Origin of the sequence: Chromobacterium sphagni (genome assembly GCF_001855555.1) — a bacterium.
In the GTDB taxonomy this organism is placed as follows: domain Bacteria; phylum Pseudomonadota; class Gammaproteobacteria; order Burkholderiales; family Chromobacteriaceae; genus Chromobacterium; species Chromobacterium sphagni.
In genome coordinates this window covers 57672-113125 of the sequence record NZ_MKCT01000017.1, presented here as the reverse complement: position 1 = coordinate 113125, position 55454 = coordinate 57672, and the positions used below count along the sequence as shown (strand labels likewise).

Below are 55454 nucleotides of genomic sequence, written 5' to 3'. Positions count from 1 at the left end.
AGCCGCCCAGCAAGGCGCCGGCGGTGAATCCGCAGGAGATCAGCATCATCAGGCTGGCGCGCCGCGCGGCCGGACTGTATTCGCCGGCCAGGGCCATCGCGTTGGGCATGATGCCGCCCAGGCCGATGCCCGTGAGCAAGCGCAGCAGCATCAATTGCGGCAGCGTCTGCGCCGCCGCCGTCGCCAGCATGCCGATGCCGAACAGCAGCGTGCAGGCGAGCAGCACCGGGCGGCGGCCGATGCGGTCGGCCAGCGCGCCGAACAGCAGCGCGCCCAGCAGCAGGCCGAACAGGCCGGCGCTGAACACCGGCCCCAACGCCGCCTTGGCGACGCCCCAGTCTTCCAGCAAGGCCGGCGCGACATAGCCCATCGCCTGCACGTCGAAACCGTCCAATATCATGCACAGTCCGCACAGCACCAGCAGCCGCAGCTGGAAACGCCCCAGCGGCCGCTGGTTCAGCCACTGCCCCACTTCTATCGATGCCGCCATATCCCCTCGCCGACTTATGCATACGTCAAGACAGCATCGGGGAAGCGGGAGGCCGGGTCAAGCTGCGGCGCAGCAAGGGGACGACAACTGAGAAGGTCTCGGACAAACGCTCAACTAGCCGCCGGAAACAGCGGGCCGCATTTCCCGCGTAGCCATATCAGCGTGGAGTCCGCTGCGCGGACGATGATTTTGATGGCGGTTCCGCCCGCCCGATGTGCCAGGGGGCTGCGCGGCCAGCCCCCTGGCACCCCCAGGCCGCCCCAACGGCCTGAGAAACCCCGGCAAACCATTCAAAACATTCATGCCATGGATGCAAGGATCTCGGCCCTCAAGCCGCGGCGCAGGCAGAAATTGCCCTCAATGCAGCTTCAACGCAGGCCTTGCGGCCCGGCGCAGCTTGTCGCCGATGAATAGCAGCACCGCCAGCATCCAGCCGTGCACCGCCGCCTGGTGCATCCGGTACAGCGAGGCGTAGATCAGCTTGGCGCCGCGCCCCTCCACATGGTAATCGCGCTTGGGGCCCACCAGCGCCGCCAGGCTGCCCACCGCGGTGTGCTTGCCCAGCGACACCATCATGCCCTGCGGCTTGAAGACAAACGGCCGCGCCGGCTTGTCGGCCAGGCGGCGCTCCAGCTCGTCGGCCAGATAGCGCGCCTGCTGGTGCGCCACCTGGGCGGTGGCGGCCAGGAAGCGGCCGCTGTCTCCGTCCGGCGCGGCGGCGCAATCGCCCATCGCGTACACGCAGTCGCCGCCGGCGCAATGCAGCCGGGCGTCCACCACCAGCTGGTTGACCCGGTTGACCTCCAGACCGTCCAGGCTGGCCAGCCAGCCCGGCGCCTTGACGCCGGCCGCCCACACCGTGATGTCGGCCTCGATCTTGCGGCCATCGCTCAGCGCCACGCCGTCGGCCTCCACCGCCGCCACCCGGCTGTTGCTCAGCACGCCTATGCGCTTGGCCGCCAGTTGCTCCTCGGCATAGGCGGAAAGCGACGGCGGCGCGGCGGCCAGGATGCGGTCGGCGCCTTCGATCACGCTGATCCTCACCCGCTCCGGCTGCAGCCGCGCGCCGTAATGGTGCAGCTCGCACATGGTATGGTTAAGCTCGGCCGCCAGTTCCACGCCGGTGGCGCCGCCGCCGACGATGGCGATGCTGAGCGCTTTGCCAGGCGCTGCGCCGTTGCTGCAGCGGAAAGCCTGCTCCAGCACGCGGTGGCGCAGTTTTTCGGCGTCGGCGGGAGTATTGAGGAACATCGCGTGTTCGGCCACCCCGGGGGTGCCGAAGTCATTGGCCTCGGCGCCCACCGCCAGCACCAGCCAGTCGTAACCGATTTCACGTTCCGGGCTGAGCGGCAGGCCGTCGCTGCCGGTTATCGCGGACAGCCTGATGGTGCGCCGCGCCTGATCCAGGCCCTGCATGTAGCCGAACTCGAAGTCGTAGCCGTTGCGGAAGGCGTGGGCGAAATAGTTGACCTCGTCCTCGCCGGTATTGAGCGCGCCGGTGGCCACCTCGTGCAGCAGCGGCTTCCAGATGTGGGTGGGCGAACCATCCACCAGCACCACCTGCGCGCGGTGGCGCGCTCCCAGCTTGCGTCCGAGCCGGGTGGCCAGCTCCAGCCCCCCGGCCCCGCCCCCGACGATGACGATGCGCGGCAAGGCCGCGTTGCGGCTTAACATAAGCAGCTCCTTATTAGCAGTGACTTTGATCAAGGTTACCGCATTTTTCCCGGCGCCAAGCTACCCGCGCGATAATTAGCACCATGCCATGGCAAGGTCATGCCAATCGGCTGATTTTGCGCCGTTCGCCGCCCCGGCCGCGCGACCGGACCGGAAAAGAAAAAACCGCCCATTCAATGCGGAATGGACGGTTTTCTCGCGGCGGGCATCGCCGGTCTACCACAGCACCTTGGCCAGCAATCCCGCCAGCAGGACGGCGATCAGCATCAGCAGGAAATTCTGCCGCTTCTGCTCGCGCATCAGCTGGATGTAGCCCTCCACCAGCAGTTCGGTGGTGCCGGAGCCCAGCGCCTCGTTCAGCTTGCGCGGCAAGGTCGGCAGCGTGGTGGCCCATTGCGGCGCCTCGTGCTTCAAGGTGCGCAGCAGGCCGCGCCAGCCCACTTGCTCGTTCATCCACTTGGTGAGGAAGGGCTTGGCGGTGTCCCACAAGTCCAGTTCCGGGTCCAACTGGCGGCCCAGGCCTTCAATGTTCAACAGCGTCTTCTGCAGCAGCACCAGCTGCGGCTGGATTTCCACGTTGAAACGGCGGCTGGTCTCGAACAGGCGCAGCAGCACCATGCCGAACGAGATCTGCGACAGCGGCTTCTCGAAAATAGGTTCGCACACCGTGCGCACCGCCGCCTCGAGCTCTTCCGCCCGGGTCTCCTTGGGCACCCAGCCGGACTCGATGTGGGCGGTGGCGACGCGGTGGTAGTCGCGGTTGAAGAAGGCGAGGAAATTCACCGCCAGATAGTGCTTGTCGGTGTCGGTGAGGCTGCCGACGATGCCGAAATCCAACGCGATATAGCGGCCGTCCGGCGCGACGAAAATATTGCCCGGATGCATGTCGGCGTGGAAAAAGCCGTGGCGGAACACCTGGGTGAAGAAAATCTCCACGCCGAAACGGGACAGCTTCTTCAGGTCGACTCCGGCCTCGCGCAGCCTGTCCACCTGGCCCACCGGGATGCCGTGCATCCACTCCAGCGTCAGCACGTCGCGGCTGGAATAGTCGTAGAACACTTCCGGCACGATCAGTTGCTGCGAACCCTTGAAGTTGCGCCGCAGCTGCGAGGCGTTGGCCGCCTCGTGCATCATGTCCAGTTCGTCGTGCAGGTATTTGTCGAACTCAGCCACCACCTCGCGCGGCTTCAGCCGCTTGCCGTCGGCGAACAGCTTCTCCACCCAGCCGGCCAGCGTGCGCATCAGCGACAAGTCCTGCTCGATCACCGGCAGGATGCCCGGGCGCAGCACCTTCACCGCCACTTCGCGGCCGCGGCCGCCATCCGGCTGCCTCAGCCAAGCCTTGTGCACCTGCGCCACCGAGGCGCTGGCCACCGGCGTCAGATTGAAATCGACATAGATTTGATCGAGCTTGCGCCCCAGGCTGGCCTCCACCACCTGCTGCGCCAATGCGCCGTCGAACGGTGGCACCCGGTCTTGCAGGCGCGCCAGCTCGTCGGCATATTCCGGCGGCAGCAGGTCGCGGCGCGTGGACAGCACCTGGCCGAACTTGACGAAGATCGGCCCCAGACTTTCCAGCGCCAGCCGCACCCGCTCGGGCAGCGGCGCGCTGACGTCGCGGCTCACCGGGCACAGGGCAAACAGCCTGTGCAAAAAGGCCAGTTTGGAGTGGCCCTCGAGGAAATCGTCCAGACCATAGCGGTACAGGGTGGCAACTATCTTCAGCGAACGCGATATCGACATAAAGTCCGTCAGGTCTGGGAATTCTGTTTATTGAGCGCGGCTTCCAGCCGCGCCAAGCGCTTGTCCAGCCGGCCGGCGTCATCGCGCAGATGGTCCACCTCGGCGACGAAGCGGCCCACCAGATGGCGGCTGGCCAGCACCGGCGCTTCCTCGCGCAGATGCTCCACCCAGTTTTCCGCCAGGCGGAAGGCCAGTTGGCCCTTGAAACCGAACAGGCCGCGCGCCAGGGTCTCGATCCGCTGCGCGGCGACGTCGCCGAACACCCGCGACAGGTCTTCGCCGGCATGCCAATGCAACTGGCCGACGATACGGCCCAGAGCGGTCGCCAGCTCGGTGTCGCCTTCCAGCGCGATGTCAGCCAGCTGCGGGGGCTGGCCGGACAACTGCGACAACAGCGCGCCATGGCGCAGCCTGAGCCTCGCCTCCGGCTCGCCCGCGCAGGCGGCCAGCCAGCCGTCATCGGTAATCACCCCGGCCACTTCCAACGGCGGCAAGACAATCGCCACCCGGCGACCAACGTGAGCCGCCAGTTCGGCGCGCCGCGCCGGATGCTGGTTCAGCAGATGGTTGAAGGCTGCTATCTGGATGGCCATCGCGCGCTCCCGGCTGAGGTCAGAACTTGAAGCCCTTGTGCAGCGCCACCACGCCGCCTGTCAGATTGTGGTAGTCGGCCTTGCCGCAACCAGCGTCCAGCATCATCTGCTTCAGGGTTTCCTGGTCCGGATGCATGCGGATGGATTCGGCCAGATACTGGTAGCTGTCGGCGTCGTTCGCCACCAGCTTGCCCATGATGGGCAGTGCCTTGAACGAGTAGAAGTCGTAAAACGGCGCCAGCGGCTTCCACACCTTGGAGAACTCCAGCACGAATAATTTGCCGCCCGGCTTCAGCACCCGGCACATTTCTTTCAGCGCCGCGTCCTTGTGGGTCATGTTGCGCAGGCCGAAAGCCACCGACACCGCGTCGAAGTAATTGTCCGGGAACGGCAGCTTCTCGGCGTCGGCCAGCGACACCGGCAGGATCACGCCCTCGTCCAGCAGGCGGTCGCGTCCGACGGTCAGCATCGAGCTGTTGATGTCGGTCAGCCAGACTTCGCCGGTCTTGCCGACGCGCTTGGCCCAGCCGCGCGCCAGGTCGCCGGTGCCACCGGCGATGTCCAGCACCTTGTCGCCGGCGCGCACGCCGGAAGTGGTGAGGGTGAAATGCTTCCAGACGCGGTGCAGGCCGCCCGACATCAGATCATTCATCACGTCGTACTTGCCGGCCACCGAATGGAACACCTCGGCCACCTTGCCGGCCTTCTCGCTTTCGTCGACGGTCTTGAAACCGAAATGCGTGCTCTTGTCCATGCTCACTCCCTGCTCGCGCCGGCGGCGGCGAGCTTATCCAGATATTGCTGCCAGTACTGGTCGCGCCTGGCGCCCAGCTCGTATAGATAGCTCCAGCTGTACAAGCCGCTGTCATGGCCATCGTCGAAAGTGATCTTCAGCGCGTAGTGGCCGATGGGTTCCAGCGCGGTGATGCCGACATGGCGCTTGCCCACCTGCAAGGTTTCCTGTCCGACGCCGTGGCCGCGCACTTCCGCCGACGGGGAGTGGACGCGCAGGTATTCGCACGGCAGCTCGAAGCGGGCGCCGTCGTCGAAGGCGATTTCCAGCACCCGGGACACGGCGTGCAGCTGGATTTCCATCGGCTGGGCAGCGTTGGGAACGGCTATGGACATGGCTTGCTTTCTGTTGGTTCGACTGCGTCAGACCGGACGGGCAGTGCCCCCCGGCGCCTTCATAAGGAAACCTTAGTCTTTTTTCTCCAACAGCATGGCGTCGCCATAGCTGAAGAAGCGGTATTGCTGTTCCACCGCATGACGGTAGGCCTGGCGAATCTCGTCGTAACCGGCGAACGCCGATACCAGCATCAGCAGCGTGGACTTGGGCAGATGGAAATTGGTCAGCAGGCGGTCCACCACGCGGAAGCGGTAACCTGGCGTGATGAAGATGTCGGTCTCGCCGCGGCCGGCCGCCAGGTCGCCGCCGCGCGCGGCGGACTCCAGCGCGCGCACGCTGGTGGTGCCCACCGCCACCACGCGGTTGCCGCGGGCGCGGACGCGGGCGATCGCGTCCACCGTCGCCTGCGGGATTTCGTAGATCTCGCTGTGCATCTTGTGCTCGGCCACATTCTCCACCTTCACCGGCAGAAAGGTGCCGGCGCCGACGTGCAGCGTGACGAAGGCGGTTTCCACGCCCTCGGCCTGCAGCTTGGCCAGCAGTTCGTCGGTGAAGTGCAGGCCGGCGGTAGGCGCCGCCACCGCGCCCTGCTCGCGGGCGTAGACGGTCTGGTAGCGCTCATCGTCGTCGCCTTCGGCGCTGCGCTCTATATAAGGCGGCAGCGGCAGCTTGCCGGAGGCCTCCAGAATGTCGAACAGCTTGTCCTCGGCCAGGAAGCGCAGTTTGAACAGCGAGCCCTGGCGCTCGACCATCTCCGCCTCCCAGCGGCCGGCGAAGATCAGCCGGCTGCCCGGTTTGGGCGATTTGGACGAGCGCACGTGCGCCAGCGCGGTGTGGTCGTCGAGCACGCGCTCGATCAGCGCCTCTATCTTGCCGCCGCTGGCCTTCTCGCCGAACAGCCGGGCGCGGATAACGCGAGTGTCGTTGAACACCAGAAGATCGCCGGCCTGCAATCTGGCAGGCAGATCGGCGAAAGTCTGGTCGGACAGGTTCATGCCGTCCACGTGCAGCAGGCGGCTGGCGCCGCGAACCGCGGGCGGATGCTGGGCAATCAATGCCTCAGGCAGGTGGTAATCGAAGTCGGAGAGCTGCATACGGGAACAATCATTCAGAATCGGCAAATTATACCCGCGCCAACCCGCCCGGCACAGTGCCGCGCATCATATCGTCGCTTGGGCAGGCTTGACCGACGCCGATATTCCATTTACATATTGCAAACATGCCACAATGATTTTCCCCTTAAAATCTAATGCTTTCACTCTAAAATCAGTGTTTGGCCGCGGCCAGCCTTGCCTAAACAACCGTTTTAAATTCCGCAAATGCTGGACATTTTGCGGCGAATTGCGGCAAACTCGCGGCCAAGATGAAAAACAGGAGTCAGGCTTTGAGCCGATCCATCCTCGTGCTGCACGGCCCTAACCTCAATCTGCTTGGGGCGCGGGAACCTCAACACTATGGCCGGGACACCCTTGACGACATCAATCAGCGCTTGGTCAAACAGGCCAAGTCGGCTGGTTTTGCCTTATCGGCGTTGCAGAGCAACGCCGAGCATGTATTGATAGAACGCATACACCAATGTCTGGATGACGGCACCGCCTTCATCCTGATCAATCCGGCGGCCTTCACCCACACCAGCGTCGCGCTGCGAGACGCGCTGGCCGGGGTCAAGCTGCCGTTCATTGAAGTACATCTATCCAACGTCCACGCCCGCGAGCCGTTCCGCCAGCATTCGTATTTTTCCGATCTGGCGGTCGGCGTCATCTGCGGGCTGGGCGCCCACGGTTACGAGCTGGCGCTTGCGCACGCCGTACGGCATCTTGCCGCGCAAGCCTGACCACCGTTACAGAACATCCCATTCTGAAGGATTGACAATGGACCTGCGTAAACTGAAGAAACTGATCGACTTGGTCGAAGAGTCCGGCATCGCCGAACTGGAAGTGACCGAGGGCGAAGAAAAAGTCCGTATCACCCGCGTATCCGCCAACCAGCAGGTTTACGCCCAACCGATGGCGCAGATGTACGCTGCGCCGTCGGCCGCGCCAGCCGCTGCGGCGGCTCCGGTTGCCGAAGCCGCAGCGCCCGCCGCCAGCGACAAGAACGCGATGAAGTCGCCGATGGTCGGCACCTTCTACCGCTCGCCGAGCCCCGGCTCCAAGTCCTTCGTCGAAGTGGGCCAGAGCGTCAACGCCGGCGATACCTTGTGCATCATCGAAGCGATGAAGCTGATGAACGAGATCGAAGCCGACCGTTCGGGCGTGGTGAAAGCCATCCTGGTGGAAGACGGCCAGCCGGTGGAATACGGCGAACCGCTGTTCGTCATCGAGTAAAGCACTCGGACGACATCGCGAGATTCAGGGCACGGCCAAGGTCTGTGCCCTTGTCGTTTGACGTGACAGCAACGGCCCCCAGGCGACACGCCTGGCCGGGGCCAGATCGCGGAGAAATTCCATGTTCGAAAAAATTCTGATCGCCAACCGTGGTGAAATCGCGCTGCGCATCCAGCGCGCCTGCCGTGAAATGGGCATCAAAACCGTGGTCGTGCACTCCGAAGCCGACCGCGAAGCCAAATACGTGAAGCTGGCCGACGAATCGGTCTGCATCGGCCCCGCGCCCAGCGGCAAGAGCTACCTCAACGTGCCGGCGCTGATCGCCGCCGCCGAGGTCACCGACTCCCAGGCCATCCATCCCGGCTACGGCTTCCTGTCGGAAAACGCCGACTTCGCCGAACGCGTCGAGCAGTCCGGCTTCGTCTTCATCGGCCCGCGCCCGGACACCATCCGCGAGATGGGCGACAAAGTGTCGGCCAAGAACGCGATGATCGCCGCCGGCGTACCCTGCGTGCCCGGTTCCGAAGGCGCGCTGCCGGACGATCCGGCGGAAATCGTCAAGATCGCCAAGAAAATCGGCTACCCGGTGATCATCAAGGCATCGGGCGGCGGCGGCGGACGCGGCATGCGCGTGGTGCACTCCGAAGGCGCGCTGATCAACTCGGTGCAGATGACCCGCACCGAAGCCGGCGCCGCTTTCGGCAATCCCACCGTATACATGGAGAAGTTCCTGCAGGAACCGCGCCATATCGAAATCCAGATCCTGGCCGACGAATACGGCAACGCCATTTACCTGGGCGAGCGCGACTGCTCGATGCAGCGCCGCCACCAGAAGATCATCGAGGAGGCGCCGGCCCCGGGCATCACCGACAAGCAACGGCAGAAGATAGGCGAAGCCTGCGCCGAAGCCTGCCGCCGCATCGGCTACCGCGGCGCCGGCACCTTTGAATTCCTGTACGAAAACAGCGAGTTCTACTTCATCGAGATGAACACCCGCGTGCAGGTGGAGCATCCGGTGACCGAAATGATCACCGGCGTGGACATCGTGCAGGAGCAGATCCGCATCGCCGCCGGCGAGAAACTGCGCTATAAGCAAAAAGACATCGTGCTGCACGGCCATGCAATGGAATGCCGCATCAATGCCGAGGATCCGTTCACCTTCATTCCGTCGCCAGGCAAGATAGAAAGCTATCACCCGGCCGGCGGCCCCGGCATCCGCATCGACTCGCACATCTACCAGGGCTACACCGTACCCTCGCACTACGATTCGATGGTGGGCAAGCTGATCGCCTACGGCGACACCCGCGAGCAGGCGATGGCGCGGATGCGCGTGGCGCTGTCGGAAATGGCGATTTCCGGCATCAAGACCAATATCCCGCTGCACCAGGAACTGTTCCTGGATGCGGCCTTCCAGCGCGGCGGCACCAGCATCCATTATCTGGAACACCGCCTGCAGCAGAAAAAAGGGGAAGCCTGATGGCATGGTTGCAAGCCACCATTGATTCCGACTCCGCCATCGCGGAAAAACTGGCCGACGCGCTGATGGACGCGGGCGCCTTGTCCACCGCGATCGAAGACGCCTGGGCCGGCACCGACCGCGAACAGCCGATCTTCGGCGAGCCGGGCGAACCGGTGGACCAGTTGTGGAGCCAGAGCCGCATCATCACCCTGTTCGACGAAAGCGCCGACGTGGCGCTGTTGATCGCCGCCGCGGCCAACGCTTGCCAGCTGGCGATGCCCGGCTACAAGGTGGAGCGGGTGGAGGAGCAGGACTGGGTGCGCCTGACGCAATCGCAGTTCGAACCGATCCGCATCTCCGACCGGCTGTGGATCACCCCGACCTGGCACGACGCGCCGGAGCCCAACGCAGTCAACCTGCAGCTGGACCCGGGCCTGGCTTTCGGCACCGGCAGCCACCCGACCACCCGGCTGTGCCTGCAATGGCTGGACAAGCAACTCAAGGGCGGCGAATCGGTGCTCGACTACGGCTGCGGCTCCGGCATCCTGGCCATTGCCGCGCTGAAGCTGGGCGCGGCCTCCGCCGTCGGCATCGACATCGATGCGCAGGCGGTGCGCTCCAGCCAGGACAATGCCGAGCAGAACGGCGTCAAGGCCGATTTCTTCCTGCCGGACCAGAATCCGCAAGCCGCCTACGACGTGGTGCTGGCCAACATCCTGGCCAATCCCCTGCGCATGCTCGGCGAGCTGCTGTCTAGCCATGTCAAAACCGGTGGTAGAATCGTTCTTTCCGGCATCCTCGCCGAACAGGCCGACGAACTGTCTGCCATCTACAACCAGTGGTTTGAGATGGATGCGCCGGTATTCGACGAAGGATGGACTCGATTGACAGGAACCCGACGCGCCACGGTATGACATATACGACACAGTGCCCCAACTGCCAGACCCGTTTCAAGGTCAATGACAGCCAGTTAGCCGCAGCCAATGGACTGGTGCGTTGCGGGCGCTGTTCACATGTGTTCAAGGCGCCGGATCATTTTGTCGTCACGCAGCCGGCGCCCGAGCCGGTTGCCGAGCCCTCCCCCGCTCCCGACCACGCCGCGCACGGCTCCGGACGCGACCCCATCGACGATTTCGAGCTGGAAGTGCCGGATTTCGATCCGCAAGACAACCATCCAGACCTCGCAATCGCAACCGATAGCCCGCTGACCGCCCCGTCCGCCGCCGCCATCCCGGCGACGCCGGCGGCCGAGCCGGAACCCGCCCAAGCGGAGCTGGAAGAGTTCCAGCGCGCGCTGGCGGAAGCCATGCAGAACCGCCAGATCACCACGCCCATCGGCAATCCGTTTGACGAGCCGCCACTGCCTGCTGCCGAGCCGGACGTCTTCGGCAGCCGCCGCCGCGCGGAAAGCCCGGCGGAAACCGAAGCCAAACCGCAGCGGCCGGCGATCGAGCCGCCATTGTTCACCGATGCCGACGCCGAGGAAGAGGAGGAAGCCGCCCACCACAAGCCGCCCAGCCCCTGGCTGAACGGCGTGCTGGCCATGCTGGCCGTGCTGGGCGTGCTGTTCCTGGCCGCGCAACTGATCTACATCAACCGCACCCGCATCGCGGCGGAAGTGCCGGAAATGCGCCCGGCACTGGAGAATATGTGCCGCGCGCTGGACTGCCAGGTGCCCTGGCCGACCGATATCGGGCTGATCCGCACCGAGTGGTCGGAACTGGCTTTCGTGCCGGACTACCCCAACCTGATCCAGCTGTCCGCCACGCTGAAGAACCACGCCCAGTACGCTCAAGCCTTCCCGATGCTGGAGGTGACGCTGAAGGACAGCGACGATCAGGTGCTGATCCGCAAGGTGTTCGCGCCCAAGGAATACCTGAAGCCGGACGACTTGAAGCCGGGCCGCTTCAACCCCAACAGCGAAGTGAAGATCACCATGCGGCTGGACGCCGGCAAGGTGCATGCGATGGGATACAGCCTGTACTGGTTCTATCCCTGAACATGAGGCGGCGCGGAAACGCGCCGCCCGGTGTCATTCATCCTCCGTCCGGAACGCAAACTCCTGAGTCAAGCTGACGTCCGGCGCACAACGGTATTCGCGCAGGGCCTTGTTGATCTCCGAGCGGAAACCGCTGCGATACTGCGGCGGAATCTGCCGGAACTCCGCACTCTCGATCCCAGCCACCGTGCCGTCGCCCCGGGTATGAAACCTCACTTTGACCACGCCGCCCACCTCGTCGCGCAGAGCTTTCAACGGGTAATCCGGCGCCTCTTGGTGAGCGCAGCCCGTTGCCGCGGCGCCCGCCGCCATGCCGGCGGCCAACAGGCCGGCCAGCCATATCGCTTTTCGCATATCCTTCTCCTTCCCATACCGTCCGGCGCAATCGCGGCGCCGGCTTCCTTTATAGGACTGATAAAGATATTTTCTATTAGAACATCAATATAGGCGCCGATCCGCGCAAGCCGCCGCCGCTGCTGCCGAAACCATCCAGCAAGATGCTGCATCCCCAGTCAGTTTCAGGGCCACAGAGATTGCCCGGCGGCAAGCCGCGCTAGCGTTCCTGAGCAAAGCGGAGGCGCTGCCAAAGGCTGATATTGGGCTTGCATTGGCATTCCGGCAGCAAGGCGAGAAGGACCGGACGGAAATCTTCGCGGTAATCTTCCGGAATCGTTGCGGAAAACTCCATCCCCACCAGGCTGCCATAGCGCCCAGCCGCATCTGTGCGAAATACTACCGTGGTGTCCCCCTACACCTTATCCATCTCGGCCCGTATCAGGTACACCGGCAGCGGGATATGCTGGCAATTCGCCTCCGGGCGGATGCCTGCAGGCTCAATCCCATCCAAATCGCCGCGAACAGCCAAAACCCGCGCATCGCCATTTCCCTCCTTTTAACATGTTCAAGTCATTACGCCGTCAGGCAAAGAATTCCGCCAGATAATCGACAAACACCCTGACCTTGCCCGGCACATGCCTGCGCACCGGGTAGACCACCGACAAGTCCAGGCAATGCCAGTGGTAATCCTGCAGGATGGCCACCAGGCCGCCATCGGCCAAGGCCTGCTCCACCAGGAAACGCGGCTGCAGCACAATGCCCATGCCGTTGATCGCCGCGTCGGTCAGCACATCGCCGTTATTGGCCTTCAGCGGCCCCTTCACCCGCACCTTGTCGCGGCTACCGTCCGGCGCCTGGTAATCCCAGACATTGGGCTGCGCCGTCAGCGCATACAACAGACACCGATGCGAAGCCAGCTCCGACGGGTGTGCTGGCGCGCCGTGGCGCGCGAGGTACGATGGCGCAGCCACCAAAAGATCGTCTATTTGCGCCAAGCGGCGCGCCACCAGTGTGGAGTCGCTGAGATTGGATACCCGTAAGGCCAGGTCGAAGCCCTCCTCCACCAGGTCCACCCGCCGGTCGTTTAGGCTCAGCTCCACCTCGATTTGCGGATGGCGCTGGTGGAAGCCGCCGATGATGCGGCCGAGGTAGCGCATGCCGAAGGACACCGGCGCCGACACCCGCAGGCGTCCCACCGGCTCGCTGGCGCCATGCGACAGCAGCGCGTCCAGTTCGTCCAATTCCGCCAGCAGGCTGCCGGCCTGCGACAGATAGGTCTCGCCCGCCTCGGTCAGCGACAGCTTGCGGGTGGTACGATGCATCAGCCGGGCGCCCAGCCGGTTCTCCAGCGACGCTACCAGCTTGGTCACCATCGCCCGCGACAATTCCAGCCGGTCGGCGGCGGCGGCGAAGCTGCCCAATTCCGCCACGCAGACAAAGGCGCGGATTTCGGAGAATCTGTCCATATTATTTCTTTAAGGTAAACAATAATTTTCAATATCAGATATTTATTGAATATAAAGCCGATGGTCAAATAGCGCCATACCAATCCCACCCGGAGCTTGCCATGAACCGCCTGCAAAACCCCAATATCGCCATCCTGCTGCTGCGGCTGTCGCTGGGCCTGATGTACCTCGCGCACGGCGCGCTCAAGCTGTTCGTGTTCACCCCGGCCGGCACCGCCGCCTACTTCGCCAGCCTGGGCCTGCCCGGCTTCTTCGGCTATGTCGCCATCGCGGTGGAAATCGGCGGCGGCCTGCTGCTGCTCGCCGGCGTCAAGGCGCGCTGGGTCGCCCTGCTGCTGATCCCTCAACTGCTGGGCGCCATCGCGCTGGTGCACGGCGCCAAGGGCTGGATGTTCACCAATGAGGGCGGCGGCTGGGAATATCCCGCCTTTCTGATCGCCAGCTCGCTTGCGCTGTTCCTGCTGGGTGAGCCGGCGCGTAATCCGGCAACAGCCAAAGCATAAGCCCTCCCGCCCCGCCACCTTCCGGCGGGGCTTTTCCTTTCAGGCTCCGCCGATTAGAGTTGCATTACAAAAATGCAACAGCGGCCTTTCCCCGCCTATCTTTCCCAAGCCCGCAAGAATCAAGCGCTATTTCCACGACTCGCGAACGGATGCTGCAACGCAGCAGCCAATCTGGACAATTCCGACTTGCACATTTTCTTGATTGCCATCAAGCTGCTGCGTAATTTGTCTGTAGTTTAACTACATATTAGGCAAGATACGCCTGTGCCCGGCCGCCGACGCCGCATGGCAACAGCCTGTATATAATTGTCGGAATCCTGTCAGGACAAGCCAAGCCTCAGGGTGTACCCTAGCGGGCCAAATGCCAGAACAAAACCAACCGGCTTGATTGACGCTCGTAATAAAACGACTGGAATTATCCACGAATTGAGGAGTTTCTCATGGGCACCACCGCACCAAGACTCGATGTTCTGGCCCCCCTTTCCGGGTGGCTGGTCCCCTTGGACAGCGTCCCGGACCCGGTGTTTGCCGGCAAGATGGTTGGCGACGGCGTCTCGCTCGATCCCACTTCCGGCAGCCTGCTGGCGCCGGTGGCAGGCGTGGTCAGCAATCTGCATTCCGCCCACCACGCGCTGACCATCACTACTGCCGAAGGCGTGGAAGTGATGGTGCACATCGGCATCGACACCGTGATGCTGAAGGGCGAAGGATTCTTCCCGCTGGTCGAGCAAGGCCAGCAAGTCAGCGCCGGCCAGGCCCTGATCGACTTCGACATCGATCAGGTGGGCCGCAACGCCGCAAGCCTGCTCACCCAGATCATCGTCACCAACGGCGAAAGCGTGCACAGCATGCAAGCGGCCCAAGGCATGGTGCATGCCGGCCGCGACGTGGTGCTGAGCCTGCAGCTGGCCAACGGCCAGGCGGTGGCGCAGCGTCAGGATGGCGAGCCGAAACTGTCGGCCGACATCGTCATCGGCAACCCAGCCGGCCTGCACGCCCGCCCCGCAGCGGTGTTCGCCAGCAAGGCCAAGAGCTTCTCCTCCGACATCCAGCTGCTCTTGGCCGACAAGGAGGCCAACGCCAAATCGGTGGTGGCCGTGATGGGTCTGGCCACCAAGCTGGGCGACGCGGTGCGCATCCGCGCCCACGGCGGCGACGCCGCTGCCGCCATCGCCGAACTGACCCAGCTGCTTAACGACCGCTGCGGCGAGAAGCCGGGGGAGGCGCCGCAAGCGCCGGCAGAAGCCCCCATCGCCATCCAACAGCAGGACAACGACAAGCAACTGGTGGGCGTGGGCGCCTCGCCTGGCATCGCCATCGGCCGCATCGTTCATCACCGCCTGCAGGAATTCGACGTGCCCGAGCAAGGCAAGGGCGGCAATATCGAGCAACAAAGCTTCGCCCGCGCCGCCGAGGAGGCGGCCGCCCAGATCGAGCTGGTCAAGGCGCAACTGTCCGACCCGGCCAAGCAGGCCATCCTCTCCATGCATCAGGAACTGCTGCAAGACCCCGACCTGCTGGCGCTGACCTACACCGGCCTGGCCGAAGGCAAGTCCGCCGGCTGGGCCTGGCGCGCCGCGTTCAGCGCCTACTCCGCCCGGCTGGAAGCCCAGGACAATCCGCTATTGCGCGAACGCGCCAACGACATCCGCGACGTCGGCCGCCGCGTGCTGGCGCTGCTGGCCGGCATCAAGCAGGCCGCGCTGGAACTGCCTGCCGGCTCCATCCTGATCGCCGAAGACTTGGCGCCGTCCGACACCGCGGCGCTGGACCCGTCCAAGGTGATGGGCTTCTGTACCCGCACCGGCGGCGCCACCAGCCATGTGGCCATCCTGGCGCGCTCGCTGGGCATCCCGGCGATCTGCGGCATCTCGCAAGCGGCGCTGAAGCTGCCGGAGGGCCGGCAGGTCATCCTAAACGGCAGCGAAGGCACGCTGGCCATTGCCCCGAATGCCGCCGAACTGGCCGCCGCCGAGCAGGAAATCGCCCGCCTGGCAGAGCGCCGCGCCGATGAGGCCAAGGGCTCGATGCAGCCGGCCGCCACCCGCGACGGCGTGCGAGTCGACGTAGTGGCCAATATCCGCAATGCCGCCGACGCGCGCGAAGCGGTGGCCAAGGGGGCCGAAGGCGTGGGTCTCTTGCGTTCGGAATTCCTGTTCGACAACCGCGACACCGCGCCGACCGAAGCCGAGCAAGCGGCGGAATACTGCGCGGTAGCCGAAGCGCTGGGCAAGGACCGTCCGCTGGTGGTGCGCACGCTGGACGTGGGCGGCGACAAGCCGCTGTCCTACCTGCCGCTGCCCAAGGAGGACAACCCCTTCCTCGGCCTGCGCGGCATCCGCGTCAGCCTGGACCGCCCGGATCTGCTGCGCACCCAGCTGCGCGCCATCCTGCAGGCCGCGCCGCTGACCCAGTTGCACATCATGTTCCCGATGGTGGCGTCGCTGGAAGAGCTTCGCGCCGCCAAGGCGGTGCTGGTGGAAGAACAACAGTCCTGCGGCCAGCATGACGTCAAGGTGGGGATCATGGTGGAAGTGCCGTCGGCCGCTGTGCTGGCGGCGCGCTTCGCGCCGGAAGTGGACTTCTTCTCCATCGGCACCAACGACCTCACCCAATACGTGCTGGCGATGGACCGCGGCCACCCGCAGCTGGCCAAGCAGGCCGACGCGCTGCATCCGGCGGTGCTCAACATGATTGCGATGACTTGTGACGGCGCCCGCGCCCACGGCAAATGGGTCGGCGTCTGCGGCGGCCTGGCTTCCGACGAGCGCGCCGCGCCGCTGCTGGTGGGCATGGGCGTATCGGAGCTGTCGGTCAGCACCCCCGCCGTCGCCTCGGTGAAAGCCACGCTGGCGCGCTGGAGCCTGGCCGAGTGCCAACAACTGGCCAACGATGTGCTGGCGCTGTCCACCGTGACCGACGTGCGCCACCATCTGAACCAACACGCTCGCTAAGGAATGAGTCCCGGCGCGGGACGCGCCGCAATGCCGGACGGGGAGACCGCCAGGGTGAACCTGGCGCCGTCCGCATCACGCTGGCGGCAAGGCCAGGCGACGGGGCTTGTATAGAGGGGGACGGCGTCACAGCCGCTCGACATTTCATAAGCATGTCAAAGCAGGATAATAATCATGTTTAGCTCAGCATTCGCTAACTTGCAGAAAGTGGGCAAGGCCCTGATGCTACCGGTGGCGGTACTGCCGGTGGCCGGTCTGCTGCTTGGTATCGGCGCGACCGACTTCCACACCCAGAACACTGTCATCCTGGCGATCCTGTCGCTGATGAAGCACTCCGGCGACGTGATCTTCGGCAACCTGCCGCTGATCTTCGCCGTGGGCGTGGCGCTGGGCTTCACCGAAAACGACGGCGTGGCGGCCATCGCCGCCGTGATCGGCCATCTGGTCACCACCGCCACCCTGGGCGTGATGGCCGGTCTGATGGGAATCAAGCCCGACACCATCATGGGCCTGCCGTCGATCCAGACCGGCGTGTTCGGCGGCATCCTGGCCGGCGGCCTGGCAGCATACATGTTCAACCGCTTCTACCGGATCAGCCTGCCCGAATACCTGGGCTTCTTCGCCGGCAAGCGTTTCGTGCCCATCATCACCGCCATCGGCGCCATCGCGCTGGGCGTGGTGCTGTCCTTCGTCTGGCCTCCCATCGGCAACGGCATCAAGGCCTTCTCGATGTGGGCGGCTTACAGCAGCCCGGCGACCGCCGCCACCGTGTACGGCTTTGTCGAACGGATGCTGATCCCCTTCGGCCTGCACCACATCTGGAACGTGCCGTTCTTCTTTGAAATCGGCGCCTTCCCGGGAGCCAACGGCACCGTCATCCACGGCGACATAAACCGCTTCTTCGCCGGCGACCCGACCGCCGGCATCCTGTCCGGCGCCTTCCTGTTCAAGATGTTCGGCCTGCCCGCCGCGGCGGTCGCCATCTGGCACACCGCCAGGCCGGAAAACCGCGTCAAGGTCGGCGGCATCATGATCTCCGCCGCGCTGACCTCCTTCCTCACCGGCATCACCGAGCCGATCGAATTCGCCTTCCTGTTCGTCGCCCCGGTGCTGTACTTCATCCACGCTTGTCTGGCCGCGTCGGCGCAGTTCGTAGCCAACACGCTGGACATGCACATGGGTTTCACCTTCTCGCAAGGCGGCATCGACTTCCTGATGTTCAACCTGATCGGCGACAAGGCCAAACATGCCTGGTACGTGTTCATCCTCGGCCCGATCTACGCCGCGATCTACTACAGCGTGTTCCGCTTCGTCATCGTCAAGTTCAACCTGAAGACTCCGGGCCGCGAAGATGAAAGCAGCGAAGCCGGCGCGGCGGTCAGCGAAGACCAGCGCGCCCGCGAACTGGTGCTGGCCTTCGGCGGCCGCAGCAACATTCGCAGCCTGGACGCCTGCATCACCCGCCTGCGCATCTCGGTGCAGGACATCGCCAAGGTGGACCAGGCGCGCCTGAAGGGCATGGGCGCTTCCGGCGTGGTGGTGGTGGGCAGCGGCGTGCAGGCCATCTTCGGCCCGCGCTCGGAAAACCTGAAAACCGATATGGAAATCTACCTGCGCGGCGCCGGCGCCGATGCGGAAGTGAGCGTCGCTCCCGCCGCTCCGGCCCAGCCGGCTCCCTCCCTTGCGCCCGTAGCCCCCGCGGCGGCGCAAGCCGACGTCGGCGCGCTGAAGCAGGCGCTGGGCGGCAAGGCCAACCTCGCCAAGGTCGAAGCCATCGCCCACACCCGCCTACGGGTGGAACTGAAGGACGGCGCCCGCTTCGACGAGGCGGCGGCCCGCGCCGCCGGCGTGATGGCCGTGATGCAGCTTGCTCCGGGCACGCTGCACCTGATCGTCGGCGACCAGGCAAGCACGCTGGCGGCCGCGCTGCAAGCCTGACCCAAGCGGTAGCGCCGACAAAAACGCCAGCATTCCGCTGGCGTTTTTCTTTTCCCACGCGCCTCAGCGCGCCACCCGCAACCCGCCCTCCACCCCATGTCGGCTAAACAGCACCTGCCACAGCTGCAGGTCGCGCGCGCGGAACGCCCCGGCGCAAGCGCACAGGTAATAGCTGAACATGCGGTAGAAGCGCTCGGAATAGTTGGCCGCCAGTTGCGGCCAGGCCTGGACGAAGCGCTGCAGCCAGGCCATCAGCGTCAGGTCGTAGTCGGCGCCGAAGTTGTGCCAGTCCTCCATCAGCCAATAAGGCTCGCTGGCCTGGGCGATATGATGGACCGAGGGCAGGCAGCCGTTGGGAAAGATGTATTTCTCCGTCCACGGGTCCACCCGAGCGTCGGTCTGCTTCGAGCCGCAGGTATGCAGCAGGAACAGGCCGTCAGGCTTCAGATTGCGGGCGGCGATCTCGAAATAGGCCGAATAATTGCGCGGCCCGACATGCTCGAACATGCCGACGGAGGCGATGCGGTCTGCCTGCAAATGCAGATGGCGGTAATCCTGCAGCCGGATGTCGACGTCCAGCCCGGCGCAGCGCTGCTGCGCCAGCTGCAACTGCTGCCGGGAAATGGTGACGCCGGTGACCGACACGCCATAGTGGCGGGCGGCATAGGCCGACAGGCCGCCCCAGCCGCAGCCGATGTCCAACAGATGCATGCCGGGGGCCAGTCGCAGCTTGTCGCAGATCAGCTTGAGCTTGGCCTCCTGCGCCTCCTCCAGCGTGGACGCGTCCTTCCAATAGCCGCAGGAATACTGCATGTGCGGGTCCAGCATCGCCTCGAACAGATCATTGCCCAGGTCGTAATGCCGCTCGCCGACCCGGCGCGCGCGCCGCAGCGACTGCAGATTGACCAGGCGGGCGGCAAGCACATACAGGATGTCGCGCCAGCCGCGCGGCAGCCTGTGCTCCAGGCCGGCGCGCAGCGCGCGCTGGAAGAAGATGTCCAGCCGCTCGCACTCCCACCAGCCGTCCATATAGCTCTCCCCCAGCCCAGCGAGCCCTGCTGCAGCACGCGGCGGTAGAAACGGGGGTCGACGACGCGGATGTCGAAGGGCTGGCAACCGTTGATGGCGATGCCGGCCTGCGCCAGCATCTCGGCGATGATGGCATGGCCAGGCGCGCGCTCGACTGCGCTTTCGTTTTCAAGACAGGATGAATTCATGGCATCTCCCGGACGAACGCCATACGGCTTGGTGAACTCAATCAACGATCTCAAACAAAACTGCGCGGCTTCCTTCTTCCAGATTATCGCGCCCCGCCGCGCTTTGCCTAGCGGAGCGAGAGATTTACCAGCCGGCGCCTACAGCGCGAACAGTTCGCGCAAGTGCTGCGCCACGCCGGACTCGGCATTGCTGGCGATGCGGCGGGCGTCCGGCAGTTCGCCGCTGAGGCGCGGATGCGCGTTGCCCATCAGCCGCGGGTGGCCGGCGGCGCGCAGCAGCTCGACATCGTTCTGCCCGTCGCCAAAGGCCAGGCAATGCGCCGGGTCGATGCCCAGCCGCTGCAGCACCAGCCCCAGCGCATGGCCTTTGGACACGCCGGCGGCCATCACCTCCAGGCAGTTCTCCAGCGAGAAGGTGATGTAGAGCTGCGCGCCGAAGCGTTGCTGCAAGGCCTGTTCCACCCGCAGCAGATGGTCATGCTCGCCGATGTACAGCACCTTGCCCACGCCCACGCCGTCGTGCTCGGCCAGCTTGCTGATGCGGTACTGCAGGCCGGAATCGCGATGCATGTCCAGGAAATCCTGGCATGGCTGGTCGATCAGCCACTCGTCGTCCAGATAGAAATTGAGGATGGCGCCAACGGCGAACTCCGGCTGCGCCAGCGCGCGCGCCAGCTGCGGCGGAATGTCGTGGCTATGGATCAGCTTGCCGTCCGGATCGTGGATGCGGGCACCGTTGGAGGTGATCAGGTGGGCGCGCACGCCCAGCGCCTGGCGTATGCCCTTAACGTCCAGATGATGGCGGCCGGTGGCGAGGGCGAACTGCACTCCCCTGGCTTCCAGGGTCTGCAAAGTGGCGGCGGTGAGGGAATTGACGGCGTGGTGCTGGTCCAGCAGGGTGCCGTCGAGATCCGAGGCGATGAAACGGTAAGACATGCGAACTCCGGTGCGGCGGAAGTGGTTGATTATACGCTGATAGCGCTAACAGTCGGACCGCCTTGCGCGCGAATCGTTGCGCAAATGCCAATGCAGCCAATCCGCTTGCCGACCATTCCCACCAAGCGCGGACCCAGCGAACCATCGCCCGCCCCTTGCCATGAGCGAATTCTGGAAGCCGGCGTCGGCCGCATGCATAAGAATCGCCTAATTGACAAATGTATTTCCCGGACACCGCCGGGCAAGGATGCCGCTCCATGCAAGACCTTTCCGCCTTTCACCATTGCACCAGCGAATTGCTGCAACATCTGGGTTTCGCCGCACCGGTTCCGGCCTCCGGCCAGGAAGTGATCAGCCTGACGGTGGAACAACGCTTCAACGTCCACCTGGGCGCCATCGACCACGACAACTGGTTCATGCTGGCGGAACTGGGCGAATGCCCGCCCCAAAGCGAAGAAACGCTGCAGGCCCAGGCCTTGCGCGGCAACCAGCTGTGCGGGCAGGCCTGGCAACCGGTTGCCGCCCTGGACGCCGAACACCGGTTGTGCTGCTGGCTGCGCCTGCCATGCCGCGGCCTCGACCTGCCCCAGCTCGCCGCCGCCTTCGATGCGCTGGTCGCCCGCGCCGAGGCGCTGTTGCAGACGGCCGACGCGCCGCGTTGAGTCCTTTCGGAGCCGCGCCCGCTCGCCCGGCTCCGCCATAAGCCCGCAGGGCAATCCACTAAGAAAGAAGCAAGATGAGCACCATCCATACCGGCATCCACATGGCCCGGCCCAACCTTTGCCAACTTAACCAACTGAGCGGCGGCATCGACGCCGACACCGCCCGCATCGGCATCCGCAAGGACGGCAGCCTGGTGGTCTACACCGGGCGCTCCTACCTGCTGCATCCCGACCAGACGCGCCGCGCGCAACAATTCCTGCGCCAACATCAGTTGCTGGAGCCTCAGGAGCGGCCGCGCGACATCCGCCTCAACGATCTGGCGACCCGGCTGAATACCCGCGCCAACAGCCACACCAGCCCCAACGCCCAAGACCGGGCTCACCAGGCCGGCCCCAGCGCCAAGCCGCACCTGCGCTGGGCCGACCAGCAGGCGCCTCAGGCGCTAAGACAGGAAACCGCCACGCTGAGCCAGCGCCGCGGCCTGCAGCATCTGAAGCTGACGCAACCCGCCGCCGGCTCCCCGGATGGCCAAAAGGCCGCACTGGCCCGCGCGCTGGGCAGCAGCGACAACCGTACCGGCCTGTTCAACCAATTGCAGCAGCAGGCCGGGCCGGCCGCCAGCGGAGCGCCCTTCGTCGACGACCTGGCCAGCGCCCGCTTCCGCGACATCCCCACCGCCGCCGCCACCATGGTGCAGGCGCCGGACGGCGCCCGCCTGCCGGCCAACCGCGTGCAGGTGGATGGCGTCAATGTCGCCATCGCCAGCCAGTATCCCGGCGCCGGTCAGCTCGAAAGCTATTTCGCCATGCTGGCCGCCAACCGCACCCCGGTACTGGTGGTGCTGGCCTCCGACCACGACATCGCCGGCAGCCAGGGCAGCCGCAATCCGCTGCCGCCCTACTTTTCCCAAAGCGGCCAATACGGCAAGGTTGCCGTCGCCGCGCGGGAAAGCGGCCACACCCGGCTGGCCGGCGGCCTGGAAGTGCGCGCCTACCAGTTGGCCGTGCAGGATGGAGACAGCAAGAAAATCTCCATTCCGGTGCTGCATGTGCCCAACTGGGCAGACTTCGGCGCGCAAGGGGCCACCGCGCTCAAAGCGCTGGCCGAACACGTCAATACTGTGAAAGAGAAGCAGATTGGCGTCTACCAGCGCGGCAACAGCAGCGCGCTCAAGCATCGGGACAAGCTGCTGCCGGTGATCCACTGCCGCGCCGGCGTCGGCCGCACCGGCCAGTTGATCGCCGCGACTGAGCTGCTGAAGCCCGGCGTCTCCAGCCTGGAGTCCATCGTCGGCGACATGCGCCGCAGCCGCAATCACCTGATGGTCCAGACCTCGGAGCAATTGAACACGCTGGCGGATCTCGCCCGGCAACAAGGACGGGCCATCCTGCAGTCGGAACAGGCCAGTCCGGCGCGGGCCGAACCGATCTATGCCAACGACGCGCCGCCGCTGCCGCCGCGCTGAGTTGGGCGCCGATGGAAAAAAGCACGCCTGATGGCGTGCTTTTTTCTTGCCTCCGGCCGCTTGAAGCCGGCCTCCGCCAAATTGACAAAGACATAAGGGACGGCTAGCTTGACCCATTGGCACGAGCGCTCCCCGCCGGCGCGCCGCAAATCGCAAGGAAAACCCCCGTGAGCAATCGATACGGCCAGCTGTTCCGCACGCCGGGCGTCGCGGCGCTTGCGCTGGCCGGCTGGGTGGCCCGCCTGCCCGGCACGATGGTGGCTGTGGGCGTCATCACCATGCTGTCGCTGACTCGTAACAGCTACAGCCTAGCCGGCGCGGTCGCCGCCACTTTGACGCTGTCCTCAGCCCTACTTTCGCCGCAGGTATCGCGGCTGGCCGACCGCTATGGCCAAAGCCGGGTACTGCCTCCGGCCACCGGCATCGGCGCTTTCGCCCTGCTGGCGCTGGTCCTGTGCAACCACCTGAACGCGCCGCATTGGACGCTATACCTCTGCGCGGCCCCGGCGGGCTGCCTGCCCAGCATCCCGGCGATGACCCGGGCGCGCTGGACGCGCTTGCTGGAAGGCAAGGCGCTGCTGCCGACGGCGTTCGCGCTGGACAGCGTCTTGAGCGAGATCGCCTTCGTCATGGGGCCACCGCTGTCGATAGGCCTGTGCATGGTCTGGTTTCCCGAGGCCGGCCCGCTCTTGGCCGCGCTGCTTATCCTATTCAGCGTTTCCGCGCTGCTGCAGCAGAAAACCACCGAACCGCCGCCCCATCCCATCACGCCGGACAGCCGCCGTTCGGCGCTCTTTTTGCGGCCGGTGCCGACCTTGGCGCTGTTGATGGGAACACTGGGCGCCATCGCCGGCACCATTGATGTCGCTTCCGTGGCCTTCGCCAAGGCGCAGGGTTTGCCGTTCGCCGCCGGCTGGGTGCTGGCGCTGTACGCGCTGGGTTCCGGCATCGGCGGACTGGTCTTCGGCGCGCTCAAGCCGGCGATGCCGCTGGATAGGCTGCTGCTGTGCTGCTGCGCAGCCACCGCGGCCAGTTCGGCCTTGATCGCGCTGGCGCCGAATGTCGTTTGGCTGGCGGCGGTGATGTTGCTGTCGGGATTGTCCTTCGCGCCGACGCTGATCGTCGCGATGGAAATGGTGGAAAAGGCGGTTCCGCGCGCGCGCTTGACTGAAAGCCTGACCTGGCTGGTCACCGGCATCCAGCTGGGCGTGGCCGGCGGCGCCTCGCTGTGCGGCCTGGCAACCGACGCCTACGGCGCCCGGGCCGGGCTCAGCCTGGCGCTGGCGGCGGGAGTCTGCGCGCTGCTGATCGCCGCCGCCCTCCCTCGCGCGCGCCTATCCAAACACGCCGTCGAAGACTGAAAGCCGGCGCGGCCAGCCGCAATCACCTGGTGGTGCAGCCGCACGCCGGCCGATCCGGCCCATTTGCAAAACCGGACCTTCCTCAAGACGAAACAGGCCGCCAAGCCGATCTACGCCAACGATGCCCGGTAGCACCGTCCACGCTGGCAGTCTGCGTCCATGGGCCAATCAAATTGATAGCCGGCATAGCCATTTCGACAAAGAGCGCGTCGGTGGACGCGCTCTTTTCAATCAAACTGCCATACCTAGGATCAGCCTGGAGCCAACCGCCTTGCTACAATCGCAGCGTCTCCACAACTCAATTCTCGGCCCCTCTCCGCTTGACCATTTTCCAGAAGGAATCCAAATAAAAAGTCCGAGTCTTCTCGGCAATGGCATCCCACTGATCTTCAGGATGACTGAACCCTCTCGCAGAGTCAGCCCCGTCTCGAGCCTGCAAGCCGGACATCACTCCGTCCATGCCATAGAGATTGATCCAGCGGCGATCATAACGATAGGGCAAGCCACGCTCCCACTCCACCACCTTGGGAATCAGCTTCTTCAGCTTGGCCATGTCTTGAAAAGCATATACGTTGATCGGCGGGCCATAGCGGTTATTCAAAACTCCGACAGCCCCGGCAGCAGACGAGTCCGTGCATATATTGGCGTCAATCCGCGCCCGCAACTGGCCCGCATAGAACCAGAATGCGGCATCATCCTTTTCCCCTGCCGAAAACAGAATCCCGGATAGCGCATAAAGTACCGGAGGAGCGTAGCTTTCGGGATGAGCCTTGATAGCGGCGATCGCCGCCTCCCGCTTCCCGGCCGACCCGTTCTCAAGCCCCTGGACTACATCTCTAGAAATCGCGTATCGATCCGGGCATATTCGCCCTGCGGGGCCACTTCATAAACACCCGCAGAAGCCGGATGCATGCCAAACAAGCCGCAAACACCCATCATCAATACTCCGGACACCAGCATGCTGCGATTTACCGGCATGGTCTCATCCTTGCCAACATCTGGAGAAAAGCTCAAGACAGGCGGCTTTGCCCGCCCAGGTAATGGCGCCACCATTTTCATCAGCCCAAGACATTCACACCGCTCGCCGCCGCGGGATTTCACGATCCACCCGTCACGGCCTGCGGCACAACGCAAAACGCCCAGCAATTGCTTGCTGGGCGTCTGAATCTGGTGGCCAGTCGCGGAATCGAACCACGGACACGCGGATTTTCAATCCGCTGCTCTACCAACTGAGCTAACTGGCCTTGCTGTGGTGGCCAGTCGCGGAATCGAACCACGGACACGCGGATTTTCAATCCGCTGCTCTACCAACTGAGCTAACTGGCCACTTTTTCCTTCAGCGCTGCTGCGCCGTCAGAGCCACGCATTTAATCAGATGAAGCCCATTGCGTCAAGAAATAATTGCAGGAACATGCCTGGCAAAAGCCCGCGCAAAACAAAGCAGCCTGCCCGCCAAGGCGGACAGGCTGCGGGAACAAACACTTAGCTCACACCGCGTCGGGCTGCTTGGCCGGATGGGCATCGGCAAAGGCCGGCAGCGCGTCCAGCGCTTCGGCTATCCGCACGATGTGCGGATAAGGCGCCAGGTCGACAGCGAAACGGCGCGCGCTGAACACCTGCGGCAACAGGCAGACGTCGGCCAGCGTCGGCTCGTCGCCCGCCGCGTAGCGGGCAGGCGATGCCGCCAGCTGTTGCTCCAGCGCGTCGAAACCGGTGCGGATCCAGTGGCGGATCCACTCGGTCTTGCCATCCTCGCCGACGCCGAACTCCGCCTGCAAATGCTTGCCGACGCGCGGGTTCTGCAACGGGTGGATGTCGGCGGCGATCGCCAACGCAATCGAACGCGCGCGCGCCCTGGCCACCGGGTCCGACGGCAACAGCCGCGCGGTGTCCGGGTAGGCGTCGTCCAGATATTCGCAGATCGCCAGCGACTGGACGATTTTCACCCCGCCGTCGTCCAGCAGCGGCACCATGCCGTGCGGGTTGAGCGCCAGGTACTCGGCGCTCTTCTGCTCGCCCTTGAGCAGGTTGACCGGCCGCTGCCGGTACGCCAGCCCCTTCAGATTCAACGCGATGCGCACCCGGTAGGCGGCGCTGGAACGGAAGTAGCCGTACAGCACGCGTTCAGCCATGCTTGACAACCCTTTGCTCGATCGCGCCGAAAATGCTTTCGCCGGCTGCGTTCTTCATTTCGATGCGCACGCTGTCGCCAACCGTCATGAACGGGGTCTTCGGCGCGCCCTGCTCGATGGTTTCGATCATCCGCTGCTCGGCCAGGCAGCAGGAGCCCATCGCCCGGTCCTTGTTGGAGATGGTGCCGGAGCCGACCACGGAGCCGGCGACCAGTTCGCGGGTCCTGGAAACATGCGCCACCAGTTGCGGGAAGCTGAACTGCATTTCCACGCCGCAATTGGGCTTGCCGTAGAAGCCACCGTTGTAGTCCACCAGAAGCGGTAAATGCACCTTGCCTTCGCGCCAGGCATCGCCCAGTTCGTCCGGGGTGACCGCCACCGGCGAGAAGGCGGTGGCCGGCTTGCTCTGGAAGAAGCCAAAGCCCTTGGCCAGTTCCGGCGGGATCAGGTTGCGCAGCGTCACATCGTTGACCAGCATCAACAGACGGATATGCTTGGCGTCGGCAGGCGCGCCCAGCGGCACATCGCCGGTGATCACCGCCACTTCGCCCTCGAAATCCAGGCCCCAGGCCTCGTCGCGCAGCGGAATGTCGGCGGTGGGCGCGAGAAAAGCGTCGGAGCCGCCTTGGTACATCAGCGGGTCGACATAGAAGCTCTCCGGCACTTCGGCGCCGCGCGCCTTGCGCACCAGCTCGACATGGTTCAGGTAAGCGCTGCCATCGGCCCACTGGTAGGCGCGCGGCAACGGGCTGTGGCAACGCCTGGCATCGAAGGCGATCTCGTCCGGCACCTGGCCATGGTTCAGCGCGGCGTAGACTTCCTGCAGGCGCGGCTCGGCCAGCGCCCAGTTGTCCAGCGCGGCCTGCAGGGTAGCGGCGATGGCGGGCACCGCCACTGCGCGGGAGAGGTCACGGCTGACGACCAGCAGTTGGCCGTCGCGGGTGTGGTTTTGGTAGGTGGCTAATTTCATCTTGATGTTCTTTCTGCTTACGGCCGCTTCGGACCGTTCCTCGATATCAATGCTCGACCTGGCCTGAACGCGATGGCGTCGCGAGCAGGCCGAGGGAGAAGCGCAGCCACAATGGCGTCAGGCCTGCTTCGGCTTCCAGCTGTCGACATATCCCTGCCACTCCACGCTGGCGAGGCCAGGACCCTGCTCCAGCGCGTCGCGGGCGTCTATCATCACCGCCACTTCGTCGGTGAACTTCTTCGGCTCGGTCATCGCCTTGGCGAAGGCCTTCGGGTGCGGGCCGTGGGTAAAGCCGGCCGGGTGGAAGGTCAGCATGCCGGGCTTGATGTTGTCGCGGCTGAAGAAGTCGCCGGCATGGTAGAAGATCACTTCGTCGTAGTCGTCGTTGTTGTGATAGAACGGAACCTTGAGCGCGCCCGGATCGGACTCGATGGGCCGCGGCACAAAGGTGCACACCACGAAGCCGTCGGCGACGAAGGTGGTGTGCGCCGACGGCGGCAGGTGATAGCGGTGGCTCATCAGCGGACGGATGTCGCGCCAGTTGATGCGCGCCACCGCGTTATTGCCGTGCCAGCCGATGGCGTCCAGCGGATTGAACGGGTAGGTGACGGTGGACAGTGCGCCGCGGCGCTTGATCACCACCTGCCATTCGTCCTCTGTCTGCTGCGCGCGGAAGGCGTCGTCTATCGCCGGCACGTCCAGCATCGCCTCGTCGAAAATGGCGTGCGGGCCCACCAGGCCTTTTTCCGGCAGCTGGTAGCCGCCGTTGCTGGTTTCAATCAGCAGCATGGTGGTGGGCGCCGCCGGCTCGATGCGCCAGCTGGTCGAGCGCGGCACCAGAATGTAGTCGCCGTCGCGGTAGCTGAGGTGGCCGTAGTCGCAGAACAGCTCGCCGCTGCCGGCGTGGATGAACAGCAGGTCGTCGCCGTCGGCGTTGCGGAACAGCTGGGTCATCGCCTTGTCGCAGCGCCAGATCCGCAGCTTGCATTGATTATTGTGCAACACCAGCGGCGCGTCCCACGGCGCCGGCGTGCCGTGCGGCAGCTCGTTCAGGTCGAAGGCGCGCGGACGCAGCGGGCCTTCCCAGTTGCTCCAGCCGGTGGGCGGATGCTTGTGGTGCAGGTGGGTGGCCGGACCGAAGAAGCCGCTGCGGCCCACTTCGCGCTCGTAGATGGCCTCGGCCGGGAAGTCGGCGTGCGCCTGGCGCGAGAAAGTGCCCTCACGGTGCGGAAAACTGATCCATTTACGCATGATGAATGTCCTGATCGATAAAGCATCGAAACCCATGGCGGCGGGAAAACCGGCTTCCATGGGCAAGCACTCTAAACCAGGCCGGGGCAACCCCGGCCTGGCGGCAACCGGCTATCAGTCACCCTTCAGCACGCCGCGGCGGATCTGGTCTTCCTCGATGGACTCGAACAAGGCCTTGAAGTTGCCTTCGCCGAAGCCCTCGTTGCCCTTGCGCTGGATGATCTCGAAGAAGATCGGGCCGATCACGGTTTCGGTGAAGATCTGCAGCAAGATGCCTTCAACCGGCGCGCCGTCGATCAGGATGTGGTTCCTCTGCAGGCGGGCCACGTCTTCGCCGTGATCCGGCACGCGGCTGTCCACCTTGGCGTAATAGGTGTCCGGCGTATCCAGGAAGCGGGTGCCGCGCGCGCGCAGCGTTTCCACCGTGGCGTAGATGTCGTCGGTGGTCAGCGCGATGTGCTGGATGCCTTCGCCGTTGTACTGGCGCAGGAATTCCTCGATCTGGCTCTTATCGTCGGACGATTCGTTGATCGGGATGCGGATCTTGCCGCAGGGGCTGGTCATCGCCTTGGACACCAGGCCGGTCAGCTTGCCTTCGATGTCGAAGTAGCGGATCTCGCGGAAGTTGGCGATACCGGTGTAGAAGTCGGCCCAAGTCGCCATATTGCCACGGCTGACGTTATGGGTCAGGTGGTCGATCAGGGTCAGGCCGACGCCGGCCGGATGCTGGTCCACGCCCTCCAGCGGCACGAAGTCGATCTCGTAGATGTCCTTGCCCTTGCCGTAGCGGTCGACGAAGTACAGCGCGGAGCCGCCTATGCCCTGCACCGCCGGGATGTTCAGCTCCATCGCGCCGACCGGGCGCTGATAGGGCTTGGCGCCGTGCGACAGCGCATACTCGTACGCCTTGGCGGCGTCCTTGACGCGCCAGGCCATCGCACAAGCCGACGGGCCGTGCGCCTTGGCGAACTCGCTGGCCGGCTGGCTGCGTTCGGCGTTCAGGATGAAGTTGATGTCGCCCTGGCGATACAGACGCACGTCCTTGCTGCGGTGGCGAGCGACCTCGGTGAAGCCCAGCGACAGGAACAGCTGGTTCAGCTTCTCCACGCCATCGGCGTCGGGAGCGGTGTATTCGACGAACTCAAAACCGTCGGTGGCTAGCGGATTTTGCAGCATGGCTTCCATTTTCATCAGTTTCTCCTCTGTTATAGGCCGGCGCAGGAATTTTCTTGCACCGACAATCGACTCGGCTTGAGCGCTACTTGTAAACGTCTGCAGGCGGACCGCGTTATGTAAGCAGGCCGCCCTCCCTCCCGCGATGCGGGCGGATGGCAGTTCGACAGGGCGGGAAGAGACAGAGAGAGGAAAACCGCGGTTCACGCGGGAACACGTGAACAGGCGCCGACCGCCGATGGCGGCACGGCAAGCTCTCCTCCGAACGAATCGTTATCTGCTGTCACACACCATCGACATGCACCGGCAGTCTGATGCTGCCGTTTGCTTGATTTAGGCTTTTTATTCTATGGAAAGCTGGCAGCAATTATCTTGCTAAATGGCTTACTTTGAGCAATATTGAAGAATAAAATGTCTCAACATACCGATAATCAGGAGAAAATATGCCAAGTCTCACATTAGACAAGACAGACTTGCGTATTCTGGCCGAACTACAGCATGACGGCAGGTTGACCAACGTCGAGCTGGCCGAACGCGTAGCCCTGTCCCCGTCGCCCTGCCTGCGCCGGCTGAAACAGCTGGAAGAGTCTGGCGTCATCCGCCAGTACGTCGCCCTGCTCGATCCTGCGCATATCGGTTTGGGCCTGCAGGCCTGGGTGCGAGTTACGCTGGAGAAACGCGGCAATCTGCATCTGCAAAGCTTCATCGAGGCGGTGCAGAACTGGCCGGAGGTGATCAACTGCTTCGCCATGACCGGCGAGATGGACTACCTGCTGCAGGTTTACTTCGAAGACATGGAGCACTTCTCGCGCTTCGTGATGGACGAGCTGTTGCAGCATCCGGGCGTCGAGGATGTGAAGTCCAGCTTCGTGCTAAAGGAGATCAAGCGCACCACCGCGCTGCCGCTGGGACAGCTGCGCAGCATGTGAGAGCTTGCAAAACGCAATGAGAAATGGCCCGCGAGGGCCATTTCTCATGGTGGGCGCCGCAGGAGGCTCAGTGCCCCTGCTGCTGCGCGGTGGTGCTGGACAGCAGCTTGTCGGTATAGGCGATGGCCGCCGCCGACAGCAGGAAGGCCAGATGCAGGAACAGCTGCCACTTGATGGTGTGCTCGTCTATCCGGCTGGCGTTGATGAAGGTCTGCAGCAGGTGGATCGACGAAATGCTGATGATGGCCATCGACAGCTTTACCTTCAGCACCGAGGCGTTGACGTGGTCCAGCCACTCCGGCTGGTCCGGATGGCTGTCGATGCGCAGCCTGGAGACGAAGGTTTCGTAGCCTCCCACCGTCACCATCACCAGCAGGTTGGCGATCATCACCACGTCGATCAGACCCAGCACCGCCAGCATGATGTCGGTCTCGGTCATGTGATCCAGCCCAAGCAGCAGTTCCCACAGCTGGGCGAGGAATTTCCAGGCGTAGACGCCCTGCACCACGATCAGGCCCAGGTAGATGGGCAGTTGCAGCCAACGGCTGCTGAAAATGACCTGGCCCAGCAACGATTTCCTGGGCTCGGTTCCGCTAATTCTGTTTTCTTGCATGAGGCTTCCTGATGTTGCAAGCCGCGGGCGCCCGCTTCGAGCGCCCGCCGGCCGTCACAGGCCCAGCCTCTGCCAGATGGTGGAGACCAGTCCTGCCTGGTTCAAAGTGTAGAAATGCAGGCCGGGCGCGCCGCCCTGCAGCAGGCGGTCGCACAGCTCGGTCACCACGTCCAGCCCCAGCGCGCGGATGGACGCGGTGTCGTCATAATAGGCCTGCATCCGCTGCCTGAGCCAGCGCGGCACTTCCGCCCCGCACATGTCGGAGAAGCGGCACAGCTGGCCGAAATTGGAGATCGGCATGATACCCGGCACCACCGGAATGTCCACCCCGCGGGCGCGGACCTCGTCGACAAAACGGAAATAGCTGTCGGCGTTGAAGAAATACTGGGTCATCGCCGAATCGGCGCCGGCCCGCACCTTGCGGACGAAATTGTTGATGTCGTCCTCGGCCGAACGTGCCTGCGGATGGAACTCAGGATAGGCCGCCACCTCGATGTGGAAGTGGCCGCCGTGCTGTTCGCGGATGAAAGACACCAACTCGTTGGCGTAGCGGAACTCGCCGGCCGCCACCATGCCGGACGGGATGTCGCCGCGCAGCGCCACCAGATGGCGGATGCCGTTGTTGCGGTATTCGTCCAGGATGGCAGCGATGTTTTCCCGGGTGGAGCCGATGCAGGACAGATGCGGCGCCGCCGCCTGGCCTTCGCTGCGGATCTCCAGCACGGTGGACAGCGTGCCGTCGCGGGTAGTTCCGCCGGCGCCGAAAGTCACCGAGAAAAACTGCGGCTTGAACTGCGCGAGCTGCTGGCGGGTGGTGCGCAGCTTGGCGATGCCCTCCGGCGTCTTGGGCGGGAAAAACTCGAAACTGAAGGTGCGTGGCGTCTGCGTCATCGTGATCCTCTCTATCGCCCTGGCTATCTTGTCGTCGCCGGCCTCGATGTGCCTGGCTGCTTTATCCTGGTCCGAAAAAAACGGACAGCTCCATTCTAGGGGGGCTGTCCGTTGCGCCTTGGTTCAAAAATCAATAACGATAGTGATCCGGCTTATAAGGACCCTGCTTGGGCACGCTGATGTAGGCCGACTGCTGATCGGACAGCTCGGTCAGGCGGGCGCCGATGCGCGCCAGGTGCAGCCGCGCCACCTTTTCATCCAGATGCTTGGGCAGCACATACACTTTCTTGTCGTAGTTCTGGCCGTTGGCGAACAGCTCGATCTGCGCCAGCACCTGGTTGGTGAAGCTGTTGGACATCACGAAGCTGGGGTGGCCGGTGGCGCAGCCCAGATTCACCAAGCGGCCCTCGGCCAGCAGGATCACGCGCTTGCCGTCCGGGAAGATAATGTGGTCCACCTGCGGCTTGATGTTTTCCCACCGGTGCTGGCGCAGGCTGGCGACTTCGATTTCGCTGTCGAAGTGGCCAATATTGCAGACGATGGCGTTATTGCGCATCTTCTTCATGTGCTCGTGGGTGATCACGCCGACGTTGCCGGTGGCGGTGACGAAGATGTCGGCCTCGCCGGCCACCTCGTCCATCCGCACCACGCGGTAGCCTTCCATCGCAGCCTGCAGCGCGCAGATCGGGTCAATCTCGGTTACCCATACCGTGGCGCCCAGGCCGCGCAGGCTTTGCGCGCAGCCCTTGCCCACATCGCCGTAACCCAGCACCACCGCCACCTTGCCGGCGATCATCACGTCGGTGGCGCGCTTGATGCCGTCAACCAGCGATTCGCGGCAGCCGTACAGATTGTCGAACTTGGACTTGGTGACGGAATCGTTGACATTGATCGCCGGGAACGGCAGGTGGCCGTCCTTTTGCATCTGGTACAGGCGGTGCACGCCGGTGGTGGTTTCCTCGGTCACGCCCTGGATGTGAACCAGGCGCTTGGAATACCAGCGCGGATCGATGGCCAGGTGGCGCTTGATCGAGGCGAACAGCGCGGTCTCTTCCTCGTTGGTGGCGTGAGCGATCACGCCGATGTCCTGCTCGGCCTTGCTGCCCAGCAGCAGCAGCAGGGTGGCGTCGCCGCCGTCGTCCAGAATCATGTTGGCCGGTTGCCCTTCCGGCCACTCGAAGATCTTGTGGCTGAACTCCCAGTATTCGTCCAGGCTTTCACCCTTGAAGGCGAATACCGGGATGCCGGCGGCGGCGATGGCGGCGGCGGCGTGGTCCTGAGTGGAGAAGATATTGCACGACGCCCAGCGCACTTCGGCGCCCAGCGCGGTCAGGGTCTCGATCAGCACCGCGGTCTGCACCGTCATGTGCAGGCTGCCGGCGATACGGGCGCCGCGCAGCGGCTGGCTGGCGCGGTATTCGTCGCGGGTCGCCATCAGACCGGGCATTTCGGTCTCGGCGATATTCAGTTCCTTGCGACCCCAGTCGGCAAGCTTGATGTCAGCTACGTGAAAATCGGAAAAATCAGCCATCGTGAGCAATCCTTGTTCACGCGGCCGGGAGGGATAGGGCTCACCCGCCATCCCGTACCCGCCACGGTCATGAGTCAGGTGAGCGCCGTTTTGTCGCAGACTTTCGTCTCCACGCCTCCCGAGCCTGGGGATGCGGCTCAATCTTGAACCGATCCTCGCAGCGCTCCTCGGGATGCGAAGTAATTATACCTAGTCATACGCGAAAGGATAGGACAAGTCATGCCTAGGCGATAAACTGGCCGTCTTTTCATCGTTCGTCAGACCATGTCCTTCGCATTCACCCCGTTGGCCGCCCTGTCGGGCCTGGCGGCGCTGCTCTCCGCCGCCATCAGCATCATCGCCTGGAACCGCAGGCAATTCGCCGGGGTGCGCTAGCTGGCGCTATTGATGGCTGCAGTCGCCTTCTGGGCCGGCGGCGCCATGTGCGAACTATCGGCCACCAGCTTAGCCGCCAAGATATTCTGGTCCAAGGTGGAATACATCGGCACTCTCGGCACCCCGGTGTTGTTCCTGCTGCTGGCGCTGGATTACAACCACATCGACCTGATGCGCCGCCGCTACTGGCTGGCTACCCTGTTCGCCATCCCCCTGACCTGCCTGCTGCTAGCCGCCGGCAACGAATACCATCATCTGGTCTGGACCAGCTACCGGCCCAGCCCCTCCGGCTACAACCTGCTGATCTACGGCCACGGGCCGGTGTTCTGGCTGGGCGTGGCCGGCTATTCCTATCTGATGATGCTGCTGGGAAGCCTGCTGCTGATCCGCTCGCTGCACTACTATCCGGCGCATTTCCGCGGACAGTCCATTACCCTGATGCTTAGCGCGGTCGCCCCGTGGCTGGGAAATATTCTCTACCTGAGCGGCGCCTTCCCGCTGCGGGGACTCGACCCCACGCCGCACTCCTTCGCCTTCACCGGCATGGTGTTCGCCATAGATCTGCTCTACCTGCGCCAGCTTTATCTGGTGCCGGTGGCGCGCACCCGCGCCTTCGAAGCGATGGGCGACGGCATTGTGGTGGTGGATCAACAGTTGCGCATCCTCGATATCAATCCCTCCGGCGCGCGAATGCTGGGCAAACCGGCGCGGCAGCTGCAAGGCAACGCGCTGCCCGCGCCCTGGCTGGGCGGTGCCATGCTGGAGAAGGAAAGCCGGCACCTTGAGCTGATGGTGCCGGACAGCGGCATCATTCTGGACATACGCGCTTACAGGGCAGGCAGCCCAGCCATACCCGCATGCTGGTGATGCGCGACATTACCCAGCGGCGCGAAGCGGAGGACGCGCTGAAAAGCGCCAATCAGCAGTTGATAGAACGGCTGGCGCAAATCGAGCAACTTCAGGCGGCGCTGCGCCAGCAGACGCTGCGCGATCCGCTGACCGGCCTGTTCAACCGCCGTTATCTGGATGAGACCTTCGCGCGCGAAAGCCGCCGCGCCGAACGCGACAACCGGCCGATAGCGGTGGCGATGATAGATCTGGACAACTTCAAGCGCATCAACGACAGCCATGGCCACCAGGTGGGCGACCAGGTGTTGCAGGCGCTGGCGCGGCTGCTGCAACGGGAATGCCGCGCCGCCGACATCGTCTGCCGGCTTGGCGGCGAGGAATTTTTGGTGTTGCTGCCCGGCAGCGACGCCGAGCAGGCGCAGTTGCGCGTCGAACACTGGCGCGACAGCTTTTCACGGCTAAGCCATTCCGGCCAGGAGCAGCGCTTCCATACCAGCTTCTCCTGCGGCATCGCCGCGCTGCCGCGCCACGGCCGGACACTGGCGCAGTTATACCACCATGCCGACAAGGCGCTGTACCAGGCCAAGGCCGCCGGCAAAAACTGCAGCGTGCGCGCCGCCGTCTGAGCGCCTGAACCGCGCCGCCTTGAACGGCGGAAACGAAAAAACCGCCGAAACCGGCGGTTTTTATTTTGCGGAATCGCGCTTACAGCCCGGCGTCGGCGCGCAGCGCCTCCACCTTGTCGGTGCGCTCCCAGCTGAACTCCGGCTCTTCGCGGCCGAAGTGGCCGTAAGCGGCGGTCTTGCCGTAGATCGGACGCAGCAGGTCCAGCATCTGGATGATGCCTTTCGGACGCAGGTCGAAATGCTTCTTCACCAATTCCACGATCTTTTCGTTCGGGATCTTGTTGGTGCCGAAGGTATCCACCGCGATCGAGGTCGGTTCGGCCACGCCAATGGCGTACGACACCTGGATCTGGCACTGGCGCGCCAGGCCGGCGGCGACAATGTTCTTGGCGACGTAGCGGCCAGCGTAGGCGGCGGAACGGTCAACCTTGGACGGATCCTTGCCGGAGAACGCGCCGCCGCCGTGCGGAGCCGCGCCGCCGTAGGTGTCGACGATGATCTTGCGGCCAGTCAGCCCGCAGTCGCCCATCGGGCCGCCGATGACGAAGCGGCCAGTCGGGTTGATCAGAAACTTGGTTTCCGCGGTGATCATTTCCGGCGGCAGCACCGGCTTGATGATGTCTTCGATCACCGCCTCGGTCAGCGTCTTGTGGTCGATGTCCGGGCTGTGCTGAGTGGACAGCACCACGGTGTCGATGCGCTTGGGCAGGCCGGTGGCGCCATCGTAAACGCAGGTGATCTGGCTCTTGGCGTCCGGGCGCAGCCACGGCAGGCGGCCATCCTTGCGCAGTTCCGCCTGGCGCTGCACCAGACGGTGCGCGTAGTAGATCGGGAACGGCATCAGCGTCGGGGTTTCGTCGCAAGCGTAGCCAAACATCAAGCCCTGGTCGCCGGCGCCTTGGTTCAGATCCAGGCCCTCGCCCTCGTTCACGCCCTGGGCGATATCCGGAGACTGCTTGTCGTAGCAGGCCATCACCGCGCAACCGCGGAAATCGAAGCCCAGCTCCGAGTCGTCGTAACCGATGCGCTTGATGGTTTCGCGCGCGATCTTGATATAGTCGACATTGGCGCTGGTGGTGATTTCACCGGCCAGCACCACCAATCCGGTATTGACCAGAGTCTCGGCCGCTACCCGGGCGTGCTTGTCCTCGCGCAGGATGGCGTCGAGGATGGCGTCGGATATCTGGTCGGCGACCTTGTCCGGGTGACCTTCGGATACGGATTCCGAGGTAAACAGGTATTCACTCATTTATTCTGCGTTCCCAAAAAATACAAAACCTTGTGATGATAAAATAGGTCGCTTTGAGACCAAGACTGCGCTTTCATATGTCCAAGCTAGTCCATCTACTGCTGTCTTTCCTGGCGCACCTGCCCCTATCCTGGCTACAAGGTTTGGGTGCCGTTCTAGGACGACTGACTTATCATGCTTCTCCGCGCTTCGCCATGCGGCTGCGAGAGAATTTAAGTTCTAGTAAAATCTTCGAAAAGTATCAGGTTTTACCACGTGAAGTCAAACGCAGCGCCGCGGAAACCGGCAAGGGCGCGCTGGAGCTGGCCATCGCCTGGTGCCGCAGCCCGGAAGACATCGCCGCCATGGTCAAAGTCTGCCATGGCTGGGAATATGTCGAACAGGCGCTGATTGATGATCATGGCATAGTTTTTGTCACTCCGCACCTGGGAAGCTACGACATAGCCGGCCGCTACATCAGTTCGCGCCTGCCTTTTCCGCTGACCGCCATGTATCGCCCGCCCAAGCTGACCTGGCTGGAACCGGTGATGCAGGCCGGACGCGCCCGCGGCAAGGGCAAGACCGCGCCGGCCACCTCAGCCGGCGTACGAGTGCTGATGAAAGCGCTGAAATCGGGCGAGGCCACCATCATCCTGCCCGACCAGGTGCCGGGCAACGGCGAGGGCATATGGGCGCCCTTCTTCGGTCAGCCGGCCTACACCATGACGCTGGTGCCGCGCCTGGCGCAGATGAGCCGCGTCACCACGCTGTTCTTCGTCGGCGAACGCCTGCCTAAGGGCCAGGGCTTCGCCGTCCATATCGAGCCGCTGGCGCAACCGTTCAGCGGCGACAAGAACGCCGACTGCGCGCAGATGAACGCCCAAGTGGAAAACCTGATCCGACGCTTCCCCAGCCAATACCTGTGGAGCTACAACCGTTACAAATGCCCGGCCGGCGTCATCCGGCCAGACAATCAACAAGGACAAGCATGAAACTCGCTTTCGCCCTGCTCTGGCTGATCCGCCTGCTGCCGATGCCGGTCATCGGCCTGCTGGCCCGCGGCCTTGGCAATCTGGCCTACCTGCTGGCCCGCGGCCGCCGCCGCGTCGGCCTGATCAACCTCAGGCTATGTTTTCCGCAGATGCCGATGTCCGAACGGCGCCGGCTGATCCGCAAGAACTGCCAGCACATGATGCGGATGGTGCTGGAATATGGCGTGGTGTGGTGGAGTTCCGCCCAGCGCATAGACCAGCTGGTCACCATCAAGAACCTGCATTACGTCACCGACCTGCGCGATCAAGGCGAAGACGTGATCCTGTTCTATCCGCACTTCGTCGGCTTCGAGATGTGCGTGTACGCGCTCAACCAGTACATTCCGCTGGTCAGCGTCTATTCGCACCAGAAGAACGACACGCTGGACCGCCAGATCTACGCCGGCCGCCAACGCTACGACAACGCCTACATCGTGTCGCGCCAGGAGGGCTTGCGCCCCATCATCAAGGCGATGCGCAAGGACCATGCGCCCTTCCTCTACCTGCCGGACCAGGACTTCGGCGTACGCGACTCGGTGTTCGTCGACTTCTTCGGCGTCAAAGCCGCCACCATCACCGGCCTGTCGCGCATCAGCAAACTGGCGCGCGCCAAGGTGGTGCCGGCCATCGCCCGCCGCGTCGGCGACCGCTTCGAGCTGGAGTTCTACCCGGCATGGGACCACTATCCCAGCGAGGACGTCGAAGCGGATACCCGCCGCATGAACGCCTTCCTGGAGGAACGCATCCGCGAAATCCCCGACCAGTATTTCTGGCTGCACAAACGCTTCAAGAACCGCCCGCAAGGCGAAGCCCGCTTCTACTGAGCTCGCGCTCCCGGCCGGGCCCCGCGCCCGGCCGTCCTCCCCATCACCGTTCGCCAACCATTACGCAACAATGTTTCACAGGCATTGCGCTATATTGTTAATCTTTTTTCAATTCAATTACATACCAAGCTACTGGAGACAATCCATGCGTATCAAGCATATCGCCCCGGCGCTGCTGACCGCCGCCATGCTGGCCGGCTGCGCCACCGAAAGCTCCCAGACCCTGGCCGTCGCGCAAGTCGCCAGCGCCGGCAAGCCCTACAGCGGCGCGCGCGCGCCGATCGCAGTCGGCAAGTTCGACAACCGCTCCAGCTTCATGCGCGGCATCTTCTCCGACGGCGTCGACCATCTGGGCAGCCAGGCCAAGACCATCCTGATCACCGATCTGCAGCAGACCAACCGCTTCAATGTGCTAGACCGCGACAATATGCAGGAAATCAAGCAGGAAGCCGGCCTGAAGCAGCAGGCGCAGAAGCTGAAGGGCGCCGACTACGTGGTCACCGGCGACGTCACCGAGTTCGGCCGCAAGGAAGTGGGCGACCAGCAGCTGTTCGGCATCCTCGGCCGCGGCAAGCAGCAGATCGCCTACGCCAAGGTCAGCCTCAACGTGGTCAACACCCTGACCTCGGAAGTGGTGTACTCCGCCCAGGGAGCCGGCGAGTACAGCCTGTCGAACCGCGAAATCGTCGGCTTCGGCGGCACCGCCAGCTACGACTCCACGCTTAACGGCAAGGTACTGGACCTGGCGGTGCGCGAGGCGGTGAACAATCTGGTCAACGGCATAGACTCCGGCGCCTGGCAGCCCGGCAAGTAATCACCCTCAGCGATAGAGACAATGAACACTAAGAAGATAAAACAATACAGCGGCATGCTGGCCTTGCTGGCCGGCACAGCTGTGCTGAGCGCCTGCGGCACCGCCCCCCAAACCTTGTACCAATGGGAAGGCTATCAGCCGCAGGTCTACAGCTATCTGAAAAGCGACGGCGCCGACGCGCAGAAGCAGATTGACGCGATGGAGCTAGGCCTGCAGAAAATCGAGGCCAAGGGCAATATGCCGCCGCCGGGCTACCACGCCCACCTCGGCCTGCTGTACGCCTCGGCCGGCAAGCCTGACCAGATGGTTCAGGAACTGCAGACCGAAAAGAAACTGTTCCCGGAGTCGGCCGCCTACATGGATTTCCTGCTGGCCAAGCTGAAGAAATAAGGAAAAACCATGTTCAAGCACCTTGCAAAAATCGGCGCCGCCGCCGCGCTCGCCATCCTGGCCACCGGCTGCGCCGCTCCGGTGAAGCGCGATTACACCGCCTACAAGCAAAGCCGTCCGCGCTCCATCCTGATCCTGCCGCCGCTCAACGAGTCGCCCGACGTCAACGCCACCAACGGCATGCTGTCGCAGATGAGCTATCCGCTGGCCGAGGCCGGCTACTATGTGCTGCCGGTGACGCTGGTCAGCGAAACCTTCAAGCAGAACGGCCTGACCATGGCCAACGACATCCAGCAGGTGCCGCCGGCCAAGCTGCGCCAGATTTTCGGCGCCGACGCCGCGCTGTACGCCACCGTCAACCGTTACGGCGTGCATTACAGCGTGCTGGACAGCGTGGCGGAAGTCTCGGTCAAGGCCAGGCTGGTGGACCTGAAGACCGGTCAGGAAATCTGGGCCGGCAGCGCCTACGGCAACAATGCCGCCAACAACAACTCCGGCGGCGGCCTGATCGGCATGCTGGTCAGCGCCGCGATCAAGCAAATCGTCAACAGCGCCAGCGACGCCACCTACCCGGTGGCAGGCATGACCAGCAATATGCTGCTGTCCGGCGGACAGGCCAACGGCGTGCTGTACGGCCCGCGCTCGCCGCGCTACGGCACCGACTAAGCCTTGCCGCCATGCGCAAGAAAGCCGTCCGGCATCCGCCGGGCGGTTTTTTTTACGCCGCGCTCACCAGCCGGGCATCAGGAAAGGCTGGCCGCAGCTGTCTTCGTACTCGCCGTCCGGCGTGTTGACGAAGGCATCCGCCTTGGGAAAATCTTCCAGCTTGTCCGCCCGCAGCGTGAACCAGACCTGGGTCAGCACATTGCGCTGCCGCCCGTCCTTGCCGCACTGCAACTGCAGCGAACGGACCTGGTTGGTGCCGAAGGCCTTGGAGAACTCCGCCGCCAGCTCCTCGCGGCTGCGCGTCTGGCCGGCCTGCGCCAGCAGGTAGGCGCCGAAGCCGCTGTCGACGACGGCCTGGCGCATATTCATCGCCGCGCCGAAAAATTCGCTGGCGCCGAAGCCGAAGCACTGCACGTGCTTGACGTACTCATGAGTGTACAAATCGTCCTTCAACTGCGGCATCACCTCCCACAGCTGCTCTCTCAGTTCGGGCGGAGGCAAGGGGATGGCCAGCGTGTGGGGGAAGAAGCCGCAACCCTTGGCCCACCACTGCTGCACCGGCACGCCCTGCTGGATCAGGCTTTGCGGCAGCGACGGCCACAGTCCGTGCAGGCCGATCAGCTGCTGTTTGGGCTGATCGGGCAGGCAGCCGTCGCCGGTCGCGCAGAAGCCTGGTTGCCAGGTCAGCGCGTAAGTGTAGTGGATGAAATCGCCGTGCCTGGCGGGCTGCAGCGGTTTGGCCTGGGCCGCTCCGGCCAGCAGCAGAACGGAAATAAGGCAACGCAGGAATTTGAGCATGATGGTTGTGGATAAGATTGACCCGCATCGCGTGCGGGCGGCGCGCACAAGGCATGCCAATGTCAACCCACCGCCGCAAAAAAGCAAGCACCGCAACAAATCTAAATAAAAAAAGCACTGCGCATGCAGTGCTTTTTCAGAACCACCGGCGGCGGCTACTGCCCCGGCTTGCGCCAGAAGTAACGGTAGACGAAGCCCGGGAAGCCCGCCACCAGGAACAACGCGAAGGTGGTGACGTAAAACTGCCAGTTCTGCTCGTGCACCGGCATCTGCCGCGCCTCCAGCAACCTGGCCAGGCCCCCCACCAGAAGAAACAGCACCGCCAGCTCCAGCGCCTGCCAGCCGAAATGCTTGCGCGCCACCTTGACGAAACCGGCCACGCGGGTGGTGGCGAAGGGCAGGTTGGCGGCCGCCACGGCCAGCAGGAGCAGGATGGTGATGCTGGTTTGCATGCGCCTTATCCCGTCAGATCAGGGTCAGCGACTGACGCATCGCCTGCAGGCAGAGCTCCAGCACCGATTCCGGCATCACGCCCACCGCCAGCAGCGCCAGCGCATTGATCGACAGCACCAGCTTCATGTCGCCGCGGACCACGATCGGGCTATTGTCGACGGCATCATCGAAGTAGATGGCCTTGACCACGCGCAGGTAGTAGAAGGCGCCGATCACCGACATCAATACCGCGAACACCGCCAGCTTGACCATGCCGACGTCCAGGATGGCCTTGATCACCACGAACTTGGCGTAGAAACCCACCAGCGGCGGGATGCCTGCCATCGAGAACATGGCCAGCAGCATCAGCAGCGCGTACCAGCTGTTGCGGCTATTCAGGCCCTTCAGGTCGTCGATGTTCTCGCATTCGAAGCCCTTGCGCGACAGCGCCAGGATGATGCCGAAGCCGACCATGGACATCGCCACGTAGACCACGGCGTAGAACAGCGCCGCCGAATAGCCCTGCTGGGTTCCGGCCAGCACGCCCAGGAGCAAAAAGCCCATGTGCGAGATGGTGGAATAGGCCAGCATGCGCTTGATGTTGGTCTGCACGATGGCGGTGATGTTGCCGATGGCCATCGACAGCACGGCCACGATCACCAGCATCGCCTGCCAGTCGCCGACCAGCACGTCCAGCCCCTGGGCCAGGATGCGCAGCACGAACACGAAGGCCGCCAGCTTGGGCGCCGCGCCCACCATCAGCGTCACCGAAGTCGGCGACCCCTGGTAGACGTCGGGCACCCACATGTGGAACGGCACCGCGCCCAGCTTGAAGCTGAGGCCGGCGACGATGAACACCAGGCCGAAGATCAACAGCAGGCCATTGGCCGAGTGCGACTTGATGGACTTGGCCACGCCGGCCAGCTCCAGCGTGCCGGTGGCGCCGTAGATCATCGAGATGCCATACAGCAGCAGGCCGGAAGCCAGCGCGCCCAGCACGAAGTACTTCATCGCCGATTCGGTGGCGGCCACCGAATCGCGTTGCAGCGCGATCAGCGAGTACAGCGCTAGCGACAGCAGCTCCAGGCCCATGTACAGGCTGAGGAAGTGCGACGCCGACACCATCAGGTTCATGCCGAGCAGCGCGAACAGCGCCAGCGAGAAGTACTCGCCCTTGTACAGGCCACGGTCGGCGGTGTACTGGCGGCTGTAGACCAGCACCATGGCAGTGACGCCGTACATCGCCAGCTTGACCAGGTTGGCCAGCGGATCGGCGACGTACATGCCGGAGAAAGTGGTCACCGGATACGGGGTAAACGTGTATACCTGCACCGCCGCCGTGCCGACCAAGGTCAGCAGCGTCAGGCCGTAGGTGATGCCGCGCTTTTCATCGGGGATGAAAAGATCCAGCATCAACACCACCAGCAGCGCGCCGATCAGGAACAGCTCAGGCATGGCGGGTATCAGGTTGAGATCAGCCCAATTCATTGTGTTTATTCCTTCCGCCCTTACAGCTTGGTCTGCGCAACATGCGCGATCAGGTCATTGACCGCCAGGTGCATCTTGGAAACAAAAGCCTGCGGATACAGGCCCATGCCCAGCACCATCAGCGCCAGGATGGCCAGCACCAGGAACTCGCGCTTGTTGACGTCCTTCAACGCCGCGACGTGGTCGTTGGCCACGTCGCCGAAGATCACGCGCTTGTACATCCACAGCGTGTAAGCGGCGCCGAAGATCAGCGTGGTGGCGGCCAGCGCGGCGTACCAGAAGTTCACCTGCACCGCGCCCATGATCACCATGAACTCGCCGACGAAGCCGGAAGTGGCCGGCAGGCCGGAGTTGGCCATCGCGAACAGCATCATGAAAGCTGCGAAGATGGGCATCTTGTTGGCCACGCCGCCGTAGTCGGCGATGTTGCGGCTGTGCACGCGGTCGTACATCACGCCGATGCAGAAGAACATCGCGGCAGAAACGAAGCCGTGCGACACCATCTGCACCAGCGCGCCTTCAACCGCCCACTGGTTCAATTCGGAACCGGTGAACATGAACAGGCCCAGGGTGACGAAGCCCATGTGCGAGATGGACGAGTAGGCCACCAGCTTCTTCATGTCAGACTGCACCAGCGCCACCAGGCCGATGTAGACCACCGCCACCAGCGACAGGCCGACGATGATGGGCGCCAGTTCGCGCGAGGCGTCCGGCAGGATGGGCAGCGCGAACCGCAGGAAGCCGTAAGCGCCGATCTTCAGCGTGATCGCCGCCAGCACCATCGAACCGCCGGTCGGCGCTTCCACGTGGGCGTCCGGCAGCCAAGTGTGCACCGGCCACATCGGCACCTTCACCGCGAACGACAGGAAGAACGCGCCGAACAGCAACAGCTGCGCGGTCAGCGGGATCTTGGCGATGGCGTGGAAGGACTGGATATCGAAGCTCTTGCCGGCCAGGAAATACAGGTAGATCAGCGCCACCAGCATCAGCAGCGAGCCCAGCAGCGTGTACAGGAAGAACTTGATCGACGCGTAAACGCGGCGCGGACCACCCCAGACGCCGATGATCAGGTACATCGGAATCAGCATGCCTTCGAAGAAGACGTAGAACAGGATGGCGTCCAGCGCGGCGAAGGCGCCGTTGATCAGGCCCGACATGATCAGGAAGGCGGCCATGTACTGCGCGACGCGCTTCTGGATCACTTGCCAGCCGGCGATCACCACCAACAGCGTGGTGAAGCTGTTGAGCACCACGAACAGCATCGAGATGCCGTCCACGCCCAGGTGGTAGTTGATGCCAAGCGCGGCGATCCACGGCTTCATCTCGACATACTGCATGCCGCCGTTGAGGTTGTTGAATTCGGTGAACAGCGGCACCGACAGCAGGAAGCCCGCCAGGGCCCCCGCCACGGCCAGCCAGCGCGCCAGCGGCGCGCGCTGGTCGCCGCCGGTGGCCAGCACCACGAGGCCGGCCAGTATCGGCGTCCAGATCACCAGACTTAACAGATTTGTGAACATAATCAAACCTATATTGTTATTTCAATCCCGAAGCCCGGACTCAGCGCAAGATCAGCGGCAGGAACCACCAGGTCATCAGGCCCAGCACCCCGATGATCATCGCGGTGGCGTAGCTGTAGATGAAACCGGTCTGCAGACGGCGGGTGACGGCGGAAACGCAACCCACCAGCAAGCCGTCGATCAGCAGCATGTCGCCGATCTTCCAGAAGAAGGTGCCCAGCGCGCGCGAGCCCTTGGCGAACACGGCGAAGTAGATCTCGTCCAGGTAGTACTTGTTCTCCAGCAGCTTGTTGACCGGGGCGCACTTCTCCTTGATGGCGGCCGGAATATGCGGCGCCTTCATGTAGAAGTACCAGGCGGTAACCACGCCGGCCAGCGCCAGCAAGAACGGCAGGCTGGTGAACGAGTGCAGGCCCATGGCCACGGCGCCGTGGAACTCGTGCGCCAGTTCTTCCATCGCCGGGTGCGCTTCGTTGTTGACGAACAGCGCGCCCTTGAAGAAGTCGCCGTAGACCAGCTTGTCGATGCCGAAGAAGCCGACCAGCACCGACGGGATGGCCAGCAGCACCAGCGGCAGGGTCACCACCCACGGGCTTTCGTGCGGCTTGTCGTTCGGGCCCAGGCCGTGGTGGTGGTCGTGCGACTCCTCTTCGTCCTCATGGTCGCCATGGTGCGCGTGCTGCGAACCATGGTTCTCCATCCAGCGCTCCCTGCCGTGAAACACCAGGAAGTACATGCGGAAAGAGTAGAAGGCGGTGACGAACACGCCGGCGATCACGGCGAAGTAGGCGAAGCCGGCCGCGGACAGATGCGAAGCGGCGATCGCCTCGATGATCGAGTCCTTGGAGTAGAAGCCGGAGAAGAACGGCGTGCCGATCAGCGCCAGCGAACCCAGCAGCGAGGTGATCCAGGTGATGGGCATGTACTTGCGCAGGCCGCCCATATTGCGCATGTCCTGATCATGGTGCATGCCGATGATCACCGAGCCGGCCGCCAGGAACAGCAGCGCCTTGAAGAAGGCGTGGGTCATCACATGGAACATCGCGATCGGGTAGGCCGACGCGCCCAGCGCCACGGTCATGTAACCCAGCTGCGACAGCGTGGAGTAGGCCACCACGCGCTTGATGTCGTTCTGCACGATGCCGAGGAAGCCCATGAACAGCGCGGTGATCGAGCCTGCCACCAGCACCACGTTCAGCGCGGTGTCGGACATCTCGAACAACGGGCTCATCCGCGACACCATGAAGATGCCGGCCGTCACCATGGTGGCGGCATGGATCAGCGCGGAGATCGGGGTCGGACCTTCCATCGAGTCAGGCAGCCACACATGCAGCGGGAACTGCGCCGACTTGCCCATCGCGCCAATGAACAGCAGGATGCAGGTGACGGTCAGCAGCGACCACTCGTGGCCCGGGATGATGGTGACGGTCTTGTGCGCCAGCGCCGGAGCGGCGGCGAACACGTCGCTGTAGTTCAGCGAACCGCCGAAGTAGGCCAGCACCATGCCGATACCGAGCAGGAAACCGAAATCGCCGACCCGGTTGACCAGGAAGGCCTTCAGGTTGGCGTAGATCGCCGTCGGGCGTTTGAACCAGAAACCGATCAGCAGGTAGGACACCAGGCCCACAGCTTCCCAGCCGAAGAACAGCTGGACGAAGTTGTTGCTCATCACCAGCATCAGCATCGAGAAGGTGAACAGCGAGATATAGCTGAAGAAGCGCTGGTAGCCCGGGTCTTCCTGCATATAGCCAATGGTGTAGATATGCACCATCAGCGACACGCTGGTGACCACCACCAGCATGATCGCGGTCAGCGAATCCACCAGGAAGCCTACCGAGAACTCATAGCCCCCGACCGTCAGCCAGGTGTAAACCGGTCCGTTGAAAACCTCCGCCGATCCATTGAGGAACGACAGAAGCACCTTGAGCGACAGCGCGGCGGAAACCGCCACGCCGGCTATCGTCACGACGTGCGAAGCGCGCCGTCCGATCGCCCATCCAAACAGGCCTGCAATGATGGAACCCGCCAGCGGAGCGAGTGCAATCAGCAGGTATAAGCTCTTCATATCCATGCTTTTGTGCTTTGTAAAGGTTCCGGTTTGCCTTAGCCCTTGAGGCTGCCCAAGTCTTCAACGTTGATGCTCTGCAGGTTGCGGAACAGCACCACCAGGATCGCCAGACCAATGGCGGACTCGGCGGCGGCAACCGTCAGGATGAAGAATACGAAGATCTGGCCTGCCGAATCCGACAGGTAATGCGAGAACGCGATGAAGTTGAAATTCACCGCCAGCAGCATCAGCTCGATGGCCATCAGCAGCACGATCAGGTTTTTCCGGTTCAGGAAAATCCCCAGCACGCTGATGGCGAACAGGATGGCGGCCAGCACCAGAAAGTGAGTCAGTGTCAGCACGTTTCCTCCCTTGTGGTTGATTGGCCGTCAGGCCTGTTGCTCACCGGAATCGGCCGCGGCCTCTTCCACTTGTTTTACGGCGTCCATCTTGACGATGCGGACGCGGTCTTCACGACGGACTTTCACCTGGATCGCCGGATCGATGGCCTTGCTGTCCTTGCGCGCGCGCATGGTCAGGCCGATGGCGGCCACCATGGCCAACAGCAGCACCACCGCCGCGATTTCAAACGGCAGCAGGTAGGTGGTGTACAGCTGATGGCCCAACACCTTGACGTTGCTGTAGTCGGCGGCCAGCGGCGCAGCGGCCTTGAACTCGCCCAGGCCTGCGGCCGGACTCATCAGGATCAGCGCCATCTCGAACACCATGATCAAACCGACGGTGGCGGCCACCGGCAGGTTCTTCCAGAAGCCTTCGCGCAGCTTCTCGATATTGATGTCCAGCATCATCACCACGAACAGGAACAGCACCATCACCGCGCCGACGTAGACCAGCACCAGGGTGATCGCCAGGAACTCCGCCTCCAGCAGCAGCCAGTGGCCGGCGCTGGTGAAGAAGGCCAGCACCAGATACAGCACCGCGTGCACCGGGTTCTTGGCCGTCACCACGCGCAGCGCGGCGAAAATCAGGATGGCGGACAGAACGTAGAAAATTACCGTTGTAAGGTTCATGGCCTCCCCTTAGCGATACTTGGCATCGGCTGCCTTGTTGGCAGCGATCTCGGCCTCGTACTTGTCGCCAATCGCCAGCAGCATCGGCTTGGTGTAGTAGAGGTCGCCACGTTTTTCACCGTGGTATTCGAAGATGTGGGTTTCCACAATCGCATCCACCGGACAGGCTTCCTCGCAGAAGCCGCAGAAGATGCACTTGGTCAGGTCGATGTCGTAGCGCGAAGTGCGGCGGGTGCCGTCATCGCGCTGCTCCGATTCGATGCTGATGGCCAATGCCGGGCACACCGCCTCGCACAGCTTGCAGGCGATGCAGCGCTCTTCGCCGTTAGCGTAGCGGCGCTGCGCGTGCAGGCCGCGGAAACGCGGCGAGATCGGCGTCTTCTCTTCCGGGAACTGCACGGTGATCTTGCGGGCGAAGAAGTAGCGGCCAGTGACCATCAGGCCCTTGACCAACTCCACCAGCAGGAAGGTCTTGAAAAAGTTGCGGATCGAATTCATTTTTTCACCTATCCCCTGTCTCAGTGCCAAATCGACAGCGGGGTAAACATCCACACGCCCACCACCAGAATCCAAACCAGGGTCACCGGAATGAACACCTTCCAGCCCAGGCGCATGATCTGGTCATAGCGGTAGCGCGGGAAAGTGGCGCGGAACCACAGGAAGCAGAACAGCACCAGCGACACCTTGATCGCCAGCCAGTGGAAACCGCCGGCGCCCAGCAGCGCCCACGACGCCGGGAACGGCGACAGCCAGCCACCCAGGAACAGGATGGAGGTCAGCGCGGCGACCAGGATCATGTTGGCGTATTCGGCCAGGAAGAAGATGGCGAAGGCCATGCCCGAGTATTCCACGTGGAAACCGGCGACGATTTCCGATTCGCCTTCCGCCACGTCGAACGGCGCGCGGTTGGTCTCGGCCACGCCGGAGATCAGGTAGACGATGAACAGCGGGAACAGCGGGATCCAGTTCCAGGACAGCAGCGAGCCGCCGCCCATGCCGAACGACTGCTGCTTGACGATGTCGACCAGGTTCAGGCTGCCGGACACCATCAAGACGCCCACCAGCGCGAAGCCCATCGCCAGCTCGTAGGACACGATCTGGGCGGCGGAGCGCATCGCGCCCAGGAAAGAGTACTTCGAGTTGCCCGCCCAGCCGGCGATGATCACACCGTAAACGCCCATCGAGGTCAACGCCAGGATGTACAACAGCGAGGCGTTGACGTTGGCCACCACCAGGTTCTCGGTGAACGGAATCACCGCCCAGGCCGCCAGCGCGGGGCCGATGGCCAGCACCGGCGCCAGCAGGAACAGACCCTTGCTGGAGTTGGTGGGGAGGATGATTTCCTTCATCAGCAGCTTGACCGCGTCGGCGATAGGCTGCAGCAGGCCGAAATAACCGACCCGGTTTGGGCCGATCCGGATCTGCATGTAGCCGATCACCTTGCGCTCGGCCAGCGTCAGGTAGGCGACGCAACCCAACATCGGCAATACGATGGCGACAATCTTCAGCAGGGTCCACACCACGAGCCCCGCGTCATTGCCAAGAATACCTTGCAAGAACTCCATGGTTTACCCCTGCTTGATCTCGATAGCGTCGAACATGCCGCCAAGCAGCAGCGTAGCTGCGTGCGCGGAGGCAACCCGTAACACATCGGCCGGCAGGCTGTCGTCGGCTTCCACCTTGACGCGCGCCTCGCCCTCGCCCTGCTTGAGCAGCGCGGTGCTGTCGGCGGCGATGCCCAGTTTCTGCAGCAGGCTGCTGTGCGCGCGCGCCACCGGGGATTTGGCCTCGTTGGTGGCTTGCAGCGACGGCGCGCGGCGGCAGATGGCGTCAGACTGGTACATCGGCACTTCGCCGACGCGGACGATGCCGGAGGCGATAGCCGGCTTGGCCACGACCGCGGACAGCGCGTTGTTCAGCGCGGCGGCCAGGTCGCCCTTGGCGAACTCGGCGCGCACTTCCTCGACGCTGTTGTAGTCGAAGCCCGGCAGGCTCAGCATATTGCCCAGCACGCGCAGCACCTTCCAGGCCGGGCGGGTTTCGCCCAGCGGCCTCACCACGCCGTTGAAGGTCTGCAGCTTGCCTTCCATGTTGACGAAGGAGCCAGCGGTTTCCGAGAACGGCGCGATCGGCAGCAGCACGTCGGCGTAATCCAGCAGGCCCTGGCCCTTGTAGGCGGTCAGCGCGATCACGGTGGCGGCCTGCTTCATCGCGGCCACGGCGGCCTGGCTGTTGTAGCTGTCGAACTCCACTTCGGTGTTCAACAGCACATAGGCCTTGCGCGGCTTGGCGATCATCGCGGCGGCGTTGTCGCCGGCGTTGACGGCCGCGCCCAGCGCGCCGCGGGTCGGCAGCGCGCCCGCCAGTTCGGCGCCGACGCTGTTGGCGGCCTCGGCCAGCACGCCGAAACGCGCGCCCGACAGGCGGGCAATTTCCTGCGCCAGCGACAGCAACTGGCCGTAGGCCGGATGATGCTGGGCGACATTGCCCAACACCACGGCGGCCGATTCGGCGGCGCTCAGGCTCTCGGCGATGCGACGGGATTCTGCGGAAACATCCACGGCGGACAGATCGATGGCGGTTTCGCCGGACTTGATTTCCACCACGGCCTTCAGCACCTGCGACAGCGCGTTCACCAATGCCAGCGGCGACACGATCAGCTTGCCGTTGATCTTGGTCAGCAGATTGTCGTCGGCGACGTGGATGATGTTCAGCTCATTGCCCTGCTTCACCGCGGCGCGCAGGCGCGCTGCCAGCAGCGGCTGTTCCTTGCGCAGCGTGGAGCCCACCACCAGAACGGACTTGGCGGCGGCCAGCTCGACGATGGAGGAACCCAGCCACTCAGCGCCCTGCTTCAGGCTGTCGGCGGCGAAATCGCTGCGGCGCAGGCGGTAGTCGATGCTGTTGACGCCGAAGGCGCGCGCCAGCTTCTGGGCCAGGAACAGTTCTTCGGTGGTGGAATGCGGGCTAGTCAGGAAGCCGATGGCGTCCTTGCCGTGATCGGCGGACACGCCGTTCAGGCCCTTGACCACGTATTCCAGCGCGGTTTCCCAGTCGGTATCGTGCCACTTGCCGTCGAACTTGATCATCGGCTTGGTCAGACGCTCGGCGCTGTTCAGGCCTTCATACGAGAAGCGGTCGCGGTCGGCGATCCAGCATTCGTTGATGGCTTCGTTCTCCAGCGGCAGCACGCGCATCACTTCGTTCTGCTTGACCTGCACCACCAGATTGGAGCCCAGGCCGTCGTGCGGGCTGACCGACTTGCGGCGCGACAGCTCCCAGGCGCGGGTGCTGTAGCGGAACGGCTTGGAGGTCAGCGCGCCCACCGGGCACAGATCGATCACGTTGCCGGAGATTTCCGAATCCACGGTCTTGCCCAGGAAGGGCAGGATTTCCGAGAATTCGCTGCGGTTGGCCATGCCGATTTCCTGGAAGCCGCCCACTTCTTCAGTGAAGCGGACGCAGCGCGTGCAGTGGATGCAGCGCGACATTTCCTCGGCGGAAACCAGCGGGCCCATGTCCTTGCCCACCACCACGCGCTTCTCTTCCTCGTAACGCGAGGTCGAGTTGCCATAGCCTACCGCCAGATCCTGCAGCTGGCATTCGCCGCCTTGGTCGCAGATCGGGCAATCCAGCGGGTGGTTGATCAGCAGGAACTCCATCACGCCCTGCTGGGCCTTCTTGGCCAACGGCGAGGCGGTATGGACCTTCATGCCGTCGGTCACGGGAGTGGCGCAGGCCGGCAGCGGCTTGGGCGCCTTTTCCACTTCCACCAGGCACATGCGGCAGTTGGCCGCGATGGATAGCTTCTTGTGGTAGCAGAAGTGCGGAATATAGGTGCCCACCGAGTGGGCAGCCTCGATGACGGTGCTGCCCTGCGGCACCGTCAGTTTCTTACCGTCGATTTCGATTTCAAGCATCGCTCAACACCATTTGTGATCCACCAAGGTCTTTCCGTGTTCGATCGCGTACTCGAACTCTGCGCGGAAATGCTTGGTGAAACTGCGAACCGGGAACACCGCGGCGTCGGCCAGCGCGCAGATGGTGCGGCCGGCCATGTTGTTGCCTACGGAATCCAGAAGCTCCAGATCGCCGGCACGGCCCTGGCCGCCCGCGATGCGATGGATCACCTTGTACAGCCAGCCGGTGCCTTCGCGGCACGGCGTGCACTGGCCGCAGGATTCCTCGTGATAGAAGTAGGCCAGACGCTCCAGCGCCTTGATCATGCACACGTCTTCATTCATTACGATGACAGCGCCGGAGCCGAGCATGGAGCCGGCCTTGGCGATGCTGTCGTAATCCATCGTGCATTGCATCATCACGTCGCCCGGCAGCACCGGCGCGGACGAACCGCCCGGGATCACCGCCTTCAGCTTCTTGCCGTCCTTCATGCCGCCGGCCATTTCCAGCAGCACCGAGAACGGGGTGCCCAGCGGAATCTCGTAATTGCCCGGACGATTGACGTGGCCGGACACCGAGAACAGCTTGGTGCCGCCGTTGTTGGGCTTGCCTGCCTCCAGGAACTTCTGCGCGCCGTCGCGAATGATGAACGGCACCGAGGCGAAGGACTCGGTGTTGTTGATCGTGGTCGGCTTGCCGTAGAGGCCGAAGCTGGCCGGGAACGGCGGCTTGAAGCGCGGTTGGCCCTTCTTGCCTTCCAGCGATTCCAGCAGCGCGGTTTCCTCGCCGCAGATGTAGGCGCCATAGCCGTGGTGCGCGAACAGGTCGAAACTGAAGCCGGAGCCCAGGATGTTCTCGCCCAGCAAGCCGGCCTTGCGCGCCTCGTCCAGCGCCTCTTCGAACAACACGTAGTCCTCGAAGATTTCGCCGTGGATGTAGTTGTAGCCAGCCTTGGTGCCCATCGCGTAACCGGCGATGATCATGCCTTCAATCAGCGAGTGCGGATTGTAGCGGATGATGTCGCGGTCCTTGAAGGTGCCCGGCTCGCCCTCGTCGGTGTTGCAGACGACGTACTTGTCGCCGGGGAACGAGCGCGGCATGAAGCTCCACTTAAGGCCGGTGGGGAAACCCGCGCCGCCGCGGCCGCGCAGGCCGGAGTTCTTCACTTCGGCGATCACGTCCTCTTGCGCCATCTTGCGCTCGAGGATGCTGCGCAGCGCCTGGTAGCCGCCGCGGGCCACATAGGCGTCCAGCCGCCAGCAGTCGGGCTGGCTGGTATCGACGCCGTCGAAAATTACGCCATTGACGAAGACTGCCATTATTTCAACTCCGCCAGTTTTTTATCGATTGCTTCGGGCGTCATGAAACTGCACATCTTGTGGTTGTTCACCAGCAAGACCGGCGCGTCGCCGCAGGCGCCCATGCACTCGCCTTCCAGCAAGGTGTACTTGCCGTCGGAGCTGGTCTCGCCGATGGCGATGCCCAGCTTCTGCGAGATGTACTGCGCGGCGTTGACGCCGCCGGACAGCGCACAGGGCAGGTTGGTGCAGACGGTGATCTTGTACTGGCCCACCGGCTTCATGTCGTACATGTTGTAGAAGGTCGCCACTTCGTAGGCCGCCACCGGGGCGATGCCCAGGTAGTTGGCGACGAACTCGATCAGCTCGGTGCTGAGGCAGCGTTCTTCCGGCGTCCTGCCGCTGGCGCGGCGCTCATCCAGCGCAATGCGCAGCGCGCCCATGACGGCCGAGCGCTTCTGGTCTGCGGGATATTTGGCGACCTCGCGGTCGATCAAGGCTAACGATTGTGCGGACAGCATCAGCGGTCAATCTCCCCAAATACGATGTCCTGGGTACCAATGATGGCGACGACGTCGGCGATCATGTGGCCCTTGGCCATCTCGTCCAGCGCCGCCAGGTGGGCATAACCCGGCGCGCGGATCTTCAGGCGGTACGGCTTGTTGGCGCCATCGGATACCAGATAGACGCCGAACTCGCCCTTCGGGTGTTCGGTGCCCACGTAAGCCTCGCCTTCCGGCACGTGCATGCCTTCGGTGAACAGCTTGAAGTGGTGGATCAGGTCTTCCATATTGGACTTCATGCCTTCGCGCGAAGGCGGAGCCACCTTATGGTTGTCCGTGATCACCGGGCCGGGGTTGGCGCGCAGCCAGGCCACGCACTGCTGGATGATGCGGTTGGACTGGCGCATCTCTTCCACCCGCACCAGGTAGCGGTCGTAGCAGTCGCCCTTCACGCCCACCGGCACGTCGAAGTCCATCTTGTCGTAGACGTCGTACGGCTGGGTCTTGCGCAGATCCCAGGCGATGCCGGAACCGCGCAGCATCGGACCGGTCATACCGAGGTTCAGCGCGCGTTCGGGGCTCACCACGCCGATGCCGACGGTACGCTGCTTCCAGATGCGGTTGTCGGTCAGCAACGTTTCATACTCATCGATGTAGCCGGGGAATCGCTCGGTGAAATCGCTGATGAAGTCCAGCATCGAACCCTTGCGGCCTTCATTCAGGCGCGCCAGCTCCTTGGCGTTCTTGATCTTGGACACGGTGTACTGCGGCATCGAATCCGGCAAGTCTCGATAGACGCCGCCCGGACGGAAGTAGGCGGCGTGCATGCGCGCGCCGGATACCGCCTCGTAGCAGTCCATCAGATCCTCGCGCTCGCGGAACGCGTACAGGAACATGGTCATCGCGCCGATGTCCAGCGCATGGGCGCCGATCCACAGCAGATGGTTGAGCACGCGGGTCACTTCGGCGAACATCACGCGGATGTACTGCGCGCGCTCCGGCACCTCGATGCCCATCAGCTTCTCGATGGTCAGGCAGTAGGCGTGCTCGTTGCACATCATCGACACGTAGTCGAGACGGTCCATATAGGGCAGCGACTGGATGAAGGTCTTGTGCTCGGCCAGCTTCTCGGTGCCGCGGTGCAACAGGCCGATGTGCGGGTCGGCGCGCTGGACGACTTCGCCGTCCAGCTCCAGCACCAGACGCAGCACGCCGTGCGCCGCCGGGTGTTGCGGGCCGAAGTTGAGGGTGTAGTTACGGATTTCAGCCACCGTAGTTCTCCTCGCGAATGATGCGCGGAGTGATTTCGCGCGGCTCGATGGTAACGGGCTGGTAGATCACACGCTGCTGGGTCGGGTCATAACGCATCTCGACGTGGCCGGACAGCGGGAAATCCTTGCGGAACGGGTGGCCGACGAAACCGTAGTCGGTCAGCAGGCGGCGCAGGTCGGGGTGGCCTTCGAACACGATGCCGTACAAGTCGAACGCTTCGCGCTCGAACCAGTTGGCCGCGTTCCAGACACCATTGACCGACGGGACGACCGGGAAGGAATCGTCTTCGGCGAAGACGCGCAGGCGGATGCGGTGGTTCTGCTTGACCGACAACAGGTGGTAGACCACGGCGAAGCGCGGACCGTCCCACGGTTCGTCGCGGTAGGCGCTGTAGTCCATGCCGCACAGATCGATGCACTGTTCGAAAGCGAGCTCGGCGTGGTCGCGCAGCGTGACGGCCACGGCAGACAGATCCGCCGCCTTGCACACGATGGTCAGCTCATCCAGGGCCAGCGTGCTGCGCACGAGCTTGTCGCCAAGCGCCTCGGCAACGACCGACCCCAACGCTTCCATTTTCTTGGAGGCCATAAGTTTCTACCTTAGCGGGCGATGGTATTGGTAC

Annotated in this window: 56 protein-coding genes, 2 tRNA genes and 1 riboswitch (2 of these 59 cut by a window edge); of the genes, 19 read left to right on the top strand and 39 right to left on the bottom strand. The window is 63.7% G+C overall.

The features are described from left to right. The 7 genes from BI344_RS08820 to queA all read right to left on the bottom strand — a co-directional run. Positions 1–490, bottom strand: partial view of an MFS transporter gene (locus BI344_RS08820; protein ID WP_239690862.1) — the 5' portion only. 836 nt of this gene lie to the left of the window's left edge; the window shows 490 of its 1326 coding nt (coding positions 1–490); the start codon lies at positions 488–490; the stop codon falls past the left edge of the window. 357 nt (positions 491–847) lie between these two features. Further along, complete coding sequence (locus BI344_RS08815) at positions 848–2164, bottom strand: NAD(P)/FAD-dependent oxidoreductase (RefSeq protein ID WP_071112589.1); 1317 nt, start codon at positions 2162–2164, stop codon at positions 848–850. Positions 2165–2380: 216 nt separating this feature from the next. Further along, positions 2381–3907, bottom strand: coding sequence for a ubiquinone biosynthesis regulatory protein kinase UbiB (gene ubiB / locus BI344_RS08810; RefSeq protein ID WP_071112588.1), 1527 nt, complete (start codon positions 3905–3907; stop codon positions 2381–2383). A gap of 8 nt (positions 3908–3915) precedes the next feature. Then, positions 3916–4500, bottom strand: coding sequence for a ubiquinone biosynthesis accessory factor UbiJ (locus tag BI344_RS08805; protein WP_071112587.1), 585 nt, complete (start codon positions 4498–4500; stop codon positions 3916–3918). Between the two features lie 19 nt (positions 4501–4519). Then, positions 4520–5254 (bottom strand): bifunctional demethylmenaquinone methyltransferase/2-methoxy-6-polyprenyl-1,4-benzoquinol methylase UbiE, encoded by a 735-nt coding sequence (gene ubiE, locus BI344_RS08800; RefSeq protein ID WP_071112586.1) that lies wholly within the window; start codon positions 5252–5254, stop codon positions 4520–4522. A 2-nt stretch (positions 5255–5256) separates the two neighbouring features. Continuing rightward, positions 5257–5628: a gamma-butyrobetaine hydroxylase family protein gene (locus BI344_RS08795; protein WP_071112585.1), complete on the bottom strand. Its 372-nt coding sequence runs from the start codon at positions 5626–5628 to the stop codon at positions 5257–5259. 72 nt (positions 5629–5700) lie between these two features. After that, entirely contained in the window at positions 5701–6723 is a 1023-nt protein-coding gene (gene queA / locus BI344_RS08790) for a tRNA preQ1(34) S-adenosylmethionine ribosyltransferase-isomerase QueA (RefSeq protein ID WP_071112584.1), read from the bottom strand. A 269-nt stretch (positions 6724–6992) separates the two neighbouring features. Here queA and aroQ point away from each other — a divergent pair, with 269 nt between their 5' ends. The 5 genes from aroQ (at position 6993) to BI344_RS08765 (ending at position 11414) form a co-directional block, all read left to right on the top strand. Next, positions 6993–7463, top strand: a complete 471-nt coding sequence (gene aroQ, locus BI344_RS08785) for a type II 3-dehydroquinate dehydratase (RefSeq protein ID WP_193430969.1) — start codon at positions 6993–6995, stop codon at positions 7461–7463. Between the two features lie 37 nt (positions 7464–7500). Beyond that, complete coding sequence (gene accB / locus BI344_RS08780; protein ID WP_071112582.1) at positions 7501–7956, top strand: acetyl-CoA carboxylase biotin carboxyl carrier protein; 456 nt, start codon at positions 7501–7503, stop codon at positions 7954–7956. A 121-nt stretch (positions 7957–8077) separates the two neighbouring features. Continuing rightward, entirely contained in the window at positions 8078–9433 is a 1356-nt protein-coding gene (gene accC, locus BI344_RS08775) for an acetyl-CoA carboxylase biotin carboxylase subunit (RefSeq protein WP_071112581.1), read from the top strand. Continuing rightward, positions 9433–10329, top strand: a complete 897-nt coding sequence (prmA, locus tag BI344_RS08770; RefSeq protein WP_071112580.1) for a 50S ribosomal protein L11 methyltransferase — start codon at positions 9433–9435, stop codon at positions 10327–10329. The genes accC and prmA overlap by 1 nt, the downstream gene beginning before the upstream one ends. Continuing rightward, positions 10326–11414 (top strand): DUF3426 domain-containing protein, encoded by a 1089-nt coding sequence (locus tag BI344_RS08765; protein ID WP_071112579.1) that lies wholly within the window; start codon positions 10326–10328, stop codon positions 11412–11414. Before prmA ends, BI344_RS08765 begins: the two co-directional genes overlap by 4 nt. Before the next feature lie 33 nt (positions 11415–11447). On the opposite strand, the gene BI344_RS08760 is transcribed toward BI344_RS08765, so the two are convergent. The 3 genes from BI344_RS08760 to BI344_RS08755 form a co-directional block, all read right to left on the bottom strand. Beyond that, on the bottom strand, positions 11448–11768 hold the full coding sequence (locus BI344_RS08760; RefSeq protein WP_071112578.1) for a hypothetical protein: 321 nt from the start codon (positions 11766–11768) through the stop codon (positions 11448–11450). A 199-nt stretch (positions 11769–11967) separates the two neighbouring features. Next, on the bottom strand, positions 11968–12102 hold the full coding sequence (locus BI344_RS25790) for a hypothetical protein (protein WP_277620438.1): 135 nt from the start codon (positions 12100–12102) through the stop codon (positions 11968–11970). Positions 12103–12331: 229 nt separating this feature from the next. Then, positions 12332–13216 (bottom strand): LysR family transcriptional regulator, encoded by an 885-nt coding sequence (locus BI344_RS08755; protein ID WP_071112577.1) that lies wholly within the window; start codon positions 13214–13216, stop codon positions 12332–12334. Positions 13217–13317: 101 nt separating this feature from the next. Here BI344_RS08755 and BI344_RS08750 point away from each other — a divergent pair, with 101 nt between their 5' ends. From BI344_RS08750 to ptsG, 3 genes are all read left to right on the top strand, one after another. Next, entirely contained in the window at positions 13318–13719 is a 402-nt protein-coding gene (locus BI344_RS08750) for a DoxX family protein (protein WP_071112576.1), read from the top strand. A gap of 440 nt (positions 13720–14159) precedes the next feature. After that, positions 14160–16673, top strand: coding sequence for a phosphoenolpyruvate--protein phosphotransferase (ptsP, locus tag BI344_RS08745; protein ID WP_071112575.1), 2514 nt, complete (start codon positions 14160–14162; stop codon positions 16671–16673). Positions 16674–16847: 174 nt separating this feature from the next. Next, entirely contained in the window at positions 16848–18611 is a 1764-nt protein-coding gene (gene ptsG, locus BI344_RS08740; RefSeq protein ID WP_071112574.1) for a PTS glucose transporter subunit IIBC, read from the top strand. A 63-nt stretch (positions 18612–18674) separates the two neighbouring features. On the opposite strand, the gene cfa is transcribed toward ptsG, so the two are convergent. Together cfa and BI344_RS08730 are read right to left on the bottom strand one after the other, a co-directional pair. Continuing rightward, positions 18675–19640, bottom strand: a complete 966-nt coding sequence (gene cfa / locus BI344_RS08735) for a cyclopropane fatty acyl phospholipid synthase (protein ID WP_206600352.1) — start codon at positions 19638–19640, stop codon at positions 18675–18677. Between the two features lie 326 nt (positions 19641–19966). Beyond that, entirely contained in the window at positions 19967–20764 is a 798-nt protein-coding gene (locus tag BI344_RS08730) for a Cof-type HAD-IIB family hydrolase (protein ID WP_071112573.1), read from the bottom strand. 257 nt (positions 20765–21021) lie between these two features. On the opposite strand from BI344_RS08730, the gene BI344_RS08725 reads away from it, so the two are divergent. The 3 genes from BI344_RS08725 to BI344_RS08715 all read left to right on the top strand — a co-directional run bounded on the left by BI344_RS08725 (position 21022) and on the right by BI344_RS08715 (position 24253). After that, positions 21022–21426 carry a CesT family type III secretion system chaperone gene (locus BI344_RS08725; protein ID WP_071112572.1) on the top strand — a complete coding sequence of 135 codons (405 nt, stop codon included), beginning with the start codon at positions 21022–21024 and terminating at the stop codon, positions 21424–21426. Positions 21427–21500: 74 nt separating this feature from the next. Beyond that, positions 21501–22892: a protein-tyrosine phosphatase family protein gene (locus BI344_RS08720; RefSeq protein WP_071112571.1), complete on the top strand. Its 1392-nt coding sequence runs from the start codon at positions 21501–21503 to the stop codon at positions 22890–22892. Positions 22893–23059: 167 nt separating this feature from the next. After that, entirely contained in the window at positions 23060–24253 is a 1194-nt protein-coding gene (locus BI344_RS08715; RefSeq protein WP_071112570.1) for an MFS transporter, read from the top strand. A 298-nt stretch (positions 24254–24551) separates the two neighbouring features. Here BI344_RS08715 and BI344_RS08710 read toward each other — a convergent pair whose 3' ends face one another. From BI344_RS08710 to hppD, 8 genes are all read right to left on the bottom strand, one after another. After that, positions 24552–24806 (bottom strand): hypothetical protein, encoded by a 255-nt coding sequence (locus tag BI344_RS08710; protein WP_071112569.1) that lies wholly within the window; start codon positions 24804–24806, stop codon positions 24552–24554. 275 nt (positions 24807–25081) lie between these two features. Next, complete coding sequence (locus BI344_RS23780) at positions 25082–25399, bottom strand: hypothetical protein (protein ID WP_206600351.1); 318 nt, start codon at positions 25397–25399, stop codon at positions 25082–25084. Positions 25400–25421: 22 nt separating this feature from the next. Next, a tRNA-Phe gene (locus tag BI344_RS08705) sits at positions 25422–25497 on the bottom strand. 6 nt (positions 25498–25503) lie between these two features. After that, positions 25504–25579 (bottom strand) — tRNA-Phe (locus tag BI344_RS08700). A gap of 161 nt (positions 25580–25740) precedes the next feature. Further along, positions 25741–26385: a maleylacetoacetate isomerase gene (maiA, locus tag BI344_RS08695; RefSeq protein ID WP_071112568.1), complete on the bottom strand. Its 645-nt coding sequence runs from the start codon at positions 26383–26385 to the stop codon at positions 25741–25743. Then, positions 26378–27355 (bottom strand): fumarylacetoacetate hydrolase family protein, encoded by a 978-nt coding sequence (locus BI344_RS08690; protein ID WP_071112567.1) that lies wholly within the window; start codon positions 27353–27355, stop codon positions 26378–26380. The genes maiA and BI344_RS08690 overlap by 8 nt, the downstream gene beginning before the upstream one ends. Positions 27356–27472: 117 nt before the next feature. After that, positions 27473–28606: a homogentisate 1,2-dioxygenase gene (locus tag BI344_RS08685; RefSeq protein WP_071112948.1), complete on the bottom strand. Its 1134-nt coding sequence runs from the start codon at positions 28604–28606 to the stop codon at positions 27473–27475. Between the two features lie 114 nt (positions 28607–28720). Then, positions 28721–29797 (bottom strand): 4-hydroxyphenylpyruvate dioxygenase, encoded by a 1077-nt coding sequence (gene hppD / locus BI344_RS08680; RefSeq protein ID WP_071112566.1) that lies wholly within the window; start codon positions 29795–29797, stop codon positions 28721–28723. A gap of 425 nt (positions 29798–30222) precedes the next feature. Between hppD and BI344_RS08675 the strand changes: the two genes are divergently transcribed. Next, a complete protein-coding gene (locus BI344_RS08675) occupies positions 30223–30708 on the top strand; it encodes an Lrp/AsnC family transcriptional regulator (RefSeq protein WP_071112565.1) in 486 nt (161 codons plus the stop codon). A gap of 67 nt (positions 30709–30775) precedes the next feature. On the opposite strand, the gene BI344_RS08670 is transcribed toward BI344_RS08675, so the two are convergent. The 3 genes from BI344_RS08670 to ahcY form a co-directional block, all read right to left on the bottom strand. Then, positions 30776–31321, bottom strand: coding sequence for a TIGR00645 family protein (locus BI344_RS08670; protein WP_071112564.1), 546 nt, complete (start codon positions 31319–31321; stop codon positions 30776–30778). A 54-nt stretch (positions 31322–31375) separates the two neighbouring features. Continuing rightward, the gene (gene metF / locus BI344_RS08665) at positions 31376–32212 is read right to left on the bottom strand and encodes a methylenetetrahydrofolate reductase [NAD(P)H] (protein WP_071112563.1); all 837 of its coding nucleotides are present in this window, start codon (positions 32210–32212) and stop codon (positions 31376–31378) included. Positions 32213–32342: 130 nt separating this feature from the next. Next, positions 32343–33743, bottom strand: coding sequence for an adenosylhomocysteinase (ahcY, locus tag BI344_RS08660; RefSeq protein WP_071112562.1), 1401 nt, complete (start codon positions 33741–33743; stop codon positions 32343–32345). A gap of 73 nt (positions 33744–33816) precedes the next feature. After that, a riboswitch (S-adenosyl-L-homocysteine riboswitch) is annotated at positions 33817–33918 on the bottom strand. A 212-nt stretch (positions 33919–34130) separates the two neighbouring features. Here ahcY and BI344_RS08655 point away from each other — a divergent pair. Then, positions 34131–34985, top strand: coding sequence for a histidine kinase N-terminal 7TM domain-containing protein (locus tag BI344_RS08655; RefSeq protein WP_071112561.1), 855 nt, complete (start codon positions 34131–34133; stop codon positions 34983–34985). After that, positions 34985–35593 (top strand): GGDEF domain-containing protein, encoded by a 609-nt coding sequence (locus BI344_RS08650; protein ID WP_158021047.1) that lies wholly within the window; start codon positions 34985–34987, stop codon positions 35591–35593. Before BI344_RS08655 ends, BI344_RS08650 begins: the two co-directional genes overlap by 1 nt. 79 nt (positions 35594–35672) lie before the next feature. Here the strand turns inward: BI344_RS08650 and metK are convergent, their stop codons facing one another. Next, positions 35673–36842, bottom strand: coding sequence for a methionine adenosyltransferase (gene metK, locus BI344_RS08645; protein WP_071112559.1), 1170 nt, complete (start codon positions 36840–36842; stop codon positions 35673–35675). 77 nt (positions 36843–36919) lie between these two features. Here metK and BI344_RS08640 point away from each other — a divergent pair, with 77 nt between their 5' ends. From BI344_RS08640 to BI344_RS08620, 5 genes are all read left to right on the top strand, one after another. Further along, a complete protein-coding gene (locus BI344_RS08640; protein WP_071112558.1) occupies positions 36920–37813 on the top strand; it encodes a lysophospholipid acyltransferase family protein in 894 nt (297 codons plus the stop codon). Continuing rightward, positions 37810–38676: a lipid A biosynthesis lauroyl acyltransferase gene (locus tag BI344_RS08635; protein WP_071112557.1), complete on the top strand. Its 867-nt coding sequence runs from the start codon at positions 37810–37812 to the stop codon at positions 38674–38676. Before BI344_RS08640 ends, BI344_RS08635 begins: the two co-directional genes overlap by 4 nt. A gap of 145 nt (positions 38677–38821) precedes the next feature. Continuing rightward, positions 38822–39490 (top strand): CsgG/HfaB family protein, encoded by a 669-nt coding sequence (locus BI344_RS08630; RefSeq protein WP_071112556.1) that lies wholly within the window; start codon positions 38822–38824, stop codon positions 39488–39490. Between the two features lie 21 nt (positions 39491–39511). Then, a complete protein-coding gene (locus tag BI344_RS08625) occupies positions 39512–39880 on the top strand; it encodes a DUF4810 domain-containing protein (protein ID WP_071112555.1) in 369 nt (122 codons plus the stop codon). Positions 39881–39889: 9 nt separating this feature from the next. Then, the gene (locus BI344_RS08620; protein ID WP_071112554.1) at positions 39890–40546 is read left to right on the top strand and encodes a DUF799 domain-containing protein; all 657 of its coding nucleotides are present in this window, start codon (positions 39890–39892) and stop codon (positions 40544–40546) included. A gap of 63 nt (positions 40547–40609) precedes the next feature. On the opposite strand, the gene BI344_RS08615 is transcribed toward BI344_RS08620, so the two are convergent. From BI344_RS08615 to BI344_RS08545, 15 genes are all read right to left on the bottom strand, one after another. Next, positions 40610–41344, bottom strand: a complete 735-nt coding sequence (locus BI344_RS08615) for a ribonuclease T2 family protein (RefSeq protein WP_083370135.1) — start codon at positions 41342–41344, stop codon at positions 40610–40612. Between the two features lie 155 nt (positions 41345–41499). Then, positions 41500–41796 carry a DUF2818 family protein gene (locus BI344_RS08610; RefSeq protein WP_071112553.1) on the bottom strand — a complete coding sequence of 99 codons (297 nt, stop codon included), beginning with the start codon at positions 41794–41796 and terminating at the stop codon, positions 41500–41502. A gap of 13 nt (positions 41797–41809) precedes the next feature. Further along, entirely contained in the window at positions 41810–43264 is a 1455-nt protein-coding gene (gene nuoN / locus BI344_RS08605) for an NADH-quinone oxidoreductase subunit NuoN (protein ID WP_071112552.1), read from the bottom strand. A 20-nt stretch (positions 43265–43284) separates the two neighbouring features. Further along, positions 43285–44781 carry an NADH-quinone oxidoreductase subunit M gene (locus tag BI344_RS08600; protein ID WP_071112551.1) on the bottom strand — a complete coding sequence of 499 codons (1497 nt, stop codon included), beginning with the start codon at positions 44779–44781 and terminating at the stop codon, positions 43285–43287. Positions 44782–44821: 40 nt separating this feature from the next. Further along, positions 44822–46852, bottom strand: a complete 2031-nt coding sequence (gene nuoL / locus BI344_RS08595; protein WP_071112550.1) for an NADH-quinone oxidoreductase subunit L — start codon at positions 46850–46852, stop codon at positions 44822–44824. Positions 46853–46884: 32 nt separating this feature from the next. Beyond that, positions 46885–47190 (bottom strand): NADH-quinone oxidoreductase subunit NuoK, encoded by a 306-nt coding sequence (gene nuoK, locus BI344_RS08590; protein ID WP_043580285.1) that lies wholly within the window; start codon positions 47188–47190, stop codon positions 46885–46887. Positions 47191–47217: 27 nt separating this feature from the next. After that, positions 47218–47859 (bottom strand): NADH-quinone oxidoreductase subunit J, encoded by a 642-nt coding sequence (locus BI344_RS08585; RefSeq protein ID WP_071112549.1) that lies wholly within the window; start codon positions 47857–47859, stop codon positions 47218–47220. Between the two features lie 9 nt (positions 47860–47868). Further along, positions 47869–48348, bottom strand: coding sequence for an NADH-quinone oxidoreductase subunit NuoI (gene nuoI / locus BI344_RS08580; RefSeq protein WP_204378076.1), 480 nt, complete (start codon positions 48346–48348; stop codon positions 47869–47871). A gap of 29 nt (positions 48349–48377) precedes the next feature. Beyond that, the gene (gene nuoH / locus BI344_RS08575) at positions 48378–49424 is read right to left on the bottom strand and encodes an NADH-quinone oxidoreductase subunit NuoH (RefSeq protein ID WP_071112547.1); all 1047 of its coding nucleotides are present in this window, start codon (positions 49422–49424) and stop codon (positions 48378–48380) included. A 3-nt stretch (positions 49425–49427) separates the two neighbouring features. Then, positions 49428–51779, bottom strand: a complete 2352-nt coding sequence (gene nuoG / locus BI344_RS08570) for an NADH-quinone oxidoreductase subunit NuoG (protein ID WP_071112546.1) — start codon at positions 51777–51779, stop codon at positions 49428–49430. Positions 51780–51782: 3 nt separating this feature from the next. After that, the gene (nuoF, locus tag BI344_RS08565) at positions 51783–53078 is read right to left on the bottom strand and encodes an NADH-quinone oxidoreductase subunit NuoF (RefSeq protein WP_071112545.1); all 1296 of its coding nucleotides are present in this window, start codon (positions 53076–53078) and stop codon (positions 51783–51785) included. After that, on the bottom strand, positions 53078–53578 hold the full coding sequence (nuoE, locus tag BI344_RS08560) for an NADH-quinone oxidoreductase subunit NuoE (protein WP_071112544.1): 501 nt from the start codon (positions 53576–53578) through the stop codon (positions 53078–53080). Before nuoE ends, nuoF begins: the two co-directional genes overlap by 1 nt. Further along, positions 53578–54831 (bottom strand): NADH-quinone oxidoreductase subunit D, encoded by a 1254-nt coding sequence (locus tag BI344_RS08555; protein ID WP_071112543.1) that lies wholly within the window; start codon positions 54829–54831, stop codon positions 53578–53580. The genes nuoE and BI344_RS08555 overlap by 1 nt, the downstream gene beginning before the upstream one ends. Continuing rightward, positions 54824–55420 (bottom strand): NADH-quinone oxidoreductase subunit C, encoded by a 597-nt coding sequence (locus BI344_RS08550; protein ID WP_071112542.1) that lies wholly within the window; start codon positions 55418–55420, stop codon positions 54824–54826. The genes BI344_RS08555 and BI344_RS08550 overlap by 8 nt, the downstream gene beginning before the upstream one ends. A gap of 11 nt (positions 55421–55431) precedes the next feature. Further along, positions 55432–55454: the end of a NuoB/complex I 20 kDa subunit family protein gene (locus BI344_RS08545; RefSeq protein ID WP_011134497.1), read on the bottom strand. The gene runs 454 nt beyond the window's last position; 23 of the gene's 477 nt are visible here — the last part of the coding sequence; its start codon lies beyond the right edge, outside the window; its stop codon occupies positions 55432–55434.

Excerpts from the sequence above, each read along its gene's own strand:
- BI344_RS08815 (WP_071112589.1), bottom strand. The coding sequence starts at position 2,164 with ATGTTAAGCCGCAACGCGGCCTTGCCGCGCATCGTCATCGTCGGGGGC.
- ubiB (WP_071112588.1), bottom strand. The coding sequence starts at position 3,907 with ATGTCGATATCGCGTTCGCTGAAGATAGTTGCCACCCTGTACCGCTAT.
- BI344_RS08805 (WP_071112587.1), bottom strand. The coding sequence starts at position 4,500 with ATGGCCATCCAGATAGCAGCCTTCAACCATCTGCTGAACCAGCATCCG.
- ubiE (WP_071112586.1), bottom strand. The coding sequence starts at position 5,254 with ATGGACAAGAGCACGCATTTCGGTTTCAAGACCGTCGACGAAAGCGAG.
- BI344_RS08795 (WP_071112585.1), bottom strand. The coding sequence starts at position 5,628 with ATGTCCATAGCCGTTCCCAACGCTGCCCAGCCGATGGAAATCCAGCTG.
- queA (WP_071112584.1), bottom strand. The coding sequence starts at position 6,723 with ATGCAGCTCTCCGACTTCGATTACCACCTGCCTGAGGCATTGATTGCC.
- aroQ (WP_193430969.1), top strand. The coding sequence starts at position 6,993 with ATGAAAAACAGGAGTCAGGCTTTGAGCCGATCCATCCTCGTGCTGCAC.
- accB (WP_071112582.1), top strand. The coding sequence starts at position 7,501 with ATGGACCTGCGTAAACTGAAGAAACTGATCGACTTGGTCGAAGAGTCC.
- accC (WP_071112581.1), top strand. The coding sequence starts at position 8,078 with ATGTTCGAAAAAATTCTGATCGCCAACCGTGGTGAAATCGCGCTGCGC.
- prmA (WP_071112580.1), top strand. The coding sequence starts at position 9,433 with ATGGCATGGTTGCAAGCCACCATTGATTCCGACTCCGCCATCGCGGAA.
- BI344_RS08765 (WP_071112579.1), top strand. The coding sequence starts at position 10,326 with ATGACATATACGACACAGTGCCCCAACTGCCAGACCCGTTTCAAGGTC.
- BI344_RS08760 (WP_071112578.1), bottom strand. The coding sequence starts at position 11,768 with ATGCGAAAAGCGATATGGCTGGCCGGCCTGTTGGCCGCCGGCATGGCG.
- BI344_RS25790 (WP_277620438.1), bottom strand. The coding sequence starts at position 12,102 with ATGGAGTTTTCCGCAACGATTCCGGAAGATTACCGCGAAGATTTCCGT.
- BI344_RS08755 (WP_071112577.1), bottom strand. The coding sequence starts at position 13,216 with ATGGACAGATTCTCCGAAATCCGCGCCTTTGTCTGCGTGGCGGAATTG.
- BI344_RS08750 (WP_071112576.1), top strand. The coding sequence starts at position 13,318 with ATGAACCGCCTGCAAAACCCCAATATCGCCATCCTGCTGCTGCGGCTG.
- ptsP (WP_071112575.1), top strand. The coding sequence starts at position 14,160 with ATGGGCACCACCGCACCAAGACTCGATGTTCTGGCCCCCCTTTCCGGG.
- ptsG (WP_071112574.1), top strand. The coding sequence starts at position 16,848 with ATGTTTAGCTCAGCATTCGCTAACTTGCAGAAAGTGGGCAAGGCCCTG.
- cfa (WP_206600352.1), bottom strand. The coding sequence starts at position 19,640 with ATGGACGGCTGGTGGGAGTGCGAGCGGCTGGACATCTTCTTCCAGCGC.
- BI344_RS08730 (WP_071112573.1), bottom strand. The coding sequence starts at position 20,764 with ATGTCTTACCGTTTCATCGCCTCGGATCTCGACGGCACCCTGCTGGAC.
- BI344_RS08725 (WP_071112572.1), top strand. The coding sequence starts at position 21,022 with ATGCAAGACCTTTCCGCCTTTCACCATTGCACCAGCGAATTGCTGCAA.
- BI344_RS08720 (WP_071112571.1), top strand. The coding sequence starts at position 21,501 with ATGAGCACCATCCATACCGGCATCCACATGGCCCGGCCCAACCTTTGC.
- BI344_RS08710 (WP_071112569.1), bottom strand. The coding sequence starts at position 24,806 with ATGGCCAAGCTGAAGAAGCTGATTCCCAAGGTGGTGGAGTGGGAGCGT.
- maiA (WP_071112568.1), bottom strand. The coding sequence starts at position 26,385 with ATGGCTGAACGCGTGCTGTACGGCTACTTCCGTTCCAGCGCCGCCTAC.
- BI344_RS08690 (WP_071112567.1), bottom strand. The coding sequence starts at position 27,355 with ATGAAATTAGCCACCTACCAAAACCACACCCGCGACGGCCAACTGCTG.
- BI344_RS08685 (WP_071112948.1), bottom strand. The coding sequence starts at position 28,606 with ATGCGTAAATGGATCAGTTTTCCGCACCGTGAGGGCACTTTCTCGCGC.
- hppD (WP_071112566.1), bottom strand. The coding sequence starts at position 29,797 with ATGAAAATGGAAGCCATGCTGCAAAATCCGCTAGCCACCGACGGTTTT.
- BI344_RS08675 (WP_071112565.1), top strand. The coding sequence starts at position 30,223 with ATGCCAAGTCTCACATTAGACAAGACAGACTTGCGTATTCTGGCCGAA.
- BI344_RS08670 (WP_071112564.1), bottom strand. The coding sequence starts at position 31,321 with ATGCAAGAAAACAGAATTAGCGGAACCGAGCCCAGGAAATCGTTGCTG.
- metF (WP_071112563.1), bottom strand. The coding sequence starts at position 32,212 with ATGACGCAGACGCCACGCACCTTCAGTTTCGAGTTTTTCCCGCCCAAG.
- ahcY (WP_071112562.1), bottom strand. The coding sequence starts at position 33,743 with ATGGCTGATTTTTCCGATTTTCACGTAGCTGACATCAAGCTTGCCGAC.
- BI344_RS08655 (WP_071112561.1), top strand. The coding sequence starts at position 34,131 with ATGGCTGCAGTCGCCTTCTGGGCCGGCGGCGCCATGTGCGAACTATCG.
- BI344_RS08650 (WP_158021047.1), top strand. The coding sequence starts at position 34,985 with ATGCGCGACATTACCCAGCGGCGCGAAGCGGAGGACGCGCTGAAAAGC.
- metK (WP_071112559.1), bottom strand. The coding sequence starts at position 36,842 with ATGAGTGAATACCTGTTTACCTCGGAATCCGTATCCGAAGGTCACCCG.
- BI344_RS08640 (WP_071112558.1), top strand. The coding sequence starts at position 36,920 with ATGTCCAAGCTAGTCCATCTACTGCTGTCTTTCCTGGCGCACCTGCCC.
- BI344_RS08635 (WP_071112557.1), top strand. The coding sequence starts at position 37,810 with ATGAAACTCGCTTTCGCCCTGCTCTGGCTGATCCGCCTGCTGCCGATG.
- BI344_RS08630 (WP_071112556.1), top strand. The coding sequence starts at position 38,822 with ATGCGTATCAAGCATATCGCCCCGGCGCTGCTGACCGCCGCCATGCTG.
- BI344_RS08625 (WP_071112555.1), top strand. The coding sequence starts at position 39,512 with ATGAACACTAAGAAGATAAAACAATACAGCGGCATGCTGGCCTTGCTG.
- BI344_RS08620 (WP_071112554.1), top strand. The coding sequence starts at position 39,890 with ATGTTCAAGCACCTTGCAAAAATCGGCGCCGCCGCCGCGCTCGCCATC.
- BI344_RS08615 (WP_083370135.1), bottom strand. The coding sequence starts at position 41,344 with ATGCTCAAATTCCTGCGTTGCCTTATTTCCGTTCTGCTGCTGGCCGGA.
- BI344_RS08610 (WP_071112553.1), bottom strand. The coding sequence starts at position 41,796 with ATGCAAACCAGCATCACCATCCTGCTCCTGCTGGCCGTGGCGGCCGCC.
- nuoN (WP_071112552.1), bottom strand. The coding sequence starts at position 43,264 with ATGAATTGGGCTGATCTCAACCTGATACCCGCCATGCCTGAGCTGTTC.
- BI344_RS08600 (WP_071112551.1), bottom strand. The coding sequence starts at position 44,781 with ATGTTCACAAATCTGTTAAGTCTGGTGATCTGGACGCCGATACTGGCC.
- nuoL (WP_071112550.1), bottom strand. The coding sequence starts at position 46,852 with ATGGATATGAAGAGCTTATACCTGCTGATTGCACTCGCTCCGCTGGCG.
- BI344_RS08585 (WP_071112549.1), bottom strand. The coding sequence starts at position 47,859 with ATGAACCTTACAACGGTAATTTTCTACGTTCTGTCCGCCATCCTGATT.
- nuoH (WP_071112547.1), bottom strand. The coding sequence starts at position 49,424 with ATGGAGTTCTTGCAAGGTATTCTTGGCAATGACGCGGGGCTCGTGGTG.
- nuoG (WP_071112546.1), bottom strand. The coding sequence starts at position 51,779 with ATGCTTGAAATCGAAATCGACGGTAAGAAACTGACGGTGCCGCAGGGC.
- nuoF (WP_071112545.1), bottom strand. The coding sequence starts at position 53,078 with ATGGCAGTCTTCGTCAATGGCGTAATTTTCGACGGCGTCGATACCAGC.
- nuoE (WP_071112544.1), bottom strand. The coding sequence starts at position 53,578 with ATGCTGTCCGCACAATCGTTAGCCTTGATCGACCGCGAGGTCGCCAAA.
- BI344_RS08550 (WP_071112542.1), bottom strand. The coding sequence starts at position 55,420 with ATGGCCTCCAAGAAAATGGAAGCGTTGGGGTCGGTCGTTGCCGAGGCG.